The following is a 47,764-nucleotide window of genomic DNA, read 5'->3' as shown; positions in this document are numbered from 1 at the left end:
CCCCCCCCCCACCGGGTGGGCGCTCAGCCTGTGAACAGCGTGCCCTCCAGGTAGGCCCGGGCCTTGCGGGCGTACCCAAGGGGGTTGGCGATGGCCGGGTCCTGCTCGGCCTCCACCAGGATCCAGTCCCGGTAGCCGTGGTCGATCAGGAAGCGGTAGGGCTCGGTGAAGTCGATGGTGCCATCCCCCGGAACGGTGAACATGCCCGCCAGGAAGGAGTCGAGGAAGGAGCGCTCGGCGGCCCGGGACTCCTCCAGCTTCTCGGGGCGCACGTCCTTGAAGTGCACGTGCTTGACCCGGTCGATGGTGGCTCGCAGCAGGCCCATGACATCGCCGTCGCCCACATAGGCGTGCCCGGTGTCGAACAGGAGGGAGACCCTGGCGGGGTCGGTCATCTCCATGAGGCGGATGGTCTCCTCCTTGGTCTGGATCACCGTGCCCAGGTGGTGGTGGTAGACCAGCTCCAGGCCGTGCTCGTGGGCGATCCCGCCCAGACGGTTGAGGCCCTCGGCCAGGACGGGCCACTCCTCCTCGCTGAGCACCGGCTTGTTGGTGAAGATGCAGACGTCGCGCTTGCCCTGGACCGAGCCGGTCTGCTCGGAGACCACGACGCGGGTGGCCCCCAGGTACTCCAGGTAGGAGCAGGTCGCCTCGAAATCGGGGATGACCGCCTCCACCCCGTCGCGCACGATGAAGGAGGAGAACCACTGCGCCACGATGGCGATGCCGCGGGCCTCGGCGGCGGCCTTGACCTCCTCCCTGGGCGGGAAGAACCCGGCGCACTCGGTGCCGGCATAGCCGGTGTCGGCCAGGTCGAGGAGCATGTCCTCCAGGGTGTTGAAGGCGCCGACCTCGGGGATGTCGTCATTGCGCCAGGTGATGGGGTGCATGCCCCAGCTGATGCCGTGGGGGTCCTTGATCGCGGTGCTGGGGTCGAGTCGGAAGGCCATGGTCCTCTCCTTCATTGGCTGTCGGTGGTGGGGGGGTGGAAGGCGGGGCGGTGGGTGGGCGGGGGGGGGGGGGGGGGGGGGGGGGGGGGGGGGGGGGGCGCCCCCCCCCCCCCCCCCCCCCCCCCGGGGGGGGGGGCGCCGGCCGCCGCCCCCGGGGCATCAGGAGTAGCGCGCCTCCATCTCGGCCTCGATCTCCTCCAGGGACTTATCCGAGGTCTCGGGCATGATGCGCAGCAGGATGACGGCGATGACGAGGTTGAGCACCCCGTAGATCGTGTAGGTGTAGCCGCCGCCCAGGGTCTCCATCATCCGCGGGAAGGTCCAGGTGATGATGGCGTTGGCCGTCCACATGCAGAAGATCGCCGTGCCATTCATGACCCCGCGGACATTGGCGGGGAAGAGCTCGCCCATCATCGTCCACACCACCGTGCCATTGGAGGATTGGACGATGAGCATGAACACGGACATGAGCGCCAGGATGAGGTAGGCGGCCCAGGCCGGCGGGGCGGTGTGCTCGGCCATGTGCGGGGCGATGAGGAACTGGAAGGTGGCGGCGATCCCCAGCAGGCAGATGCCCACGCCCGTGACATCGGCGATGAGGATCTGGCGCCGGCGGAACCTCATGATGAGCCAGATCCCGATGGCCGAGCCGATGACGCTCATGACCCCATTGGCCACCTGCGCGGTGATCGCCGAGGAGGTGGACATGCCCGCGTACTCCAGCACCTTGGGCGCGTAGTACATGACCGTGTTGACGCCGGTGGTCTGGTTGACCACCGCCAGGAAGATGCCCACGCCCAGCAGCTTGCGCAGCCAGGGCGTGGCCAGGACATAGCCCAGGCCGCGCTTGGCGGACTCCTCGGCCAGCTCGTGCTGGCGGGACTCGGCCATCTCCATGAGCTCGTCGACCAGGGGGCCGTCCTTGTCCTCATCGCGCACCCGCTTGAGGGCGCCGATGGCCTCGTGGAGGCGCTCCTTGGCCACGTACCAGCGCGAGGACTCGGGCATGAGGCGGATGCCGATCCACAGGGCGATGGCGGGGATGGTGCACAGCACGAGCATGTAGCGCCAGGTCTCGCCATTGCCCCAGGAGATCACCAGCTGGTTGAGGAAGGCGTGGTACTCATCGGCGCTCATGGTGCCCCCCTGGGAGGCCTGGAGGGAGCGGATGGTGTCGTAGGCGTACTCCCCGGGGGCCAGGGTTCCCGAGGGGTCGGCCTCGATGGCGATGCGCGGTCCGCCCTGGGCGTGGCTGATCGCCGCATTCATGGCGAAGGCCAGGAGCTGGCCGGTGACGATCATCAGCTGGTCGATGGCCACGATGGAGCCGCGGATCCGCTTGGGCGCGGTCTCGGCCAGGTAGACCGGGACCGTGGCCGAGGCCCCGCCCACGGCGAAGCCCAGGACGACCCGGAAGGGGTACATGATCCACACGTTGGGGGCCAGGGTGGTGCCCAGGGCTCCGACGACGAAGAGGATCGCCAGCAGGGTGATGTTGTGGCGGCGGCCGTAGCGGTCCGACAGTCGGCCGCCGATGAGCGCCCCCAGGGCCGCCCCCACCAGGAGGGTGCCGCCGATGGCGCCCTCCTCGAAGGCGGTCAGCTGCAGGCCCTTGGCGGCGAAGGGCATGTACATGAAGGGCAGGGCCCCGGAGATGACCCCGGTGTCGTAACCGAAGAGCAGGGAGCCCAGGGTCGCCACGGCGGCCACGGCGAAGATGCCGCGGTGCTTGCCCGAGGGCGGGGTCTGGTCCACCGCCTCGCGCATCTGCTCCTTGGTGATGCCTCGCAGGGAGAGGCCGGTTGCTGTCTGGCTCATGTGCGGGTGTGCTCCTGTGATTCAGGCGCCGGTGGCGCGGTCGAAGGTGGTGGGGCCGCTGACCGGCGGCACATCGTGCCACTGGCCGTCCTCGGCGGAGGCGATGATGGCCTGGTCGACCTCGGCGGCGCACCAGGCGTCGGCGGCCGAGGGGGCGATCTGCTCGCCGGTGAGGACCGACTCCAGGAATTGGGCCGCCTCGATGCACTTCATGTCGTCGAAGCCCATGGAGGTGCCGATGGCGGGCTGGAAGCGGTGCCACTGACCCCACTGGGGCCCGGCCATGGCGCGGGTGTAGCCGTGGGTGGCCCCGCCGTCCAGGTCGGTGCAGACCTCCAGCTCGTTGAGCCGCTCGAAGTTCCAGCGGGCCGAGCCGCCGGTGCCGTAGACCTCGACGACGTACTCGGCCCGCGGGCCCACGCTGACCCGGGAGGACTCCATCGTGCCCACGGCCCCGCCGTCGAAGCGCACGAGCATGGCCACGTAGTCCTCATTCTCCACGGGGCCCACCTCATCGCCGATCTCGAAGCCGGAGTGGCCGATGCCCATCCTGGTGGGGATGGGCCGCTCGGTGATGAAGGTGCCGGTCTGCGCGCTGACCGAGGCGATGCGGCCCACGACGTACTGGGCCAGGTCGGCCCCATGGCTCATGAGGTCGGGGACGACGCCGGCGCCGGCCTTCTCGCGCGATGCCCGCCAGGTCAGCGGGCTCAGCGGGGAGGAGTTGTAGTCGGCGATGAACCACACCCGCACATTGGTGATGCGCCCCAGGGCGCCGTCGCGCACGAGCGAGCGCAGGTACTCGATGGCCGGGGTGTGGCGGTAGTTGAATCCCACGGCGGTGACCAGGCCGGCGTCCTGGGCCGCCAGGGCGATCCGGCGGGACTGCTCGGCGCTGATGCCCATGGGCTTCTCGATCCAGAAGGGCTTTCCCGCCTCGATGGCGGCCAGCGCCATCTCGTGGTGGAGGAAGTTGGGGGCGCAGATGGAGACGGCCTCGACCCGCGGGTCGGCCAGCAGCTCCCGGTAGTCGGCGTAGGCGCGCTCGAAGCCCAGGTCCTCCACCGCCTCGGTGCGGATCTGCTCGACCGGGTCGGCGGCGGCCACCAGGTGCGGGGCCACCCCCAGCTCGGGGAATCGCTCGGGCACCGATCGGTAGCTGCGTGCATGGAGGCGGCCCATCCATCCCAGCGAGATGACACCGATGCCCAGGGGTCTTTTCTTGGTCATGATCGTCCTTTCCGACGGCCTTGTCGGGTGCTGCGGCAGCAGCGCGGCAACAGTGGGAACGCGCGTCAGCAACGGCGTGAAGCGACCGTATCAGAACCTAGTTTGTCAGGACAAGTGCTTGAGCGGGCGATTCGTGGAGGAGCGCACCACCAGGTTGGGGCGCACCGTCCGCGTGGGCGGGGCCTGCCCCGTGCCCCCATCGATGAGCAGCTCGACGGCGGCGCGCGCCAGCTGCTCGGGGCGCTGGTCCACGCTGGTCAGTCCGAACTCCGGGCGGGAGGCCAGGCGCGTGTTGTCATAGCTGGCCACGGCCAGGTCGGGTCCCAGCCGCCTGCCCAGGTGGTGGGCGGCGGCGACGATATTGATGGCCAGCACGTCGTTGTAGGCCACCACGGCCACCGGCCGGCGGTGGCCCTCCAGGGCGGTCTCCAGGGCCATGAGCGCGCCACCGGTGCACTGGATCTCCTGGGCGGTCATCCCCCGGCGCCGGGCCTCCTGCAGGCAGGCCCCGGCCCGCTCCGCCGCCAGGTGCTCGTGCATGGGTGCGGCGGGGGAGAGGAAGGCCAGGTGCCGGTGCCCCTGCTCGTGCAGGTGGGACACGACCAGCTCGGCGGCCAGGGCCTCATCCATCCGCGCGGTGCGCACCGGGGACCCGCTCAGGCCCCGGTCCAGCAGGCACACCGGCAGGCTCCGGCCCAGGCGCTCGATCTCCTCGGGCTCCAGGCGCGTTCCCGGCAGCACGAGGCCGGTGGGCCGCATGCGCCGCGCCTCCTCGAGGGTGGCCCGCTCCATTCCCGTCTCCAGGTCCGAGGCCAGCACCACCAGGCTGTGATCGGCCTTGAGGCAGTGGTGGCGCAGGTGGCGCACGAGTGTGTCGAAGAAGGGGTTGTCCAGGTAGGGCAGGATGACCACCACGCGCCGGGAGTGCTGCGAGGCCAGCTCGCTGGCCGCCGCATGGGGCTGGTAGTCCATCTCCTGGGCGATGCGCAGCACCCTGTCGCGGGTCTCCTCGGAGATGCGCCCGTTGCGGTTGAGCACATGGGAGACCACGGAGCGCGAGACTCCCGCCGCCCGGGCGACATCGAGCTGGGTGACGGGCCTGCCGGATCCGTCCTGCGGCCGGCGGTCGTCCCCGTGCGGAGCGCCGGCGCTCCGGCGGCTGGGCCTTCCTCGGTCACTGGTCATGGCTGGGCCTCCTCGGGCCTGCTGCCTGGGCCCTGTGTCAGGGTGCGCCATAGCCCGAGCGGGACGGCGGCAGATGGGCTATTGGGGCGTGGCGCCCTCAGGGCCGGTCGGGCGGCACGTTGATCCCAACCTGTTCCGCGCTCGGCAGCGTTGCCGATATTGTCTTGAATGCATGCGGCTCTCATTCTGCTGACTATCAGCAATTGATCATATTCGTTGATCGCCGGCCATACTCCCCGGCCGTGGTCCCGGGAATCGGATGGTTCCCCATGCCTGTGATTCTCCCATCCCTCACGCTAAGCAGAGGAGGGGAGCCCTTGTCAAGGGCGGAGGGAACCATTGAGGGGATTGATGAGGGCTTCTTAGGCTTCTCGTGTCCGCAGAAGGATGGAAGCGGTGGCGGTGGTGGCCATATCCACTGCCGCTTCCCGCGGAATTCCGGCTCTGGATGGCGGCACTGCGGCCGCGCCCATTCCGAGATGAGCGCCCAGTGGCCGCCGCCGCTGCGCCGCCGGGCCCTGGGGCGGGCCGGTCCTGCCCCAGGGGCCTGTGGCGCCGCATGACCCACTCACCGTGTCAGAAAGGAATGATCCCATGTCCACCGCACTCGTGCCGACCTCACTCGCCCGGCGCCTGACCGGGGCGGCTGCCGCCCTCCTCCTGGCTCTCGGCGCCCTGACCCTTCCCTCCTCGCCCGCCAGCGCCGCCGAGCGCGACGGCGTGTGCGATGTGGGGGAGGTCTGCTTCCACTACAACAGCGATCAGAAGGGCGCGGTCTCCGACTTCACCGGCTCTATGCGCAATTACGGCTCCAGTCAACCGGGTTGCTACGAGTTCAAGAGCCCTGACAAGGATGCTGCGGGCAGAGGGGAGTGCATGAAGAACAACACCGCCTCGGTGACCAACCGCACGGCGCACCCGGTGACCGTCTACTACAACTCCAACTACGGGGGGCGGAGCCAGGTCATCCCCGCGGGCGCCTCGGCCAATCTCGATCCCGCCCTGAAGAACAACAACGCCTCCCACCACGTGGACGCCCCGAGCTGCCATGACGGCGTCTGCGCAGTGTGAGCCGGTCTGCGCAGTGTGAGCCGCAGGCCCCTGCGCGGCTCCTCCCGGGGCGCGGGGTGGGTGCCGGGCCCCGGCACCCACCCCGTCCCTGGGCCCGCAGCGGGTCAGCCCAGGCGCACAGGCCGGCCGCTCCGGGCGGACTCGGTGGCCGCCTCCGCCAGGCGCAGGGCCTCGATGGCGTCGGCGATGGAGGTGGGGGGAGTGGTGCCCTCCTCAACGGCCTCGATGAATGCCGACAGCTCCAGGCGGTAGGCGTCGGCGTAGCGCTCCAGGAAGAAGTCGAGGTAGGGCTCCTGGGCGTCGGTGATCTCGGCGTTGGACAGGCGCACCGTGGTGGGGCGGATGTTCTCGGCCAGCAGGGCGCCGTCGCGCCCGGAGGCCTCCAGGCGCTGGTCGTAGCCCGAGGCGCAGTGCCGGTTGTTGATGATCGTGGCCACCGCGCCGCTGGCCGCGCGCAGGGTCACCACGGCGGCGTCGAAGTCGCCGGCCTCCTCGATGGCCGGGTCGAGGTTCTGGCCCACGGCGTGGACCTCGATGATGTCGCCCAGGAAGAAGCGGGCGGTGTCGAAGTCGTGGATGGTCATGTCCCGGAAGATGCCGCCCGAGACCTTGACGTACTCCAGCGGCGGGGCCGCGGGGTCGCGGCTGATGATGGTCAGCTGCTCCAGGTCTCCGATCCTGCCCGCCTCCACGGCGGCGTGCACGGCCGCGAAGCTGGGATCGAAGCGGCGGTTGAATCCGAACATCACCGGGACCCCCACGGCGTCGAGATCGGCGCGGGCCTCCTCGACGTCCCTCATGTCCAGGGCGATGGGCTTCTCGCACAGGACGGCCTTGCCCGCCTTGGCGGCGGCCAGGAGGTGGGGGATGTGCAGGGGCGTGGGCGAGCCCACGATGACGGCGTCGATGGCGGGGTCGGAGAAGACCTCCTCGACATCCTGGCAGGAGCGGGCCCCGTGGAGGTCCGCGAGGTCCTTGGCGGCGCCCTGGGCGGGGTCGCAGACCAGGGCGAGCTCGGCCCGGGGGTGGGCGGCGATGGTCCTGGCGTGCACCTGCCCGATACGGCCGGCGCCGATGACGGCGATTCTGAGCATCTTTGCTCCTTCGTGTGGTTCGGTGGTCGGGGTCGGGGCGCACCGGGACCCGCTCGATGGCGCGGGCCCCGGTGGCGCGGGATCGGTGGGAGTCGCTCGGCGCGGCTCAGGGCTGGGGCATGATGACGTCGCGCACCAGGGCGTCCAGATCGGCGTCGGCCTGGAGGAAGCCGCGCAGGGTGCGGCGGGTGGCGCCGTAGGAGTCGAACTCCTCGGGGGTCATGCCGTCGGGCTCGTAGGCGCGCACGAACTCCGGGATGGACAGGAGGGTCTCCATGATCTCCAGGGCCACGGGCACGTCGATGCGGTTGGTGACCTTGTAGCCGGAGTCGTTGATGAGCCTCTGCCAGGCGAAGGGCGGGGAGACCACCAGGTCCCCGCCGACCAGCTCGGACCAGTGCATGACGTTGCGGAAGGCCGCCGACAGCACGCGCGCCCGCAGGCCCCGGGACTGGAACTCCTGGTACGCCCGCTTGAGGGCGGCCACGCCGGCCCACTCCAGATGACCGGGGTCCAGGAAGAGGTTGTCCCTCTTGGCCACGATCTTGATCCAATCATCCAGGCGGCCGCCCATGAGCGTGACTACCGGGCCCATGGTCGAGGTGTCCAGGCCCTCGGCCTCGCGGCGCTGGAGGCCGCGCTCGATGGCCTCGCCGGTGGTCACGGCCTGGGGCACGGAGAAGGAGACGGTGACGTTGACCGACACGCCCCGGTAGGTGGCCTCCTCGATGGCCTCGACCCCCACGGAGGTGGCCGGGATCTTGACGATGATGTTCTTGGCCAGGCCGGAGAACTCCTCGGCCTGGTCGGCCAGGGCGGAGGCGCTGCGGGCCAGGCGCGGGTCGGTCTGCATCGACAGGCGGCCGTTGCGCCCCTGGTGCTCCTCGAAGATCGGCTCCAGGAGCGCGGCGGCCTCGATGCTCAGCTCGCGCACCACCTGCCAGCCGATCTCGGACTCGGTGGCCTCGGGCATCTCCTCGGCCAGCTCGGCGATGCGGGGCAGCCACACATCCTTGCGCTGGTTGATGCAGGTGTAGGCGATGGTGGGGTTGCAGGTGGCGCCGACGCCGCCGAAGGAGATCGACTGGCGCAGCTCCTCGGGGTCGGCTGAGTCGTTCCAGAGGGCGGTGGGGGTGCTGCGGGCGGCGTCGAGAAGGGGCCCGGGGGTGTATTCGATGCTCATCTGTCCTGCTTCTTCTCTGCGGTGCTGGTGGGTTCCTGCCGCGGGTGGGCTTCCTTGCATCCGCAGCGTGGTGGCTCCATTGAAGACGCTGCAGGGGGGTTCTGTCAACGATTTGTTCGGACAAACTGAGCCTGGTGCTGATGGGCCCGCTGCCGGCCCCTGCGGGCCGCGCCCTTGGGCGGCGGGCGGGGGCGGCGATCCGGGCGCGGCCTAGCTGGAGAACAGGGTGGTCTCGAAGGAGTAGCGCGAGGCCCGGTAGATGTGCTGGCCGTACTCGATGACCTGCCCCGCCTGGTCGTAGGTGGTGCGGGTGGCGGTCAGCAGGGCGGCGCGGCGCCGCTCGTGGAGCAGCTCGGCCTCCTTGGGCGTGGCATTGCGCGCGCCGATGATCTGCTTGGCCGTGGTGGGGATGACGTCGTGGGCGCGCAGCGTGTCGTACAGGCCGCTCGTGGTCAGCTCGGCCTCGGTGGGCGCCACCGCGGCGGGCATGAGGTTGTGCAGCACGGCCACGGGCTCGCCGTCGGCCAGGCGGATGCGCTCGAAGGTGACCACGGGCGTGCCCGGCTCGGTCTCCAGGTGCCCGGCCTCCTCGGCGTCGGCGGGGTGCCGGTGGTAGTCCAGCAGGGTGGTGGAGGTCGAGTGGCCGGCGGCCACCAGGTCGGACAGCAGGCTGGTCAGCTCCATGGGCCGGTGCACATGCGGCGGGGAGACGATCGTGCCCGCCCCGCGCCTGCGCTTGAGCAGGCCGCGGTCCACCAGGTGCTGAAGGGCCTGGCGCGCGGTGGGGCGGGAGACCTTCAGGCGCCTGGCCATCGAGAGCTCATCCTCCAGGCGCGTTCCAGGGCTCAGGGTGCCATCCAGGATGAGTGCGGCCAGCGGCTCGGAGATCTGGGTGTGCAGGGGCACCCGGCTGGAGCGGTCAATGGTGATGTCGAGGGCGAAGGGCGAGTGGTCGGCGGTGGGCATGTGGCACCTGGGGCAGTCGTGATGGCGGTATGTGCTGATGATCTGTATGTGCTGATGATCGGTGTTGAGAGTGGTGCTCCGCGCGTGGAGGGCGTGCGGGCTCCCGGGGCGGCGCTGGTCGCCGTGGCCGCGCGGCCGTGGTCGCAGTGACGGGCCGGTGCTGCCACCTGTGGGATGCGGGGTGATGGGTGGGGTCCCTCTTATAGGATACGAAGCGCATGGGCGCCTTGTCATCTCGGTGCCCGCGCCTCCGGGCCATCGCCCCGACCCGGCGCGGGCGGGCCCGCGCCCGTGTGGAGCCGCAAAGATCCCCTTTATTTGTACTTACAAATGCTTGACGGGGCCGGTCGGGGTGGGGCAGGCTTCGCAGTAGCGCCGGCAGGACGGCCTGCGGGCCCATGATCCACCCCGAGGACGTGGAAGAGACATGACACCTCCCAGGAGCCCTGGGCTCGACGTACTGACCATCGGCCGCTGCGGCGTCGACATCTACCCCCTCCAGCAGGGAGTCGGCCTGGAGGACGTTGAGACCTTCGGGAAGTTCCTCGGGGGGAGCCCCACCAACGTGGCCGTGGCCGCCGCCCGCTACGGCCACCGCTCAGCGGTCATCACCGGTGTGGGCAACGACCCCTTCGGCCGCTTCGTGCGCACCGAGATGCGCCGCCTGGGCGTGGGCGACGACTTCGTCGTCACCCGGGCCGCCTACAACACGCCGGTCACCTTCTGCGAGATCTTCCCCCCGGACCGCTTCCCCCTCTACTTCTACCGCGAGCCCTCCGCCCCCGACCTGGAGCTGACGCCCCAGGACCTGCCGATGGAGGCCATCGCGGCCTCCTCCATCTTCTGGGTCTCGGCCACCGGGCTGAGCAAGGAGCCCTCGCGCGCCGCCCACCACGCGGCCCTGGACGCCCGGGGGCGCAGGCCCTTCACGATCATCGACCTGGACTACCGCGAGATGTTCTGGGACAGCCGCGAGGACGCCCACCGGGAGGTCGCCGCGGTCCTGCCCAAGGTCACCGTGGCCATCGGCAACCGCGAGGAGTGCGAGGTCGCCGTCGGCCAGCGCGATCCCGACCGGGCCGCCGACGCGCTCCTGGAGGCCGGGGTCGAGCTGGCCATCGTCAAGCAGGGGCGGCAGGGCACCCTGGCCAAGACCCGCACCGAGCGCGTGGAGATGCCCGCCACCCATGTGGAGACCCGCAACGGGCTCGGGGCCGGGGACGCCTTCGGGGGCGCCGTCTGCCACGGCCTGCTCAGCCGATGGCCCCTGGACAAGACGATCTTCGCCGCCTCCACCGCCGGCGCCATCGTCTCCTCCCGACTGGAGTGCTCCACCGCCATGCCCACCCGGGCCGAGCTGCTCGACCTCATGCGCCAGCACCGCCGGGCGGTGGCCCCCGATGTGGAGCTGTGAGGCGGGGATCATGGGCGCAGCACCGCTGACCGAGCGCATCGTCGCGATCCGTGCCACCGACCCGGACCGGATCGCCAGGACCCTGGCCGATCGCCCGCGCGCCGGCGCCGCCCAGTGCGGGCCGCTCATGGTCATCGCCTGCGACCACCCCGCCCGCGGGGCCCTGGGGGCGGGGGCGGATCCTCTGGCCATGGCCGATCGGGAGGACCTGCTCGGCCGCTGCATGACGGCGCTGTCCCGCCCGGGCGTGGGCGGCTTCCTGGGCACCGCCGACATCATCGAGGACCTCGCCCTGCTGGGCGCCCTGGACGGCAAGCTCGTCTGGGGCTCGATGAACCGGGTGGGGCTGCAGGGGTCCTCCTTCGAGATGGACGACCGCTTCGGCGGCTACGACGCCGCCGGCATCCAGGCCTCGGGGCTCGACGGCGGCAAGATGCTCACCCGCATCAACGACGCCGACCCCCGCACCGCCGACACCCTGGAGGCCAGCGCCCGCGCCATCGACTCCCTGTCCCAGCGGGGCCTGAACGCCATGATCGAGCCCTTCATCACCCGGTGGGAGGGGGCGCGCGCCGTCAACGACCTGAGCCCCGAGGCCGTCATCCGCTCCATCTCCATCGTCCAGGGCCTGGGGAGGACCTCGGCCCGCACCTGGCTGAAGCTCCCCTGCGTCGAGCAGATGGAGCGGGTCATGGCCGCCACCACCCTGCCCTCGCTCATCCTGGGAGGGGAGGTCCCCCGGGACCCGGCGGCCGCCATGGAGGCCTGGGGCAGGGCGCTGAGACTGCCCCAGGTCAGGGGCCTGGTGGTGGGCCGATCCATGCTCTACCCCCGGGATGGGGACGTCGCCGCCGCCGTCGACAGTGCCGTTGAGCTCCTGAACCGCTGAAGAACCGCCGAAAGAGGACATGATGCCCCAGTCAGACCAGTCGCAGTACCTCATCCGCCGAGGCGAGCTCGCCCACGGCCCCTACGAGCTCGACCTGACCCCCGAGCGCGCCGGATGGGACTGGTGCTCCCTGCGCGTGGTCGCCCTGGAGCCGGGCGGCTCCGTGGAGATCCCCGGCGGGCAGGACGAGTACCTCATCCTGCCCCTGAGCGGCGGGTGCACCGTGGAGGCGCAGGGCCGGAGCCTGGAGATCGCCGGACGCGAGTCCGTCTTCACCGACATCACCGACTACGCCTACATCCCCCGCCGCACCGACGTGCGCCTGAGCAGCACCGGGGGCGCTCGGATCGCCCTGCCCGGCTCCCGGGCCACCGGCGACCGCCCCCTGCGCTACTGCCCCCGCTCCGAGGTGGGCACCGGCCTGCGCGGCGCGGGCCCCGCCAGCCGCCAGGTCAACAACTACGCCCTGGGCAATGAGGTGGAGACCTCCCACCTCCTGGCCTGCGAGGTGCTGACCCCCGGGGGCAACTGGTCCTCCTACCCGCCGCACAAGCACGATGAGCACACCGAGGTCGAGCGGGTCCTGGAGGAGATCTACTACTACGAGGTGCGCCCCGGGGCCGACGGCGCCCAGGGCTTCGCCCTCCAGCGCATCTACCCCTCTCCCGGGCACGACATCGACGTGTGCGCCGAGGTCCGCGACCGCGACGTGGTCATCATGCCCTACGGCTACCACGGCCCCTCCGTGGCCGCCCCCGGCTACGACCTGTACTACCTCAACGTCATGGCCGGCCCCGCCGAGGACGCCGTGTGGCTCATGACCGACGACCCCCACCACACCTGGGTCCGCCGGACCTGGGAGGGCCAGGAGGTCGACCCCCGCCTGCCCATGACGCCCATGAACTGACCCGACACAGACCCGACGAGAACCGAGGAAGGAACCCGTGAGCAACGAGGCCTACGCCGGCACGGTCCGCCTGACCGTGGCCCAGGCGACCATCCGATTCCTGAGCAACCAGTACTCCGAGCGCGACGGCGTCGAGCGGCGCCTCATCGCCGGGGCCTTCGGCATCTTCGGCCACGGCAATGTGGCCGGGATCGGCCAGGCCCTCCTGCAGAACGAGATCGCCCGGGCCGAGGGCGAGGGGGAGATGCCCTACATCATGCCCCGCAACGAGCAGGGCCAGGTCCATGCCGCTGCGGCCTTCGCCAAGACCACGGACAGGCTCCAGACCTGGATGTGCACGGCCTCCATCGGCCCGGGCTCCCTCAACATGGTCACCGGCGCGGCGCTGGCCACCACCAACCGCCTGCCGGTCCTGCTCCTGCCCTCCGACCAGTTCGCCACCCGGATCCCCGACCCGGTGCTCCAGCAGCTGGAGGACCCCACGAGCCTGGATGTCAGCGTCAACGATGCCTTCCGCCCGGTCTCGCGCTTCTTCGACCGCATCAACCGCCCCGAGCAGCTCATCCCCTCCCTGCTGGCCGCCATGCGCGTGCTCACCGACCCGGCCGAGACCGGGGCGGTGACCATCGCCATGCCCCAGGACGTCCAGGCCGAGGCCTTCGACTGGCCCGTGGAGCTGTTCCGCAAGCGCGTGTGGCATGTGCGCCGCCCCGTCCCCGAGCCCGCCGCCCTGGAGCGGGCCGCCGCCCTCATCCGGGCCGCCAAGCGGCCCCTCATCATCGCCGGGGGCGGGACCATCTACTCCGGGGCCGGTCAGGAGCTGCGGGACCTGGCCGCCGCCACCGGGATCCCAGTGGCCGACACCCAGGCGGGCAAGGGCGCGATCAGCTTCGACGACCCCTGCGCGGTGGGAGGGGTGGGATCCACCGGCTGCGCCGCCGCCAACCATTTGGCCGACAGGGCCGACCTCGTCATCGGCGTGGGCACCCGCTACTCGGATTTCACCACCGCCTCCAAGACCCAGTTCAAGAACCCCGAGGTGCGCTTCGTCAACATCAACGTCGCCCCCTTCGACGCCGCCAAGGAGAGCGCCGAGATGGTGGTGGCCGACGCCCGCGAGGCCCTGGCGGCTCTGGCCGGCGCCCTGGAGGGCCACCGGGTCGATGAGGCCTACTCCACCGAGATCGCCGCGCAGAGGGAGGCCTGGCTGGAGGCCACCGAGCGGTGCTACCACCTGGGCCACGGCCCGCTGCCCGCCCAGACCGAGGTCTTCGGCGCCCTCAACGAGCTCATGGGCCCCGAGGACGTCGTCATCAACGCCGCCGGATCCATGCCCGGGGACCTGCAGGCCCTGTGGCAGGCCCGCAGCCCCCTGCAGTACCACGTGGAGTACGCCTTCAGCTGCATGGGCTACGAGATCCCGGCGGCCATGGGCGTCAAGCTGGCCCGGCCCGAGGCCGAGGTGGTCTCGATCGTGGGCGATGGCACCTACCAGATGCTGCCCATGGAGCTGGCCACCGTGGTCCAGGAGGGCATCAAGGTCATCTACGTCCTGCTGCAGAACCACGGCTTCGCCTCGATCGGGTCCCTGTCGGAGTCGCGCGGCTCCCAGCGCTTCGGCACCAAGTACCGCCAGCGCGGCGAGGGCAGCCACCTGGCCGATGAGGAGCGGATCGCCGGGGTGGACATCGCCGCCAACGCCCGCTCCTGGGGGCTGGAGGTCCTGGAGGCCCGCACCATCGAGGAGTTCAGGGAGGCCTACCGCGCCGCGGCGGCCTCCGAGCGCGCCACGATGATCCACATCGAGACCGACCTCTACGGGCCCAACCCGCCCGGGTCGAGTTGGTGGGACGTGCCGGTCTCGGGGGTCTCGGAGCTGGAGTCCACCCGGCGCGCCTATGAGGACTACGTGCGCGACCGGGCCCCTCAGCGCCACTACCTGTGAGGATGCCCTGCTCAGGTCCTGCCGATCCGCAACCGGGGCCCAGCGACAGCCGGGGCTGAGCCGGGCCGGACGGCGGGCGAGTCAGGATTGGACGGTGAGCACTCCTGCGCCGCCGGCCGGCAGCAGATAGGCTGGCCCCGGTTGCACGGGCTGCGTGCAGCCGGTACGAGGAGGCAGTATGTCTGTGGCCCTGGTGATCGATGAGATTGAGGCTGCGAGCGTCATGGTGAGCGCTGCGGCTGACACTCTGGAAGGTGTGCGACTGGATTCCGGTAGTGCCGGTGTGTTCGGCGATAGCGCGCTGGCTGGCGCTGCCGGTGCATTCAGTGCTGGTGGCCACCAGGCGCTGCAAGCAGGGGCGAGCGGGGCATTGAATACCGCTGCGGCGCTATCAGGAGCGGTGCACGCACTCATCGGCGCTGACGAGCAGGCCGCATCCGGCGCCCGTGCCTTGGCCGGGCAGGAGGGTCTGCGATGAGCGGGGTTGGTGCTGCAGCTGGTGTGGCAGCAGGGCTGATCGGCGATATCCCAGGTCATCCCGGGGGCATCATGCTGGTGGCTGATTCGTGGCGTGCAGCTGCGAAGCAGGCCGGTGAGGCGGCCGAGCTCTCGGGTCGGGCGCGCACCGCGGTACCCTCATGGGACGGAATGGCCGCTCAGGCCTTCGTCGCCCGTGCCGGTGAGTTGGAAGTCGGCCTGGACGGGGCGGCCGCAGCGCTTGAGGCGGGGGCCGGGGTTCTGGAGGAGTACTCGGAGGTCCTGGCCCGGGGTAAGGATGCGGTGCTGGCGCTGCGTGAGCAGGCCTCTGCGGTTGTGCTCTCCTGCGTGGGAGATCCTGTGGGTGCTGTTGCCGGTGCGGCCGCACTGGCGGCCATATCCCGAGCCTATCTCAACGTGCTCATGGAGATCCGTCTCGCGGCGGCGAACGCCGCGGGGGCCCTGGCTGGAATCATGGCGGGTCCCGACGCGGATTCCAGCGCGGGATCCGGCGATGGGCAGCCCCCATGGTGGATGTTCTGGAGGAGAGCCGATGAGAAGACCAAGAAGAAAGTGGAGCTCAGCCCGTCGGATATTGAGCGGATCAAACGGCAGGCGGATGGGTCGGCGACGTGGGATCCTGCTCGGCAGGGCGGGATCGGCGACTGCTATTTCCTGGCCGCTCTGCAGGCCTTCGCCCTGACCGAGGACGGGCAGCGGCTCATGCGGGACAATGTGACCTGGGATGAGACTAAAGGCGCCTTCGTTGTGACTTTCTACGACAATGGTAGGCCTGTTCAGGTGGAGGTGCGCGACTACTACGGTGATGGAGTGGTGGGGGCACCAAGTCTCATTCACGTCTATGAGAGGGCTTATGGCATATATGTCAAGGATTACAACCTGAGTGGTGGGCATGCTCGCGATGCGATGGAGGATATCTCTGGGCAGAGGGCCAAGCGCATCGAGACTAAAGGGTGGTCGTTGTGGGGGGATGACCACAAGTACGCCCAGGATGAATGGGATGAGATTGAGCGTGCACTGGAGGAGGGTAAGCCGGTGGCTGCTGCGACAAGTGGTGGGGACTTCTCGGGAGGCGATGCGGTCAGGGCGGTGGCTGACACCAATGATAATGGTCGTATCGATGCGGGCGACCAGGCGGGGGACTATCGGATTGTGGGTGGCGAGTACGATGGTAATGATGGCAAGGACAATCATGCTTATACGGTCGTCGCCATTGATGAGGAGTATGTCACGCTGCGCAATCCGTGGGGCATTAACGATACGGCGCCGGGTTACTCCGCTCCGAGTGGCGATCGACCGGACGGGCTAATCAGGATCAGCAGGCAGGACTACGAGAAGTACTTCGCGGTCACAGATATTGGAGGGTGATGGTGCTGGCGGGTTGCGTTGAGGGTGGTGTGCGACGATGAGGCGCCTTCTTATTCTTGTGGTTGTTGTGCTGCTCGTGGTGGCCTGTGGTTGCGGGTATCTATGGTGGACGCGGCCGTGGAGGACGAGTGTGCCGGTTCCTCCTGAGCTGGAGGATGCCGATAGTGCGAATCTGCATGGGTCGGTTCTTGCTCCGGGCACTGAAACGGGAAGGCTGGTCGCGGGGCCGTTGTACTCCCGGAATCATGAATGGGTGGGGACGGTGCAATGGGAGGACCGCTATACTGGGGAGAGGCGGGCGTATGAGTTGCGGTTGGGGGAGAGTGCTCACATTGAGGGGTTCGGTACCGTGACACTTATTGGTGTCAATCCGCCTCCGCTTATTCCTGTGAGCGAGGCGGGCGGTCGAGGTTATGATGTGCGGATCGTATATGATCCTGGTGTGATCCCGTACGACCCTCGGGTGGATCCGAGTGAGGGGGGATCGCCCTCTCTGGAGCCGTCGTAGTTCTTCTTGGCGCACCACGCCCTGATGGAACAAGTATTGCTCGCAGAATCAGGTGGCGTGGGTGTGCTGGGTTCTGTGGAATATATTGCGAACGGTTTGGAGGGAAGTCTTGGCCCGGGTGGCGGATTGCGCTGAACCCAGGATGATCAGCCGTCCGGGCTGATCGAGGAGCAAGGGGTGTCGCTATCTCGGCGAGCCCCCGGATCGGGATGTGAGGGTCTGATGGGTGAAGACTACGCGGTGTCCATCGGGGCGGATGAGGCAGGTGCAAGAATCGGTGCGCATATCGCTGAGGCCGAGGAGAGAGTGCAGGAGGCGGCACGTCTCGCCAGGCAGCTGAGCTCGCTGCGGCGGACCTCGCACTCTCGCGATGGCGCCGTGAGCGTGACCGTCGACGTGGCGGGGCGGGTCACTGCTCTGAGGATCCAGGCCTTCGCCATGCTGGGGAGTCCCGATGCCCTGGCCTCCAGTATCCTGTCGTGCATCGCCGAGGCTCAGGTGCAGGCGGGGCGCGGTTTCGTCGAGGCGGCGGCCGCGGTATGGGGACCCGAGTCGGAACTCACCGGGCGCGTGCGGCAAGCGGTCGGGGGTGATCGGCCTCCACGACCCGGCTGAAGCCCTCTCCTCCTCTGTTCCCGCAGTGATAGCCGCAGTGGTGCCGACCGTCCAGCGAGCGGGGTCCAGCCTCGCTCATCGAATTGTGCTGACAATCGGTCCTGTGTGGGACTAGGGTGGGAGTTGTCAGAGACCGGCGCTCCCCGAGTGGATCGTGGGGCGCCAAGGGCGGTGCGGTCCCGTTGGCGCCTGGACGGCCCTCCGGGTGACAGGCACCCGTAACATTTCGGAGGATTCGATGACGATGAAGACGATCTCCCATTGGATCGACGGCCAGTACTACGAGGGCAGCCCGGTCGGGCGCTTCGCCGTCGAGAACCCCGGCACCGGCGAGGTGGAGGCCGAGCTCCTCCAGGCCTCCGACGCCGACCTCGACCACGCTGTCGAGGTGGCCGCCCGGGCCCAGAAGGAGTGGGCGGCGTACTCCCTGGCCAAGCGCACCGCCATCATGTTCCGCATGCGCGAGCTCGTCCTGGCCCACCAGGACGAGATGGCCCGCATGATCGTGGCCGAGCACGGCAAGAACTACTCCGACGCCATCGGGGAGATCCAGCGCGGCCGTGAGACCCTCGACTTCTCCACCGCCATCAACCTGGCCCTCAAGGGGGAGCACTCCTACGACATCTCCAGCGGCGTCGACATCCACACCCTGCGCCAGCCGGTGGGCGTGGTCGCGGGCATCTGCCCCTTCAACTTCCCGGCCATGGTGCCCATGTGGATGCACCCGGTGGCCATCGCCACCGGCAACGCCTTCATCCTCAAGCCCGCCTCGGCCACCCCCTCGGCGGCCCTGCTGACCGCCGAGCTCTACAAGGAGGCGGGCCTGCCCGACGGCGTGTTCAACGTCGTCTCGGGCAACCGCGACATGGTCTCGGGGATCCTCAAGCACCCCGGTATCGATGCGATCTCCTTCGTGGGCTCCACCCCGGTGGCCCACATCATCCAGGACACCGGCGTGGCCCACGGCAAGCGTGTTCAGGCCCTGGGCGGGGCCAACAACCACGCCATCGTCATGCCCGACTCCGATCTGGACTTCGCCGCCCAGCACATCTGCGCCGCCGCCTTCGGGGCCGCCGGTGAGCGCTGCATGGCCCTGCCGGTGGTCGTGGCCGTCGGCGGCTGCGGGCCCGACCTGGCCCGCCGGGTCAAGTCCCACGCCGAGAGGATCAAGGTCGGCTACGGCATGGACGAGGGGGTGGAGATGGGACCGGTCATCGATGCGAAGTCCAAGGAGTTCATCATCGGCCTCATCAACGAGGGCGAGTCCAAGGGCGGCGAGGTCGTCCTCGATGGCCGCGGCCTGGTGATCCCCGGCCATGAGAACGGCCACTTCCTGGGCCCCACCATCGTGGACAACGTGCCCCTGGACTCCGAGCTCTACAGCCAGGAGGTCTTCGGGCCGGTCCTGTCCATCGTGCACGCCGGCACCTACGACGAGGCCATCCGGATCGTCAACTCCTCCCCCTTCGGCAACGGCGCGGCGATCTTCACCAACGACGGCGGGGTGGCCCGCCGCTTCGAGCTCGACGTCGAGGCCGGGATGGTGGGTATCAACGTGCCCATCCCCACCCCGGTGGCCTACTACTCCTTCGGCGGGTGGAAGGAGTCCCTCCTGGGCGACACCCACATCCACGGCCCCGAGGGCGTGCGCTTCTACACCCGGGCCAAGGCCGTCACCAGCCGCTGGCCCTCGGAGAAGACCTACGCCGCGACCATGTCCTTCCAGCGGGAGGAGTAGGCCCTCCCGCCCCGACTTTCGACGATTTGCATGAGATCGTACTTCTCCAGCGCTGGAGAAGTACGATCTCATGCAAATCGTCGAAAGTCGGGGGTGCGCTGGTCGTGGAGGCGCCTGAACATCAGACCTATTTGTCAGAACAAAGTCTGGATATCCTGTCCGCGTCGGAGTAGGCTCGGCCTACAACCGAGGTGCTGCGGAACGGCCCGCGGCACGGCGACTCAGGAGCGACGATGACGTCCAAGGCTGTCAACACCAACGACCCCAAGTACTCCAATCTCACCATCGGCGTCTGCCCCGACCAGTGGGGGGTCTGGTTCCCCGAGGACCCCAAGCAGATGGACCCCCGCCAGGCCTGGGAGGAGATGGCGGAGGCCGGTTTCGAGGTGATCGAGACCGGGCCCTTCGGCTACTTCCCGACCGACCCCAAGGAGCTCCAGAGGTGGTGCGACGAGTTCGGCATGCGCGTGGTCGCGGGCACCGGCTGGGGCATCCTGCACAAGCAGGAGGCCTGGCAGACCACACTGAAGACCTTCCGCGCCATCGCCGAGACCCACGCCGCCGTCGGCGCCGAGTACATCGTCCACCTGCCCCCGCTCTACCGGGACGACAAGACCTGGGAGTGGACCGATGACCGCGTGCTGTCCGATGATGCCTGGCGGCTCTACGTCGAGCACGCCAACGCCCTGGGCCAGATGCTCCTGGACGAGTACGGCCTCAAGATGGTCCTGCACCCGCACGGCGACTCCCACATCGAGACGCCCGAGGAGATCTCCCGCATCCTCGATGCCACCGATCCGGCCTACGTCAACCTGTGCCTCGACTCCGGCCACGCCGTCTACGGGGGCGGCGACCCGGTCGAGCTGTGCAGGAAGTACCCCGAGCGCATCACCTACGTCCACATCAAGGCCTTCGACGAGGGCATCACCCGCGAGGCCCACGAGAAGGACTGGCCCTTCGGCGAGGCCGTGACCAAGGGCGCCTCGGTCTGCCCGCCCGCCGGCCTGCCCGAGATGCACGAGTTCGTCGACGCCCTGGCCGCCCTGGACAAGCCGATCTACGCGATCTGCGAGCAGGACTGCTACCCCTGCGACCCGTCCTTCCCCAAGCAGAACGCCATCAACATGCGCAAGTACCTGGCCGAGTGCGGCCTGGGGCTGGCCTGACCCCCGTTGGATCCCTCCGGATCCTCGGCGCTGCCGTCCAGCGGCGCGCCCGCCCCTGACCCATCGATAGCACACTGACTTTCTCAGCGAGGAGAAGAGCATGACAATCCGTATTGGCCTCATCGGCGCCGGCGGCATGGGCCGCGCCCACGTCGAGCGCATCGAGAACGAGCTGGCGGGCGGTCGCATCGCCGCTGTCGCCGACCTCAACCTCGATGGCGCCAAGGAGGTCGCCGAGCCCCTGGGGGCCAAGGCCTATGGCAGTGGCGCCGAGCTCATCGCCGACCCCGACGTCGACGCCGTCCTCATCGCCACCTTCGGCAAGGTCCACGCCCCCGACGTCATCGCCGCGATCGAGGCGGGCAAGCACGTCCTGTGCGAGAAGCCCCTGGCCACCACCCCCGAGGACTGCATCGCCATCATGGAGGCCGAGCAGAGGGCGGGCAAGAAGCTGGTCACCGTGGGCTTCATGCGCCGCTTCGACGCCGGCTACCAGCAGATGCGCGCCGCGCTGGAGGGCGGCGAGCTCGGCTGCGCCACGCTCGTCCACTGCCGGCACCGCAATCCCTCGGTGCCGGAGGGCTACACCACCCGCAACATGATCGACGACACTGCGATCCACGAGATCGACATCTGCCGCTACCTGCTGGATGAGGAGATCGTCTCGGTGCGGGTCGATGCCCCGCGCTCGACCTCCCGCCGCTTCGAGCACCTGCGCGACCCCCTGGTGCTCGTGGCCAGGACCGCCTCGGGCGTGCTCATCGACGACGAGATCAACGTCAATATCCAGTTCGGCTACTCCATCGAGTGCGAGCTGGTCATGGAGGCCGGCACCATCCGCCTGGGCGATCAGAACACGACCATCACCCGCGATGCCGCCGGCGACCGCCACCCCATCTGCCGCAGCCATATCGACCGCTTCCACAGCGCCTTCAACCAGGAGGTCCAGCAGTGGATCCGTGCCGTCGAGCGCGACGAGCACACCGGCTCCACCTCCTGGGACGGCTATGCCGCCACCTGCGTGGTCGACGCGGCCCTGGAGTCACTGGAGAAGGGAGGCCGCGAGGTCGAGGTCGCCATGACCTCCATGCCCGCTCTCTACGCCTGAGCCAGCCCCGGAGGGGCGGACCGCCTCGCGGCGGCCCGCCCCAGGGGGGCGCCGCAGGCGCGATCCGATCCCGCGGCCACCGCCCCCAACCCGACTTTGCCATGACAAGATAGGCATCATCGACACCGTCGTCGGTGATGAGGAGGACCAGCTGATGGTTGATATCGCACTCGACCCCAATATGTACTACCGGACCATGCCCACGGTCCGCACCCTCCATAAGGCCGCCGAGCTCGGCTTCGACTATGTGGAGCTCTCGCCCAATGCCGACTTCCACCTGTGGCACCACCGCCCTGCCGCCGACGACGCCTTCGTCGCCGAGCTCAACCAGGCGCAGAAGGACACCGGGGTGCGCGTGCGCACCCTCAACCCCGTGTTCAACTGGTCCTCGCCGGTGGAGGAGGAGCGCACGGCCCAGGTGTCCAACTGGCGGCGGCTGCTGGAGCTGGCCGATCAGCTGGACGTGCGCGAGATCACCTCGGAGTTCTCCGGTGATCGCAACCGGGCCCGCCGCAGCCAGGAGCAGTGGTTCCGCTCCATGGAGGAGCTGATCCCCGACTTCGAGCGCTACGGCATCAGGCTCAACATGGAGGCCCACCCCTACGACTTCGTCGAGCTGCACGATGAGGCCCTGCGCCTGGTGCGCGCCATCAACAAGGACTGGATCGGCTACGAGTTCTGCTGCCCGCACGCCTTCCACCTCTCCGACGGCGCCGGCGACGTCGAGCGCATGATCCGCACCGCCCACGAGGCCGGAAAGCTGCGCGAGGTCCACATGGCCGATGGCTACAACCACCGCGCCAACGACGGCAACCGCTACATCATCAACCCGCCCGGCGCCGACGTCACCGTCCACCAGCACAATGAGATCGGGCAGGGGGAGGTGGCCTGGGAGGCCGTCTTCTCCACCCTGCGGGACATCTCCTTCGACGGGGTGGTCTCAGTGTGCGTCTTCGGCTGGCATGAGCATGCCGACGAGATCAACAGGCGCATGCTCGCCCGCATCACCGAGGAGCTCGCCGCCTGAGCGGCGCGCGGCCCCGCCCGTGCCTCCACGGGCGCCCGCCCTCGATCCGCCGAACCGGCACCGGGGCCGCTGCAGACCGCGGCCGCGGCTCCGGCGCCACTGGCCCTCAGTGAGGCTCAAGGCTCTTGAGCCCGCCACCAACCACCGACCCCTGCTGCTCCAGCAGCAGCTCTCACCACACCGCCAGGAAAAGGCACCCCTCTCAAGGAGTCCCCCATGCCGCACAACTCTCAGGCGCACGACGCGCCACGGGATATCCGAGCGCTGGTCGAGGCCACCCCGGCCTCGGGCAAAAGGCGCTCACTGGGCCTCATCGCCTTCGTCGCCTGCCTCGGATCCCTGCTCTTCGGCTACGACACCGGAGTCATCTCCGGCGCCCTGCCCTACATGTACCTGCCCACCGATGCCCACGGGCTGGCGCTGACCACGGCCGAGGAGGGCTGGATCGGAGCGCTGCTCGCCCTGGGCGCGGCGGTCGGCGCCTCGGTGGGAGGCAGACTGTCCGACATGTATGGGCGGCGCCACAACATCAGCCTGCTCGCCATCGTCTTCTTCGTCGGGGCGATCGGCTGCACCCTGGCCCCCAATGTGTGGGTCCTCTACGTGTTCCGGGTGATCCTGGGCTTCGCCGTCGGCGGCGCCTCGGTGACCGTGCCCGTCTTCCTGGGGGAGACCGCCCCCAAGCGCATCCGCGGCACCCTGGTGGCCGTGGACCAGATGATGATCGTCTTCGGCCAGTTCGTGGCCTTCTCCATGAACGCGGTCCTGGCCCGCATGAACGGCGGCCCCCACATCGACTCCGGCGGCAAGACCCTGGAGTGGACCCATGCCGTGGCCAACCAGGTCTCCAGCGGTGCTCTGGCGGTCGATGGCGGTAATGGCATGACCTGGCGCTACATGCTGGTCATCGCCTCCCTGCCCGCCATCGCCCTGTGGATCGGCATCCGGCTCATGCCGGAGTCCTCCCGCTGGTACGTGGCCAATGAGCGCCTGCCCGAGGCCATCGGCGCGCTCAAGCGCATCCGCAACGAGGATCGTGACGGCCCGCTCATCGACGAGCTCGAGGAGATCGTGGAGAACCAGCGCAAGGAGGCCAACCAGGAGAAGTGGAACCTGCAGCAGATCCTCGGTGCCAGATGGACCCGCCACCTGCTGCTCATCGGCATCGTGCTCGGCATCGCCGATCAGCTCACCGGCATCAACACCGCCATGTACTACACGCCCAAGATCCTGTCCGCGGCCGGCCTTCCCATGAGCGATGCGATCTCCCTCAACGTCATCTCCGGAGGGGTGTCCTTCATCGGCTCGGCCGTCGGCCTGTGGCTGGTGACCAGGTTCGCCCGCCGTCATGTGGGCATCTACCAGGAGACCTCGATCGTCATCTCCCTGGGCCTGCTGGCCGCGGTCTTCTACTTCCTCATCGAGCCCTTCCAGAACGCCGACGGCGATATCGTCGGGGCCGCCTCCTACGCGCCGATCCTGGTGCTCGTCATCGTCAGCCTCTTCGTCTTCGCCAAGCAGTCCGGCACCGTCACCTGGGTGCTGGTGGCCGAGATCTTCCCCAACAAGATCCGCGGCACCGCCATGGGCCTGGCGGTGGGGGCGCTGTGGATCGCCAACGCCTTCGTCGCCTGGCTCTTCCCCATCATGATGGAGTCGCTGGGCGGATCGCTGACCTACCTCATCTTCTGCCTCATCAATGTCGGGTCGCTGCTGTTCTACCTCAAGGTGGTGCCTGAGACGAAGTACCACTCCTTGGAGGAGCTGGAGGCGCGCTTCGAGAAGGAGTACAGCTGAGCGCTCACGGGCCGGGCGGGTGCGGATCGCGCACCCGCCCGGCACTGCCATGGAGCGGCGGCGCGGTGGGGCGCTCGCGCGCGCAGGTCCCGCGCGCCCTGCTGCCGCCAGGGGCGGGATCGGCATGAGCCGCCCCCGGCCGCGCAGCCCTGTGCGGCTGCGCCTGTACGCCTGGTTGAGCGGCCTGCTCCTGGGGGCGGCGGATGGCGCCCTGGCGGTCACGCTGGCCGCGGGAGCGGGTGGAGGCGCTCCGGCGTCCCGGCCCACGGCCGCCCTGGCCATGGTCATGATCATGTGCGGGGCGGCGGCGCTGGCCTCCGCGGGCGGGGGCCGGCCCGCCCGCCGCTTCGGCGGGCGGATGACGGGGGCCGTGGCGGACCTGCTCATCATCTCCGGGGCGGTGGTCATCGCCCTGGTCGCGGGTGGCGCCGCCGGTGTTGAGCGCGCCGGGGGCGCGGTGCTCACGGGGGCGCTCGGCGATGGGCCCGGCGCGGTGCTCGCCGGTGCCGTCCTGGTGGGCCTGGGCTCGGGTCTGCTGCTCCTGGTGGCGCCGCAGGTCTGCCATGAGCTCTCCCTGCCCGGTCATCGCCGCCTCATGCCCCAGGCGCTCGCCCTGGTCCCGGTGGGGGCGGCCCTGGGGGTGCTGGGGGCCATGTGGCAGGCCCGGCCCGTGGTGGGGGCCTGGCTGTGCCTGGCCGTGGTGGCCCTGGTCCACCAGGGCGCAGTTCTGGCGCTGCCGCGCAGCCCCGTGTGGCTGGTGGGCCGGGGGCGGGACGTCGAGGCCTTCGCGGCCCTTCGCGGCCTCCACGGCACCCTGGAGGCCGCAGTCGCCATCGACTGGGCGCGCCATGAGGCGGGCATGGCCGCCGATCAGCAGCCCCTGACGCCCGCCGACCTGCGCATCGGACGGATCAGGCGGACCGCCTGCGCCGCAGTGGTGCTGGTCCTGGCCCAGGAGGCGCCACTGGGCGCCTCGGCGATGATCCTGGCCCCGACGATCGCCCTGGGGCTGGGCGGAGCGGGCGGTCCGGTGCTCGCCGGCGCCGTGGGGTGGATCGTGGTGGGGCTGCTGGCCCTGGCCCTGGGCGGGATCGTCACGCGACGGCGCTTCATCGCCGTCGCGCTGGGGGTGAGCCTGGCAGCCATCGCCTCCACGCTCCTGCTGGCCTCCGCGGCGGCGCACGGGAGGGCCGCGCTCTGGCTCACGGTCATCCCCCTGGTGGTCATCGTGGGCGCCCAGCACGCGCTGGTGATCCCGGCCTGCCAGGGGGCGGTGGATCCCCGCGTGCCCCCGTGGCTGGTGGGGGCCCAGCGCCGCATGGTGGCCGTGGGCGGCTCGGTGGTGCGCATCCCGGCGCTCGCGGTCCCCTTGGCGGTCCTGGAGCGCGGCGGCCCGGAGGCGATGGCCTGGGTCTTCTTCGCCCTGGCCGTGGCCTCGGCGGTCGTGGTCATGGCGCGCCTGCCCCGCGAGCTCGGCGCGCCATGACGCAGTGGCACAGTGGCGCCCCGGAGCCGGGAAGGGACCTTCAGCCCCTCTTTTTGTCAGGACAAATGGCATAGGCTGGGGTGAAGAGCACGATCCGTGCCCGCAGGCGGGCCCGCGATGGCGCACCCATGGCCTGCGCGCCTGCTGCACCGCGGCACCCACCCCACCGACCGAGAGGCAATCGACCATGACGAGCAACGAGGCAGTCCAGATCCCCGAGACCATGATGGCCGCAGTCCTGCGGGACCCCGCCAGGGGCCTCCAGATCGAGGCCCTGCGCACCCCGCGCCCCAAGGCGGGTGAGGTCCTCATCAAGGTGGCCGCCTGCGGCCTGTGCCACTCCGACCTGCATGTCATGGGTGGCGCCATCGCCTTCCCCCTGCCCGCCGTCCTGGGGCACGAGGTCTCGGGCACCATCGTGGAGGTGGGGCCGGGCAATGAGCGCACCGGCCTGGAGGTGGGCCAGCAGGTGGCGGGCGCCTTCCTCATGCCCTGCGGTCAGTGCGGGGCCTGCGCCAGCGGCCGCGACGAGCTGTGCGGCCCCTTCTTCGAGCTCAACCGCCTCAAGGGAGTCCTCTATGACGGCACCACGCGACTGGCCACGCCCGAGGGCGAGCCGGTGGCCATGTACTCCATGGGCGGGCTGGCCCAGTACGCCGTCGTGCCCTCCACCGCGGTCGCCCCCGTGCCCGAGAGCATCGACATGGTGAGTGCCGCCATCCTGGGCTGCGCCGCCCTGACCGCCTACGGCGCCGTGCGCCGCGGTGCCGACCTGCGCTTCGGGGAGAGCGTGGCAGTGGTGGCCACGGGGGGAGTGGGGACGAATATCGTCCAGGTCGCCCGGGCCTTCGGCGCCAGTCAGGTCATCGCCATCGACGTCGACGATGACAAGCTCGCACCCATGCTCGACTACGGTGCCACCGCCGTGGTCAACTCCGTCACCCACGATGCCCGCGAGGAGGTCTTCCGGCTCACCGGCGGCCGGGGGGTGGATGTCTCCTTCGAGGCCCTGGGCATCCCCGCGACCTGGACCACCGCCCTGGATGTCCTGGCCGACGGCGGGCGCATGGTGCCCATCGGCCTGGGGGCCGGGGTGCAGACCGCCGGGGTGGAGATCAATCGCACCGTGCGCCGCTCCCAGTCGATCCTGGGCTCCTACGGGGCGCGCACCCGCCAGGACCTGCCCGCCGTGGTGGAGCTGGCGGCCAGCGGGGTCATCAACTACCGCGACGTCGTCTCGCGCCGCCTGCCGCTGCAGGAGGTGGACGCCGGCTACGCGGCCCTGCGCGGGCGCGAGATCCAGGGCCGGGCCGTGGTCGACATGGCCCTCTGAACGCCACCGCTTCCCGTCACTTTCGACAATTTGCATGAGATCGGCGTTTTCCAGGCCTGGAGAAGTACGATCTCATGCAAATTGTCGAAAGGAGGGGGTCAGCGGCGGTGGAGGAGGTTGATGCCGGTGTGGACGCCGATCCCGGTGGTGGCCAGGCCCAGGACCACTGAGGCCAGGATCATCGCGGGGATCCCGGTGATGGCGCCGACGGCGGCCATGGTGACAACCGCGGTCATCAGGGCGATCATGACCACGCTGAAGGTCAGGAGATCGGCCTCGGCCTGAGGGGCGACGGCCCGGCGGGCGGCCGGGGCGGGGGCCTGGGACTGCTCAGTGGTCTGCGCGGCGGTCTGCTCGGTGGTCTGGGCGATAGCGGTGGCCATGGCTGGATTCCTCTCGGTTCGAGTGCCGAGCAGGGAAGCCCAGGGGCCGGGGTGGCCGTTGTGCGTCCCTGCACGACGGCGTGCAGCCATGATGCGGCTGGGCGGAGGAGTCTCCGCCGGGAAGCGACTCTAGAGACACCGTGGGTTCTTTGTCCAGACAAAAGAGGGTGATCTGCCTTGCGCCCCGCCAGGCCCGGAGCCCCGGGCGGGGCGGTGTGGGGCAGATCAGGGACGGGCGCCGGGGCTCGGGCGCCCACCACCGCTATCCTGGGGCGGTGACCACCAGCCAGATCCCCGCCCCCGCCGACCCCGTCGCCGTGCCGCCCTCCGCCGCATCCGAGGCGGGCCCCGGCGTCGGGCCCGTCCTCGTGGTGGACTTCGGGGCCCAGTACGCCCAGCTCATCGCGCGCCGCGTGCGCGAGGCCTCCGTCTACTCCGAGATCGTGCCCCACTCGATGCCGGTGGAGGACATGCTCGCCAAGAGGCCGGCAGCCATCATCCTCTCGGGCGGCCCCTCCTCGGTCTACGCCGAGGGGGCGCCGGCCGTGGACCCCGCACTGTTCGACGCCGGAGTGCCGGTCCTGGGCATCTGCTACGGATTCCAGGCCATGGCCCAGGCCCTGGGCGGGACGGTGGGGCGCACCGGCACCCGCGAGTACGGCCACACCCCTGCCACGGTGGAGTCCGCCAGCTGCCTGTTCGCGGGAACGCCCGCAGACCAGGTGGTGTGGATGAGCCACGGCGACGCCGTCCAGGCCGCCCCCGAGGGCTTCGTGGTCACCGCCGCGACCGACCAGACCCCGGTGGCCGCCTTCGAGGACCGCGGCCGCCGCCTCTACGGGCTCCAGTGGCACCCCGAGGTCCTCCACTCCGAGCACGGCCAGTCCGCCCTGGTCAACTTCCTGCACCATGAGGCCGGCATCCCCGCCGCCTGGACGCCGGGCAACATCATCGAGGAGCAGGTGGCGCGCATCCGCCAGCAGGTGGGCGATGCCCACGTCATCTGCGGCCTGAGCGGAGGAGTGGACTCCTCGGTGGCCGCGGCCCTGGTGCACAGGGCCGTGGGCGACCAGCTCACCTGCATCTTCGTGGACCACGGCCTGCTGCGCGAGGGCGAGCGCGAGCAGGTGGTCCGCGACTACGCCGAGGGCATGGGAATCCGCGTCATCGCGGTGGACGAGTCCGAGCGCTTCCTGAGCGCCCTGGCCGGGGTCACCGAGCCCGAGGCCAAGCGCAAGATCATCGGCCGGGAGTTCATCCGCTCCTTCGAGGCCGCCCAGCGCCGGGTGATCGAGGAGGTGGGCGCCGCCGGCGGGCAGATCAGGTTCCTGGTCCAGGGCACCCTCTACCCCGACGTCGTGGAGTCCGGCGGTGGGGAGGGGACCGCCAACATCAAGAGCCATCACAATGTGGGCGGCCTGCCCGAGGACCTCGACTTCGAGCTCATCGAGCCGCTGCGCGAGCTGTTCAAGGACGAGGTGCGCACCATTGGGCGCGAGCTGGGGGTGCCGGCCAGGATCGTCGCCCGCCAGCCCTTCCCCGGGCCGGGCCTGGGCATCCGCGTCATCGGCGAGGTCACGGCGGAGAACCTGCGCATCCTGCGGGCCGCCGACGCGATCGCCCGCGAGGAGCTGAGCGCGGCGGGGCTCGACGGCGAGATCTGGCAGTGCCCGGTGGTGCTCCTGGCCGACGTGCGCTCCGTGGGCGTCCAGGGCGACGGCCGCACCTACGGCCACCCCATCGTGCTGCGGCCGGTGAGCAGCGAGGACGCCATGACCGCCGACTGGACCCGCCTGCCCTACGAGGTCCTGGCCCGCATCTCCAACCGGATCACCAACACCGTCCCCGAGGTCAACCGGGTGGTCCTGGACTGCACGTCCAAGCCCCCGGGCACCATCGAGTGGGAGTGAATCGCGGGGGAGCCAGGTCCCGCTGGGATGGTCCCCGGTGCCAAGGCCGCGCTGGGCTGCCGGCCTCATTGGCTCTGACCTGCGCAGGTGCGAAACAGCCTGTGCCAGGTGCGGCGCAAGGACCTCCAGGACTGCCGCCTGCCCTCTCCTCAGCGCCCCGCGGCCGGCTCCCGGGGGGCAGGACGGCCCGGGCCCGGTCCAAGTGACGCAACGGAACCGGTCCAACTGACGCAACGGAACCGGTCCAACTGACGCAACGGAACCGGTCCAACTGACGCAACGGAACCGGTCCAACTGACGCAATGAGATAGGATTCCCCTGGTCTCACATGCAAGGGAGGGGCGGGGTGCCTGGAAACTACATACCGCGGATCGCGGACTCCGGGCTCTCTCGCGCCCTGAGGGCAAGTGGTGCCGTTCAGGTCAAGGGCCCTAAGTGGTGCGGCAAGACGTCAACGTCGCTGCAGGCCGCCGCCAGCGTCATCTACCTCCAGGATCCGGACCGTAGTGCCTCCTACCTGTCGCTCGCGGAGATGAAGCCCTCCGTACTCCTTGAGGGAGAGACTCCCCGGCTCATCGACGAGTGGCAGATGGCCCCGCAGCTGTGGGATGCGGTGCGCTTCGCCGTCGACCGCCGGGGAGAACCCGGCCAGTTCATCCTCACTGGCTCCTCCATACCGGGCGTGGAAGGGGCACACTCCGGCGTGGGGCGGATCGAACGGCTTGTCATGCGGACCATGACGCTTGCGGAGGCGGGAGACTCTTCGTCTCAAGTCTCGCTGCAGGGGCTCTTCGACGGCGAGCATGGGGTGGCGGGGTTGTCCGCGCTCGATGTTGAGGGCCTCGCCCGTGTGCTGTGCCGCGGCGGATGGCCCACTGCGGTGCTGAACGAGGGGGGCGACGAGGCTGGGCGCCAGGCAAGGGCCTATGTTGATGGACTGATCGATTCCGATGTGTCCCGTATGGATGGAGTCCGCAGGAACGCTACCCGGATGAGGGAGTTGATGCGCTCCTATGCCCGCAACGTCTCCACCCAGGCGTCTCAGGCTACGATCGCGGCTGATCTGGCGAGCAATGATGCCTCGATGGCGCCGAACACGGTGAGTGACTACCTGGATGCCCTGGCGCGCTCCTATGTCATCGAGGATCTCCCCGCGTGGAATCCGGCGCTCCGCTCGAAGACCGCAGTGCGCACCAGCCCCACACGTCACTTCGTCGATCCTTCTATCGGCCTGGCTGTCATGCGTGCGACGCCCGCCGGTCTCCTGCGCGATGTCGAGACCCTCGGTCTGCAGTTCGAGTCCTTATGCGTCAGGGACCTGCGGGTCTACGCTGAGGCTGCGGATGGGACGGTCTTCCACTACCGGGATAAGACTGGGCTGGAGGCCGATGCGGTTGTTGTGCTCGCTGATGGACGCTGGGCGCCCATCGAGGTCAAGATGGGCGAGGCCCGGGTTGACGAGGCTGCCCGTCACCTGCGCTCATTGGCTCAGCGGGTCGACGTCGATCGGATGGGAGAGCCCTCCTTCTTGGCAGTCCTCACCGCGGGTGCCGCCGCCTACAGGCGTGATGATGGTGTCCTGGTCATTCCCCTGGCCTGCCTGGGGCCCTGATGGCGAGCGATATCATCATGTCGCAGGACCGCTCCACGGATAGGCTGCGCGATAAGGGACAAGAAGACAACGTGTCAAAGGATGGCGAGGCAATCATGAGCGTGATGGGCGTGGTGAAGAAGATCGGCGCGGGTGCTGGAGCCCTGGTTCTGGTGGGTGGCGGGTTCGCTGCAGGTGTGACCTACGCGAACTGGGGCGACCCGGTCATCACCGCACACGGGATTGAGCAGCAGATCTCCACCTGCTCCGAGTTGACCACGGTCAAGGTCACCCACGCCGGTGTGGTGCACTATGAGGACGGCAGCATTCCCCTGATCAACAAGAAGACCTTCAACATGATCTACTCCGCCAATGTCCGGGTCGGCGTCGATCTGACGGAGGTCGACGTTACCGTGAAGGATAAACGGATCACGGTGGAGATCCCCAAGGCCACGGTGCAGCAGATCGCGATCGACCCCAGCTCCATCGTCATGTACGACAAGAGTTTCACATTGATCAGCAGCAATGAGGAGGACGTTGCTGCCGCCATCACGGAGGCGGAGGCGGATATCTCCAAGAATCTGGACGATGACACCCTTGTGGTCACAGCCGACCAGCAGGCCGAGGACGTCATCGAGGGCCTTCTCCACCCCCTGACCACCTCTTCGCAAGGCTACACGATCGAGTTCGTCCATGACGACGCCCCTGTCGTCCAATAGCCGTGACGCATCACGACTCCGGCGGCCTCAGCGCTGCCGCCTCCCGCCGCGCCGTCGTCGGCGGTCTGGGGGCCCTGGGCGCCGCAGCGCTCCTGACCGCCTGCGGCGCCTCCCGCACCCCGGTCCCGCTCGCCACCACCGGGGCACCCGGGACGGCGGGGCCACCCGCGTCCCCCGGCACTCCGAGGCCCACCTCCTCCGACCTGCCCACCAGGGAGCCCACCGCCCTGGACACCAGCGCCCTGCCCACTGTGGAGTACCGGGGGCATGACCTGGCCGTGGACAGCCAGGGCGAGTCCCTGGCCGGCCGCCTCTACCTGCCCGCGACCTCGGCGGGGCGGCCCTGCCCGCTGGTCATCATCTCCCACGGGCTCGGCGGCGCCATGGGAGACCATGACCGCCTCGCCCAGGTGCTGGCGGGTCTGGGCCTGGCCTCCTACTGCACCTCCTTCCGCGGCGGCGGCCCGGGCTCGGGCGAGATGACCCGCATGTCCGTCATGACCGAGGCCGCCGACCTTGAGGCGGTCCTCGCCCAGGCCCGCAGCGGCGCCGGGCCCTGGCAGGGCATCGACCCCCAGCGCATCGTCCTTCACGGGGTGAGCCAAGGGGGACTGGTCAGCGCCATCGTCGCCCAGCGCCGCCCCGGGGAGGTCATGGCCCTGGAGCTGTGGTACCCCGCCTTCTCCCTGCCCGACACCCTCCGATCCCTCTTCGGGTCCCTGGACGAGGTCCCCGAGACCTACACCTTCGGCAGGGTCAGCCTGGGGCGCGTCTACGCCGAGGACATCTGGGACTACGACCCCTACGCCGACATGCCGGGCTACCCCTCACCGGTGCTCATCGTCCACGGCGCCAAGGACGGCTCGGTGCCCCTGGGCCACTCGCAGCGGGCCGTGCGGACCTTCCCCGACGCCGAGCTCGTCGTCCTGCCGGAGGCGGGTCACGGCTTCTCCGGAACCGACTGGGACCTGGCCACGGGCAGCACCATCGCCCACCTCCAGCGCCTCGGCCTCATCGCGGCCTGACGGCGGTGCCGCCCGCCAGATTCCCAAGACCGTCCCGCGAGCGCTGCGCCCCGTTCCCGTGCCCGGCCCTCCGAGGTGTGCCAGGCTGAGGAGCGGCGCGACGAGAAGGACCACCAGGAGGCCGCCATGGAGTACACGAGGCTCGGCACCACCGATATCACCATCCCCCGCCTGTGCCTCGGCGGGATGAGCTTCGGGAGAGTCCTCCCCGACTCCCACCAGTGGGTCATCGGCCCGGAGGAGACCCGGGCTGTCATCGCCCGGGCCCTGGAGCTCGGCGTCACCTTCATCGATACCGCCAATGCCTACGCCCGCGGCACGAGCGAGGAGTTCATCGGTGCGGCCCTGAGGGGACTCGGCGTCAAGCGCGAGGAGGTGATCCTGGCCTCCAAGGTCTACTTCAATGAGGGCGGACTGTCCCGGCAGGCCATCGCGAGGGAGATCGAGGGGAGCCTGGAGCGCCTGGGAACCGACTACCTGGACCTCTACATCATCCACCGCTTCGACTACGACACCCCGGTGGAGGAGACCATGGAGGCCCTCGACTCCCTCGTGCGGGCAGGCAAGGTCCGGGCGCTGGGGGCATCGGCCATGTACGGCTACCAGCTGCACACCATGCAGGTGATCGCCGATGCCAACGGCTGGACGCGCCTGGCCAGCATGCAGAACCACTACAACCTGCTCTACCGGGAGGACGAGCGCGAGCTCATCCCCGTGTGCGAGCAGTTCGGCATGTCCCTGACCCCCTACAGCCCACTGGCCTCCGGGCACCTGACCCGCCCCACCTGGGACGGCGAGTCCGTGCGCTCGACCACCGACGGCGTCATGCGGCACAAGTACGATGCCGGGCGCGAGGCGGACATGCCGATCGTCCAGCGCGTCGCCGAGCTGGCCCGCCGGCGCGGGGTGCCCATGGCCGATATCGCCCTGGCCTGGCACTGGGCCAAGGGCGTGTCGGCGCCGATCGTGGGCTGCTCGCGCCCCAGCCGGGTCGATGGTGCCGTGCGCGCCCTGAGCCTGGAGCTGAGCCCGCAGGAGCAGGCCTTCCTGGAGGAGCCCTACACCCCTCACGAGCTCGTCGGGCTCATCCCACGACCGCGGTGACCGCGGTCCCGACGGGTGGGCCGCGCTCCGGCTCGCTGGGCGCCCGCTGGGGCCGCTGACCGCCGCACAGCTCGGTGAGGGCGTCCGCCGGGGGCGGGAGATGCGTGCCGGCGCCGCGTTGTGGCATGGTACCGGTGCCATGACAGCCTCCCCCTGCACCTCCCGGCCCCTGGCCCTCACTGTGGACGGCCAGCGCCTCGGCGGCCTGGCCTACATCCCCGACGGCGCCCCCGCCGGCCCTGCGCCGCTGGTCATCTGCTGCCACGGCATGGAGGGCTCCCACACCCGGGTCGCCCCCATGGCCCGGCGCTTCGCCGCTGGCGGGGCCGTGGCGGTGTGCCTCGACTTCCGCGGCGGGGGAGGCAGCGCCAGCGACGGCGATCCCCTGGCCATGTCCGTGCTCACCGAGCTGGCCGACCTGGATGCCGTGCTCGCCGCGGCCAGTGCATGGCCGGAGGTGGATGCCTCCCGTGTGGCCCTCTTCGGCCTCAGCCTGGGCGGGGCAGTGGCCGCGCTCGCGGCCGCCCGGCGCCCCCAGCAGATCAGCGCACTGGCACTGTGGTACCCGGCTCTGGGGCTGGCCCGTGACCTGCGGGCCCACTTCCGCAGCCTGGAGGCCGTCCCGGCCGAGTTCGACTACCGGGGCAGCCGCCTGGGGCGCGCGTATGCGCGTGATGCCTGGGGCCTGGACGTCGACGCCGAGCTGGCCTCCTACCGGCGCCCGGTGCTCCTGGTCCACGGCGACCAGGACCGTGCCGTGCCGCTGTCGGTCTCCCTGCGGGCTGCTGGCGCGCTGCCCGACGCCGAGGTCGTCACCATCCCCGGCGCCGCCCACGGCTTCGGCGACGCCAACTGGGAGCGCGCGATGACGGCGACCACCGGCTTCCTGGCCTGGAACGGCGTCCTGGAGGGGTGAGCCCCATCCGGTGGTCCGGCTCGGGGCCCGGTGAGGCGCATTGGCGGGGCACGGGGCAGGGCGGAGCCTCCGTGCTCGCCCAGGTGGGCCGGGCGGCGTTCTGGATAGTGAGACCGGTGTGCGGCTCAGGGGGACCTCCTGCGTAACCTGTGCGTGCCGGAACAATTCGTCCGGCGGTCCCACCCACGAGAGAAGCCTGATGACACCGCTTCCCACCGCGCTCAGTGCCTTGCCCGCCCTGCCCCAGGCAGCCCGGGTCGAGATGATCGTGGCCTGCTGCGGGTGTCCCTGTTGCTCCAGTGGAGCGGAGCGAATGCCCACCCGCCGCTGAGCGGATGACGGCGGGCAGGGGCGGCGCTCCGGCAGTGGCAGGCCCGATGGCCTGCTGACCATCTCGGGCACTCGCCGATCCATGCCCGGTGCGCCGGTGCCCGAGGGATGCCCCCGCTCTCCTGACTCCCCGCTCGCGGCACACGGCTCGTCCTCGCCGGCACGGGGACGGTCGCGGCCGGCTCCTGCTCCAGGAGCCACGTACGCGGCCAGGACGGCCCCCGCCGGCAGCACCGGTCGCGGCGCGCCAGCAATCAACCGGTGGCCGCTGCGCCTGCTCCTGTGCCCGCCGTCACGCCAGCCCGCAGGTCGAGGCGGTGCCTCGTCGGGCTCAGCCCCCGCTGGCGCCGCCGGGGCGGTGAAGGCGGGCACCGCTCCCCGCATCTGCTGCCCGCCCCACTGCCGGGCGCCCCGGCCCCCGCGGATCCACCCGCCGTTCCCCGCCCGCCGTCGGCGAGTGCTGGTGAGCACCTGTGAGCACCGCTCGGGACGGCCCGCGCCCCTCATCGCCCGCACGCCCTGATCCGTCGAGCCCTCAGACGGGCAGGCCCTGCCCGCACCACCCCTGACCCGACTTACCGCTCCACCGAGCAGGAACGAGTGATCATGACCCTGAACCACAGCTCCTCGACCACCTCATTCGACGACTCCTTCACCCCCTTCACCCACCGGGCCGGCGAGTGGGCCTCCGAGGTCGATGCCGCCACCCGCAGCCCCCGCGGCCTCCTGGAGGGCCTGGGAGAGGCCGGTCTGCTGGACCTGGGAGTCGAGGAGCGCATCGCGGGCAGTGCCCGGGCCGACGACGTGCGCGCCCCCGCAGCCCTCATCGCCGCCCTGGCCACGGAGTGCATGACCACCGCCTTCGCCCTGTGGGCCCACCGCATGGTCCAGGAGTACCTGGCCCGCGGCGGGCGCAGCCCGGCCACCGAGGAGGTCCTGGCCGACCTGCGGGCCGGGCACCGCTTCGGGGCCACGGCCATGGCCGCGGGACTGAAATGGCTGGCGGGCGTGGGCGACCTGGCGGTCAGGGCCGAGCCCGAGGGCGAGGGCTGGCGCCTGAGCGGCTTCATCCCCTGGGTCTCCCTGCTCCTGGAGGACTCCATCATGGTGGTCCCGGCCCGCACGCCCCACGGCACCGTGGTCGCCTGGCTGCCGGTCGAGCAGGTCGAGGTCTCCCCGGTCACCGGCCTGCTGGCCCTGGACGCCACCGCCTCGGGCAGCGTCGCCCTCAAGGGCGTCGTCGTCGGCCCCGACCAGGTCATCAGCAGGGACCTGGCCGCCTTCGCCCAGGGGCTCAAGCCCACGATGCTCGCCCTGCAGTCCTCCTTCTGCGTGGGACTGGCCCAGCGGTCCCTGGGCGAGTCCGAAGCCGCCCTGGGCCGTGCCACCAGCGCCTCCAGCGCCGCCGGCTCCGTCTTCGCCGCCGACCTCACCCGGCTGCGCGAGGACGTCGTGACTCATCAGCACCGATGGCGGGCCCTGGTGGCCGACGTGGGCGCGGCCAGCGCCCGGGAGGTCCTGGAGACCCGCCTCCAGGCCGCCGACCTGGCGGTGCGCGCCACCCGCCTGGAGGCCACCCTGGCCGGCGGGCGCGGGTACCGCCTGGCCTCGGGGGCCTCGCGGCGCCTGCGCGAGGCCGCCTTCCTGCCCGTGCAGTCGCCGTCGGAAGGACACCTGCGGTGGGAACTGTCGTCGCTCAGCTGAATCACGTGGGGGTCGCCTACAGCGGCGTCGATGCGCTCAAGGATGTCAGCCTGGAGATCGCCCGAGGGCGCCAGACGGCGGTCCTGGGGCCCAGCGGCGCGGGCAAGTCAACGCTCCTGGGACTGCTTACCCGGGAGCTGAGCCCCAGCTCGGGGAGCATCGAGTGGTCGGCCGCGCGCCTGCGCGAGGGCGTGGTGCGCCAGCAGCCGCTGCTCTTCGAGTGGCTGACGATCCGTGAGAATGTGGGCTTCGGGCAGCGGCTGCGGGCCAACGAGCCGGACGAGGCGCTGGTCGACGAGCTGCTCGACCTGCTGGGCATCACGGCCGTGGCCGGGGCCTACCCCGACCAGGTCTCGGGCGGCCAGGCGCAGCGCGCCTCCTTCGCCCGGGCCCTGGCCATCCGCCCCGACCTGCTCATCCTCGATGAGCCCTTCAGCGCCCTGGACCCGGCCACGCGCTCGGACCTGCAGCTGTGGCTGCGCCGCGAGCTGACATCCCGGGGCCTGAGCAGTGTGCTGGTCACCCACGATCTGGATGAGGCCCTCGTCCTGGCCGACGAGCTCGTGCTCATCTCGGCAGGCTCCATCACCGGCCGCTGGTCCAATCCCGAGCCGGCCGCGGACCAGTCCGCCGCCCTGGCCCACCCCCTGCGCACGCCGATCCGGCAGGCCTATGACTCCACGGCATCCACGGCCCCCACGGCCGGGGCGGAGCGGGAAGAGGCGGCGCAGGGGTGGACCACGGCATCCGCTGCATCCGAGAACCGGGCCGGGCCCGCCGATGAGCAGAGGAAGGCAGGACGATGAGACGACGCGACGCACTCGCCCTGGCGGGGCGACTGGGCTCGGCCTCGATGGTGGCGGCCCTGGGCGGCCACGGCGCCTGGCGCGCCCTCGCCCCCCAGGACCAGGGCTCCGACAGCCTGTTGGGACGGCCCCTGCGGGTCGGCTACCTGCCGATCACCGATGCCTCCGCCCTCCTCATCGCCCACGAGCGCGGCCTGTGGGCGGATGCGGGCGTGGCCTCGGCGCCCCCGGTCCTCTTCCGCTCCTGGGACGCCCTGGGCCAGGCCATCCTCGTGGGCGAGGTGGACGTGGTCCACATGCTCATGCCCATGGCCCTGCAGTTCAGGCTCGCCGCATCCGCACCCATCCGGGTCATCGCCTGGGGGCACACCAATGGCTCCTGCATGGTCACCGCCGGCCCTGAGCCGAGCACCGGTGCTCAGCCGCAGGCCCAGGCGGCCGAGCTGGCGGGCGGCCGCCTGGCGGTGCCGTACTGGTGGTCCATCCACTCCGTGATCATCCAGCGGCTCCTGGCCTCCTGGGGACTGCAGCCGGTCATCGGCACCACCGCCGGGCCCCAGGAGGTCGAGCTGGTGGTCATGCCCCCGGCTGAGATGGTCTCGGGCCTGGCCAGTGGTGCCATCGCCGGCTTCACCGTGGCCGACCCCTTCGGGGCGGTGGCCGAGCTCCAGGGGGTGGGCCATGTGAGCAGGCTGCTGGGCGATGTGTGGCGCGACCATGCCTGCTGCGGCCTGGTGGTGCGCCAGGACCTCATCGACTCCTCCCCCCAGGCGGTCCAGGGGATCGTCGATGGGCTCATCGCCGCCCAGGCCTGGCTGGAGGGCAACCGGGGCCGGGCCGCCTCCCTGCTCACCAGCGGCGGCTACCTGCCCCAGGCCCGGTCCGCCGTCGAGCGCGCCCTGGAGCGCCCCGCCCCCGCCCGTGCCAGCCATCCCGACTGGCACGGCCAGAGGCTGGGCTTCAGCGCCTTCCCGCACGAGTCCTACACCACCGCCCTGGTGGACATGCTGGGCCGCACCGGCGTCGAGGGCGATCGCTCCTTCCTGGAGGGCCTGGATCCCGCCCGCGCCCACCGCGAGCTGGTCGACGACGCCTTCGTGCGGGCGGCCCTGGAGCGCACGGGCGCGCCGGTGCCGCAGCGGACCGAGGAGGTCGGGCCATGAGCATCACGACCACAGCCCGGCTCCTGGCCCCCGTGGCGGGTGTGGCCGCCACCGTCGGGCTGTGGTGGCTGGCCACCGACATCCTGTTCCGCTCCCGCCCCCTGGTCCAGCAGTTCTCGCCCACCAGGACCGTGACCGGCCTGGTGGAGCTGGCCGCCGACGGCGTGCTCCTCAACGCCGCCTCCTCCAGCGTCTTCCGCCTCCTGTGCGGGCTGGCCCTGGCGGTGGCGGTGGGATTCGCCGGGGGAGTGCTCATCGGCTCCCGGCCGACGGTGGACCGCACCCTGGCCCCGACCCTGCTGTTCCTGCGGATGGTCTCGCCACTGTCCTGGGCACCGGTGGTCATCATCGCCTTCGGCGTGGGGGATCCGCCCGTGGTGGCCCTGGTGGCCGCCGGGGCCGTGTGGCCGGTGCTCAGCTCGGTGGCCGACGGCGTGCGCCGGGTCAGCCCCGGCCACCTGGCCGTGGCCCGCTCCCTGGGAGCCACCCGCATCGAGGCGCTGCGATGGGTGACCTGGCCGACCACCCGTCCGGCGCTGCTGGCTGGGGTGCGCCAGGCACTGGGCATCGCCTGGGTGGTCCTCGTGCCCGCGGAGATGCTGGGGGTGACCTCCGGCCTGGGCCACCAGATCATGAACGCCAAGGACCAGCTGGCCTACCACCACATCACCGCCCTCATCGTCGTCATCGGAACCCTGGGATACCTCATCGACTCCGTCGCCCGCTGGGCGCTGGCGACTCGACGCGAAAGGCAGGAGCGCTCATGAGACTGGTCGTCGTATCGGCGGGGCACGCACCCGCATCCGGGACGAGCCGCCTGGGGCGCCTCATCGCCGATGAGGTGGGGCGCCGACGCCAGGGCACCGCCGTGGAGCACATCGAGCTGCGCACGATCGCCACGGACGTGGTCACCGCCCTCATCACCGGCGAGGCCTGCCCACCGGTGCACCGGGCTATCGAATTGGTGCGCAGCGCCGACGCCCTGGTCCTGTTGACCCCCACCATCAACGCCTCCTTCTCCGGGCTGCTCAAGTGCTTCCTGGACGTGCTGCCGCGCGACTCGCTCAGGGGCCTGCCCATCCTGATGGGCGCCACCGGCGGCACGCAGCGCCACACCCTGGTCCTGGACCAGAGCCTGCGCCCCATGCTCGCCTCCCTTCGCGCCGTCGTCCTGCCCAGCGCCCTGTTCGTCACCGCGGAGGAGTGGCAGGGGCAGGCCCCGGGGCCCGAGCTGGGTGAGCGGGTGAGGGCCTCCTCGCAAGAGCTCATCAGGTTCCTGGCGCTGAGCGCGTGAGCCTCCGGTGCCGGGCGGGGCCGCTCAGGGCGCCCCTGCCGGCCGGCAGCGGCCCACGGGGCCTTCCGCGCGGCTGCGCGGGCGCATAGGGTGCGCAGACAGGCCATCGGCCGCTCGACGAGCCCATCATCCAGGAGGAGCCATGCCCGACTTCCAGGCGACCACCGACAAGAAAGTGGCGGTCTTCATCGCCCCCGGCCTGGAGGAGGTCGAGGCGCTGGCCGTGGTGGACCTGCTCTTCCGCGCCGGGATCGCCACCGACATGATCTCGGTCACCCAGGACCGCGCCGTCGTGTCCTCCCACGACATCATCGTCACCGGCAACCGCACCCTGGATGAGGCGGACCTGGCCGACTACGACATGCTCGTCCTGCCCGGCGGCCTGCCCGGCACCCCCAACCTCAAGGCCTGCCAGCGCCTCATGGACGAGGTCCGCTCCCGCGTCGAGGCCGGACGCCCGGTGGCAGCGATCTGCGCCGCCCCCTCCATCCTGGCCGAGATGGGCCTCCTGGAGGGCCGTGAGGCGACGTCGAACCCGGCCTTCCTCGGCGTCCTGGCCGACAACGGCGCCCGCACCAGCGAGGCGAGCGTCGTCATCGACGGCAGCATCATCACCTCCCGGGGCATGGGGACCGCCATCGACTTCGGCCTGGAGATCGTGCGCCACTACCTGGGGGACGAGGCGGTGGAGGGGCTCAAGGCCGCCATCGTCCACCAGGGCTGACAGGCGGGCGCAGGCCTCAGGAGCGCGAGCCGCGCCGGGGGATGAGCGCCATGACCAGCAGCACCGCGCCGGCCGCCGCCAGGATGACGATCCCGGTGCTCACCAGATCGACGCGCACCCCCAGGCCGACAACCACCAGCAGCACCCCCACCAGCAGCAGGATCGCGCCCCACACGAGCGTGGCCGGGCTCATCCCCCGGGGCTCGGCGGCACCTGCGCCCGCCACGGTCCTGGCCGACCACACCGCATCCTGAGCCTGCGGATCCGGCCCACCCAGCGGCGCGCCGGGACCCTGCGGTGCCCGGCGCTCCCCGGCGCTGCGGGCGGCGCTGCCCGGGGCCGTGCCACCCGGGGGCTGCGCCTCGGCGGCCACCGCCGGCTCTCGGGGATCGGCGGGCAGGACGGAGGTCTGGGCCTCCCGGCTGCTCCGCACCTCTCCCGGGCTCGGCTCGGCGGTCGCGTCGGTCCTCGAGGCGGTGATCACCTCGGTCGTCGGCCCGCCGGCCGCCTCAGTGGCCATCCCCGTGGCCATCTGCGTGGTCGGCTCGGCCTCGGGCTGCGTGGTCGGCTCGGCCTCGGGCTGCGTGGTCGGCTCGGCCTCGGGGGAACGGGGGTTGCTGCGGGCCTCATGCGTATCGCTCATGGTCCTCACTCCTTGTCTGCAGGGTCTGCTCGGGGTCTGCCCGCGGGGCTCGTGCCTGCGGGTCTGTGTCGGTGGTTGACGTCGAGGGCCGGGGCGCCTGCGGGCGCCCGAGGGCCTCACGGGGTCGGCGAGGCCGAGGGCTCGGCGGAGGCCGACTGGCCGGTGCCCGCGCCCGGCTCGGCGCCGGGATCCGCAGTGGGTGCGGCGGTGGCGCTGGGCCGCTCGCTCGGCTCAGCACTGCTGGCATCACCGGGGGAGGATGGGGCGCCCGCCTCCTGCACCCTGCGGGACACGCAGGCCTCATAGCGCTCGCGGTCGGCCGCGGAGAGCTCATCGAGGTCCTCCCAGGCCTCGTCCCCGTCGCGGTCCTCCAGGCTCGTGCCCGTCAGGCAGGAGGCGGCGATGTCGGCGCCGATGGCGGGGTGCTCCATCCCGGGCACGGGCGAGACGCCCAGCCCGCTGTGCCGGGTGCCGTCGGCATCGGTCCAGGTGCTGACCACCCAGGCCTTCTGGGCGGGGTCGCCCGTCCACGTGGTCTCCTCCGGCACCTCGGTGACCTCGAGCACGCCCGCGGCCATCTCGACGTCGATCGTCAGGGCGGGGCCGGCCGCCTGCGCCGCGGGCGAGGTCAGCGCCACCTCCCTGCCCGGCCCGGCCGACTCCGCGGCGTACCGGGTGATCCGCTCTCCGGAGAGCGTGTAGTCCTCGGTGCTGGAGGGCTGGAGCCTGAGAGCGGGGATGGCGCTGTCGCTCGTGGCGCGCCACTGGCTCACGAGGTCGGCGCTCACGGCTCCCGCCCCGGTCTCGGAGGTGATCCGCAGGGAGCGGCCGGGGTGGGTGAGGACCTGCAGCCTGCCCGTCACCAGCTCGACCGACAGGCTGTGCGCACCGCTGGCCTCAGCGGGCATATCCCGCAGATCCAGGATGATGGCATCCGCGCCACTCCTGAGCTCCTGGATCTGCTCGGTGCCGGAGACCAGGTCCTCCCAGGTGTAGACCGTCTCGCTCCCCTCGACGATCACCTCGTCCTGCTGCCAGTGGGCCCGATGCTGGAGGACCAGTCCCGTGGTGAGGGCGGGCACCGCCAGCAGGAGCACCGGCACGCCCACGCCCGCGATCCAGCCGCCCCGGCGCCGCCGCAGGGCACTGGCAATGGTCCCCCCGCCCAGGATGATGAGCACCGCCCCGATCAGGCAGATCAGGCTCTCCACGACGCCGAGGGCCCCGGAGCTGAGCGCCAGCAGCGCGCCGGCGCAGGCCAGGAGGACCAGCCCCAGGACAGCCAGGCTGGTGCCCCGGCCAGGGCCCGGGCGGTGCGGGGGCCGGGGGCTGTGCCCAGGCCGGTGTCCCGGCCTCACAGGCCCCGGTGCGCCGGGATAGGCGGCGCTGGGGTGAGCCGTGGGTCGGGGCACGGGGGAGGGCGCGGCGCCGAGAGGCGGAGCCGTTGCGCCGTGAGGCTGGTGGCCGGCCGCGGCCTGGGACATCCCCGCACCGGGTCCAGGGTGCGCCGCGGACCCGTGGTGCGCGGCAGGCTCAGGGCTCGGCGCTGGCCAACCGCCGGAGGCCTGAGCGCTCAAGGGCGCCGGGCGCTGGGCGGGACCGCGACGGCCGCGATCCTTGGAGTAGTTGGTCCAGCCCACGATCACCAGGATCAGAGCGCCGATCCAGAACAGGCCCCACAGGAGGCCGCCGAAGACCGGCAGGCCCCAGGCCTCGACGTACCAGGTGGGCACCAGGCCGCCGTCGAGCAGGGGCAGACCGATCGCCATCGACCCCATCGCCCCCGCCAGGCCCGCATCGAAGCTCCCGGCCAGTGCCTGCTCGGCGTGGATGCGCCCGTCGGACTCCTCGGGCAGCAGGGCCCAGGCCAGGCCGTAGACGATGAGGCCGAGCCCTGAGATGACGGTGATGACCACCCACACGCAGCGCACCAGGGCCGGGTCGAGGTCCAGGCGGCGGGCCACGCCCCCGGCCACTCCGCCCACCCAGCGCTCCTGGGTGCGCACCAGGCCGGAGCGGCGGATGGAGGCGAAGAAGCCGCTCAGCGCCTCTGGGGTGCGGCCCCGGCCCGGACCCCCCGCGCCGCCGGGCGCCGTGGCGAAGGGGTTGATCCGCGGGTCGCCGGGCGCCTCAGCGCCCGGGGGCGCCTGGCTGCCCGGACCGGGCCGGTCCTGCGGGCGGTGCTGGCCGGCATGGTGGCCGTCGGGCGCCGGGCGGTCCTCAGCCGGATGATCGGCCGGGTGATCGGCCGGCTGGTGGGGCGGCGTGGAGGCCGCAGCGCCCCGATCCGCACCGTCGCGGTGCTCGGCGCCGCCGTCGCCGGGGGAGGGGTGCTGGGGGTCATCGGCGCTCATGGCTGGCTCCTGAAGGTCGTCGTTGTCGTCAACATGGGTGGGGGAATGCTCGGGTTGCGGTGGCGGGGTCAGTCAGTGGCGCTGGCCGAGGGCGCGGCTGATGGCGCGGGGCTGGGCGCGGGACTGGCGGTGGCCGCCTGCCCCTGGTCCGTGGCGGCCTGCCGTGCGCAGTCGCTGTAGGCCCGCCTCTGCTCGGCGGTGAGCTCATCGAGGTCCTCCCACGCCTCCCAGTCGCGGTCGTAGTGGTCCCGGTCCTCATCGGAGTCCCACGGCGCGTCATCATCGGCGGTGCTGGAGGCGGCGCCTCGGGCCTGCTCCACGCACTGCTGCGCCCTGCGGGCGCCGATCGCCGGGTGGGTCATGCCCGGGACGACGAGGTCATGGTCATCGAGATGGATCCGCCCGGTCTCATCGCGCCAGTACTCCACGACCCACACCTCCTGGGAGGCGTCCCCCTCCCAGGTCACCTCCTGGGGGCCGTTGACGATGATCCGGCCGGCACCCAGGCGCGCCCGCACCGTCAGACCCGTGCCGCTGGACTGCGCGGCCGGTGAGCGCAGGACCGCCGAGTCCAGCGCGCCCTCGGACCTGGTGGTCATCCGGGCGGGGGAGCCGTCCGGCGTGTACTCGTCCTCATCCCACACGTCCGGGACATCCGTGTCCCACATATCCCAGCCGCCCCGGTCCCCGGCGCCATGGCTCACCGCCTCGTCAATGGACCAGGCCTGGGGCACGCGGGCCGAGAACCTGGCCCTGGAGGACTCGGCCTCCACCGTGATGGGGGCGTCCTCGCCGGCCAGGATCCGCACCTCGCCAGCGCCGAGCTCCACATCGATCGCGCTCAGTGCCAGGTCCCCGGCCTCGGCGCCCCGGGCCTCCTGCGGCATCTCGCGCAGGTCCAGGACCACCTCGCCCGCGGCGACCACCGGCAGCTCCCGGCTCGTCCCGCTGCCGGCCTCGACCAGGTCCTGCCAGGTGTAGGTGGTCCGTCCCACCGCCTGCTCCATCCCCCGGGGCGGGATGGCCCGCACCGCGGTGGGGACCACGGCCCCCAGGGCCAGGACGGGCAGGGCCACCAGGAGGGCGGGCCAGCCCAGCAGGCTCATCCATCCGCCGCGGCGGCGCCGCAGCCCGCTGACGATGATCCCGGCACCCAGGATCGCCACCGGCAGGCCGATCAGGAGCAGGCCCCCGTTGACCAGGCCGACGGCGCCGCGCGCCAGCAGGAGGCACAGGAGGGCCGTGGCCAGCAGGGACAGGGCCAGGACCACCAGGCTCAGGCGCCGTCCGGGCCCCATGCGCCCGCCTGGGCCGGGGCGCTGGTGGGGTCCCGCGACCTGGTCCAGGCGATGCGGGGGATCGCCTGGGGCGGGGCCGCCGGTCGGGGAGGAGGGGATGTGGTGGTGCGGGGCGCTGTCATCCATGCCCTCATCCTGCGCCGCGCCCGTTGGCCGCGCGATCAGGGAACCCCCTGATAGGCCCCGGATATCGGGGCGGGCCTCCCCTGATCCAGGCCCCTGGGGCCCGCATCCGGACGGGATGGGGGCATGATGAGGCCATGATGACGACGCAGCCCGGCCGCGTCCTGGGGCAGGCCGGTCCACAGGGCCCCGCCAGCCGCGCCGCGCCGTCCGGCCCCGCCGCCCCGGCCTCCCGGCGCCTGCCGCTCCGGCGCCCCGGGCGGCGCCTGGCCCCTGCCCCGCTCCACGTCCCAGCGCCCGAGCCCGCCTCCTCCCGCCGCCCCGCCCTCCTCGCCGGGGTGTGCGCGGGAGTGGGGGCCCACCTGGGCCTGCCGGTGAGGCAGATGCGCCTGGCCGCCGTCCTGCTGGCCCTGGCCGGGGGCGCGGGCCTGCTGCTCTACCTCCTGCTGTGGGTGGCGGTGCCCGCGGGCGACCCCTGGGCCGAGGCCTGGGGCACCACCGCCCCGGCCCGCCGGCGCCTGGCCCCACGCCCCACCGCGGGCTCCGCCGTCCCGCACCGCCTGGGCACGGCCCTGGGCGGAGGCGCCCTCCTGGCCATGGCGGGCCTGGCCGCCCTGTGGCGCACCGGTGGCCTGCGGGACGGCGGCGTCCTGCTGCCCCTGGTCATCATCGTGGCCGGGGCGGCCCTGGCCTGGTCCCAGGCCGATGCGCTCACCGGCCCGGCGCGCCGCCCCGGCGCCGGGCTGCGCCTGGCGGGGGGAGTGGTGCTGGCCGCCGTGGGCATCGTGCTGTGGGCGGCCTCCGAGACCCCGCCACGAGCGCTGCTGGCCGGCGGCCTCACGGGCGGTGCCCTGGTGGTGGGCATCGGCCTGGTGCTGGCGCCCCTGTGGCTGCGCACCAACCGCGCCCTGGCCGAGACCCGCGCCGCCGAGGCCCGCCAGGCCGAGCGCGCCGATATCGCCGCCCACCTGCATGACTCGGTCCTCCAGACCCTCACCCTCATCCGCCGGCGCTCGGGCGAGCCGGAGGTGGTCGCCCGCCTGGCCCGCTCCCAGGAGCGCGAGCTGCGGGCCTGGCTCTACACCGACCGCCCCGAGCCGGGCGCCTCGGTGGCCGAGGCCTTCCAGGATCTCGCCGGTGAGATCGAGGACCGTTACGGGGTGGCGGTGGATGCCGTCTGCGTCGGCGACCGCGTCCCCGACCGCTCCACCGAGGCGGTGGTGGCCGCGGCGCGCGAGGCGCTGTCCAACGCCGTGCGCCACGGCGCCCCGCCGGTCTCCCTCTACGTGGAGGCCGGGGCCCGGGGCACCGAGGTGTTCATCCGTGACCGCGGTGAGGGCTTCGAGCTGGAGGATCTGGCCGAGATCGCCCCCGACCGCCACGGCGTGCGGGAGTCCATCATCGCCCGCATGGAGCGCCATGGGGGCCAGGCCCGCCTGCGCCGCCTGGAGCGGGGCACCGAGGTCCACCTGGTCCTGCCCGCCCCGGACTGAGACCGCCGGCGCGCCGCGGAGGCGCCGCAGGCACCGCGGAAGCGCTGACGAGCATCGAGGAAGAGTTGAGAAAGACAGGAGTTCCCATGACCACCCCACCCCCTTCCACCGATCCCGCCGACCCCCGCGTCGAGTGCCAGGAGGGCCCTGCCCTGCGCGTCCTGGTCGTCGACGACCACGCCCTGGTGCGCACCGGGGTGCGCGCCGAGCTGACCGCCCACGCCCCGGACCTCGACGTCGTCGCCGAGGCCGACGACGTCGAGGGCGCCATCGCCGCCGTCCACGCCCTGCGCCCCGACGTCGTCCTGCTGGACGTGCACCTGCCCGGCGGCGACGGCGGGGGAGGCGCCGAGGTCGTGGCCGCCTGCCACGAGGTGCCCGGCACCCGCTTCCTGGCCCTGTCGGTCTCGGACGCCTCCGAGGACGTCGTCGGCGTCATCCGCGCCGGTGCCCGCGGGTACGTCACCAAGGCGATCTCCACCGAGGACCTGGCCCAGGCGGTGCGCCGCGTGGCCGCCGGGGACGCGGCCTTCTCCCCGCGCCTGGCCGGCTTCGTCCTGGACGCCTTCGGGGCCGGGGCGGGCGAGGTGGCGGTGGCCGATTCCGAGCTCGACCGGCTCTCGGCCCGTGAGCGCGAGGTCATGCGCCTCATCGCCCGGGGCTACACCTACAAGGAGTGCGCCTCGGAGCTGTTCATCTCCATCAAGACGGTGGAGACGCATGTCTCGGCGGTGCTGCGCAAGCTCCAGCTGTCCAATCGCAATGAGCTGACCCGATGGGCGGTGGCCCGCCGCATCGTGTGACTCGTGCCAGGCGGACCCGCGGGCGGGGCCCCCGGGGCGGGGGCGCGGGGCGGGCCCGGGGGGGGGGGGGGGGGGAGGGCGGGGG

General features: G+C 71.3%; 40 protein-coding genes. 29 read left to right on the top strand and 11 right to left on the bottom strand.

Features of this window, described 5'->3' with window-relative positions:
- Positions 1–23: 23 nt before the first annotated feature.
- From iolE to J5X07_RS07405, 4 genes are all read right to left on the bottom strand, one after another.
- Positions 24–950: a myo-inosose-2 dehydratase gene (gene iolE / locus J5X07_RS07420; protein ID WP_208479216.1), complete on the bottom strand. Its 927-nt coding sequence runs from the start codon at positions 948–950 to the stop codon at positions 24–26.
- A gap of 159 nt (positions 951–1,109) precedes the next feature.
- Positions 1,110–2,768, bottom strand: coding sequence for an MFS transporter (locus tag J5X07_RS07415; RefSeq protein ID WP_124932590.1), 1,659 nt, complete (start codon positions 2,766–2,768; stop codon positions 1,110–1,112).
- 21 nt (positions 2,769–2,789) lie between these two features.
- On the bottom strand, positions 2,790–3,998 hold the full coding sequence (locus J5X07_RS07410; protein ID WP_208479214.1) for a Gfo/Idh/MocA family protein: 1,209 nt from the start codon (positions 3,996–3,998) through the stop codon (positions 2,790–2,792).
- 105 nt (positions 3,999–4,103) lie between these two features.
- Positions 4,104–5,183 carry a LacI family DNA-binding transcriptional regulator gene (locus J5X07_RS07405; protein WP_208479212.1) on the bottom strand — a complete coding sequence of 360 codons (1,080 nt, stop codon included), beginning with the start codon at positions 5,181–5,183 and terminating at the stop codon, positions 4,104–4,106.
- A 594-nt stretch (positions 5,184–5,777) separates the two neighbouring features.
- Between J5X07_RS07405 and J5X07_RS07400 the strand changes: the two genes are divergently transcribed.
- Positions 5,778–6,254, top strand: a complete 477-nt coding sequence (locus J5X07_RS07400) for a peptidase inhibitor family I36 protein (protein ID WP_124932587.1) — start codon at positions 5,778–5,780, stop codon at positions 6,252–6,254.
- A 104-nt stretch (positions 6,255–6,358) separates the two neighbouring features.
- Here J5X07_RS07400 and iolG read toward each other — a convergent pair whose 3' ends face one another.
- The 3 genes from iolG to J5X07_RS07385 all read right to left on the bottom strand — a co-directional run bounded on the left by iolG (position 6,359) and on the right by J5X07_RS07385 (position 9,497).
- Entirely contained in the window at positions 6,359–7,348 is a 990-nt protein-coding gene (iolG, locus tag J5X07_RS07395; RefSeq protein ID WP_208479210.1) for an inositol 2-dehydrogenase, read from the bottom strand.
- 106 nt (positions 7,349–7,454) lie between these two features.
- The gene (locus J5X07_RS07390; protein ID WP_208479209.1) at positions 7,455–8,531 is read right to left on the bottom strand and encodes a transaldolase family protein; all 1,077 of its coding nucleotides are present in this window, start codon (positions 8,529–8,531) and stop codon (positions 7,455–7,457) included.
- Between the two features lie 210 nt (positions 8,532–8,741).
- Entirely contained in the window at positions 8,742–9,497 is a 756-nt protein-coding gene (locus tag J5X07_RS07385; RefSeq protein ID WP_124932584.1) for a GntR family transcriptional regulator, read from the bottom strand.
- 427 nt (positions 9,498–9,924) lie between these two features.
- Here J5X07_RS07385 and iolC point away from each other — a divergent pair, with 427 nt between their 5' ends.
- The 14 genes from iolC to J5X07_RS07315 all read left to right on the top strand — a co-directional run bounded on the left by iolC (position 9,925) and on the right by J5X07_RS07315 (position 27,296).
- Positions 9,925–10,911 carry a 5-dehydro-2-deoxygluconokinase gene (gene iolC, locus J5X07_RS07380; RefSeq protein ID WP_124932583.1) on the top strand — a complete coding sequence of 329 codons (987 nt, stop codon included), beginning with the start codon at positions 9,925–9,927 and terminating at the stop codon, positions 10,909–10,911.
- 10 nt (positions 10,912–10,921) lie between these two features.
- Positions 10,922–11,800 (top strand): Cgl0159 family (beta/alpha)8-fold protein, encoded by an 879-nt coding sequence (locus tag J5X07_RS07375; protein ID WP_208479207.1) that lies wholly within the window; start codon positions 10,922–10,924, stop codon positions 11,798–11,800.
- A gap of 22 nt (positions 11,801–11,822) precedes the next feature.
- The gene (gene iolB, locus J5X07_RS07370) at positions 11,823–12,707 is read left to right on the top strand and encodes a 5-deoxy-glucuronate isomerase (protein ID WP_243896575.1); all 885 of its coding nucleotides are present in this window, start codon (positions 11,823–11,825) and stop codon (positions 12,705–12,707) included.
- Positions 12,708–12,744: 37 nt separating this feature from the next.
- A complete protein-coding gene (gene iolD / locus J5X07_RS07365; RefSeq protein ID WP_208479203.1) occupies positions 12,745–14,652 on the top strand; it encodes a 3D-(3,5/4)-trihydroxycyclohexane-1,2-dione acylhydrolase (decyclizing) in 1,908 nt (635 codons plus the stop codon).
- 178 nt (positions 14,653–14,830) lie between these two features.
- On the top strand, positions 14,831–15,130 hold the full coding sequence (locus J5X07_RS07360) for a hypothetical protein (RefSeq protein ID WP_208479201.1): 300 nt from the start codon (positions 14,831–14,833) through the stop codon (positions 15,128–15,130).
- On the top strand, positions 15,127–16,518 hold the full coding sequence (locus J5X07_RS07355; RefSeq protein WP_243896574.1) for a C2 family cysteine protease: 1,392 nt from the start codon (positions 15,127–15,129) through the stop codon (positions 16,516–16,518). Before J5X07_RS07360 ends, J5X07_RS07355 begins: the two co-directional genes overlap by 4 nt.
- Positions 16,519–17,248: 730 nt before the next feature.
- Entirely contained in the window at positions 17,249–17,641 is a 393-nt protein-coding gene (locus J5X07_RS13480) for a YbaB/EbfC family nucleoid-associated protein (RefSeq protein ID WP_424924101.1), read from the top strand.
- A 244-nt stretch (positions 17,642–17,885) separates the two neighbouring features.
- A complete protein-coding gene (locus tag J5X07_RS07345; RefSeq protein WP_208479231.1) occupies positions 17,886–19,379 on the top strand; it encodes a CoA-acylating methylmalonate-semialdehyde dehydrogenase in 1,494 nt (497 codons plus the stop codon).
- Between the two features lie 233 nt (positions 19,380–19,612).
- Complete coding sequence (locus tag J5X07_RS07340) at positions 19,613–20,545, top strand: sugar phosphate isomerase/epimerase family protein (RefSeq protein ID WP_208479198.1); 933 nt, start codon at positions 19,613–19,615, stop codon at positions 20,543–20,545.
- 100 nt (positions 20,546–20,645) lie between these two features.
- On the top strand, positions 20,646–21,653 hold the full coding sequence (locus J5X07_RS07335) for a Gfo/Idh/MocA family protein (protein WP_208479196.1): 1,008 nt from the start codon (positions 20,646–20,648) through the stop codon (positions 21,651–21,653).
- A gap of 154 nt (positions 21,654–21,807) precedes the next feature.
- A complete protein-coding gene (locus J5X07_RS07330; protein ID WP_208479194.1) occupies positions 21,808–22,680 on the top strand; it encodes a sugar phosphate isomerase/epimerase family protein in 873 nt (290 codons plus the stop codon).
- A 216-nt stretch (positions 22,681–22,896) separates the two neighbouring features.
- Complete coding sequence (locus J5X07_RS07325) at positions 22,897–24,477, top strand: MFS transporter (RefSeq protein ID WP_208479192.1); 1,581 nt, start codon at positions 22,897–22,899, stop codon at positions 24,475–24,477.
- A 124-nt stretch (positions 24,478–24,601) separates the two neighbouring features.
- Positions 24,602–25,963, top strand: coding sequence for an MFS transporter (locus tag J5X07_RS07320; protein WP_208479190.1), 1,362 nt, complete (start codon positions 24,602–24,604; stop codon positions 25,961–25,963).
- A gap of 187 nt (positions 25,964–26,150) precedes the next feature.
- Entirely contained in the window at positions 26,151–27,296 is a 1,146-nt protein-coding gene (locus tag J5X07_RS07315; protein ID WP_208479189.1) for a zinc-binding dehydrogenase, read from the top strand.
- Between the two features lie 98 nt (positions 27,297–27,394).
- Here J5X07_RS07315 and J5X07_RS07310 read toward each other — a convergent pair whose 3' ends face one another.
- Positions 27,395–27,679 carry a hypothetical protein gene (locus J5X07_RS07310; protein WP_208479187.1) on the bottom strand — a complete coding sequence of 95 codons (285 nt, stop codon included), beginning with the start codon at positions 27,677–27,679 and terminating at the stop codon, positions 27,395–27,397.
- 317 nt (positions 27,680–27,996) lie between these two features.
- Between J5X07_RS07310 and guaA the strand changes: the two genes are divergently transcribed.
- The 12 genes from guaA (at position 27,997) to J5X07_RS07250 (ending at position 40,965) form a co-directional block, all read left to right on the top strand.
- Positions 27,997–29,589, top strand: a complete 1,593-nt coding sequence (gene guaA / locus J5X07_RS07305; RefSeq protein ID WP_208479229.1) for a glutamine-hydrolyzing GMP synthase — start codon at positions 27,997–27,999, stop codon at positions 29,587–29,589.
- Positions 29,590–29,935: 346 nt separating this feature from the next.
- The gene (locus J5X07_RS07300; RefSeq protein WP_244924896.1) at positions 29,936–31,201 is read left to right on the top strand and encodes an ATP-binding protein; all 1,266 of its coding nucleotides are present in this window, start codon (positions 29,936–29,938) and stop codon (positions 31,199–31,201) included.
- Complete coding sequence (locus J5X07_RS07295; protein WP_208479185.1) at positions 31,201–31,899, top strand: DUF4230 domain-containing protein; 699 nt, start codon at positions 31,201–31,203, stop codon at positions 31,897–31,899. The genes J5X07_RS07300 and J5X07_RS07295 overlap by 1 nt, the downstream gene beginning before the upstream one ends.
- Before the next feature lie 2 nt (positions 31,900–31,901).
- Positions 31,902–32,924: an alpha/beta hydrolase family protein gene (locus J5X07_RS12975; RefSeq protein ID WP_208479183.1), complete on the top strand. Its 1,023-nt coding sequence runs from the start codon at positions 31,902–31,904 to the stop codon at positions 32,922–32,924.
- Between the two features lie 75 nt (positions 32,925–32,999).
- Positions 33,000–34,028 (top strand): aldo/keto reductase, encoded by a 1,029-nt coding sequence (locus J5X07_RS07285; protein WP_341769430.1) that lies wholly within the window; start codon positions 33,000–33,002, stop codon positions 34,026–34,028.
- A 139-nt stretch (positions 34,029–34,167) separates the two neighbouring features.
- Entirely contained in the window at positions 34,168–34,944 is a 777-nt protein-coding gene (locus J5X07_RS07280) for an alpha/beta hydrolase family protein (protein WP_208479180.1), read from the top strand.
- Between the two features lie 936 nt (positions 34,945–35,880).
- Complete coding sequence (locus J5X07_RS07275; protein ID WP_208479179.1) at positions 35,881–36,978, top strand: acyl-CoA dehydrogenase family protein; 1,098 nt, start codon at positions 35,881–35,883, stop codon at positions 36,976–36,978.
- A complete protein-coding gene (locus tag J5X07_RS07270; RefSeq protein WP_208479177.1) occupies positions 36,954–37,784 on the top strand; it encodes an ABC transporter ATP-binding protein in 831 nt (276 codons plus the stop codon). The genes J5X07_RS07275 and J5X07_RS07270 overlap by 25 nt, the downstream gene beginning before the upstream one ends.
- Positions 37,781–38,947: an ABC transporter substrate-binding protein gene (locus J5X07_RS07265; RefSeq protein ID WP_208479176.1), complete on the top strand. Its 1,167-nt coding sequence runs from the start codon at positions 37,781–37,783 to the stop codon at positions 38,945–38,947. Before J5X07_RS07270 ends, J5X07_RS07265 begins: the two co-directional genes overlap by 4 nt.
- Positions 38,944–39,714 (top strand): ABC transporter permease, encoded by a 771-nt coding sequence (locus tag J5X07_RS07260; RefSeq protein ID WP_208479174.1) that lies wholly within the window; start codon positions 38,944–38,946, stop codon positions 39,712–39,714. Before J5X07_RS07265 ends, J5X07_RS07260 begins: the two co-directional genes overlap by 4 nt.
- Positions 39,711–40,241, top strand: coding sequence for an NAD(P)H-dependent oxidoreductase (locus tag J5X07_RS07255; protein WP_124932567.1), 531 nt, complete (start codon positions 39,711–39,713; stop codon positions 40,239–40,241). The genes J5X07_RS07260 and J5X07_RS07255 overlap by 4 nt, the downstream gene beginning before the upstream one ends.
- Before the next feature lie 142 nt (positions 40,242–40,383).
- Positions 40,384–40,965, top strand: coding sequence for a DJ-1 family glyoxalase III (locus tag J5X07_RS07250; protein ID WP_208479172.1), 582 nt, complete (start codon positions 40,384–40,386; stop codon positions 40,963–40,965).
- A gap of 16 nt (positions 40,966–40,981) precedes the next feature.
- Here J5X07_RS07250 and J5X07_RS07245 read toward each other — a convergent pair whose 3' ends face one another.
- From J5X07_RS07245 to J5X07_RS07235, 3 genes are all read right to left on the bottom strand, one after another.
- Positions 40,982–41,608, bottom strand: a complete 627-nt coding sequence (locus tag J5X07_RS07245) for a hypothetical protein (protein WP_208479170.1) — start codon at positions 41,606–41,608, stop codon at positions 40,982–40,984.
- Between the two features lie 116 nt (positions 41,609–41,724).
- Complete coding sequence (locus tag J5X07_RS07240) at positions 41,725–43,962, bottom strand: PspC domain-containing protein (RefSeq protein WP_208479168.1); 2,238 nt, start codon at positions 43,960–43,962, stop codon at positions 41,725–41,727.
- Between the two features lie 68 nt (positions 43,963–44,030).
- Positions 44,031–45,386 carry a hypothetical protein gene (locus J5X07_RS07235; RefSeq protein ID WP_208479167.1) on the bottom strand — a complete coding sequence of 452 codons (1,356 nt, stop codon included), beginning with the start codon at positions 45,384–45,386 and terminating at the stop codon, positions 44,031–44,033.
- Between the two features lie 137 nt (positions 45,387–45,523).
- On the opposite strand from J5X07_RS07235, the gene J5X07_RS07230 reads away from it, so the two are divergent.
- Together J5X07_RS07230 and J5X07_RS07225 are read left to right on the top strand one after the other, a co-directional pair.
- Complete coding sequence (locus J5X07_RS07230; RefSeq protein WP_208479165.1) at positions 45,524–46,876, top strand: sensor histidine kinase; 1,353 nt, start codon at positions 45,524–45,526, stop codon at positions 46,874–46,876.
- 86 nt (positions 46,877–46,962) lie between these two features.
- On the top strand, positions 46,963–47,679 hold the full coding sequence (locus tag J5X07_RS07225) for a response regulator (RefSeq protein WP_243896573.1): 717 nt from the start codon (positions 46,963–46,965) through the stop codon (positions 47,677–47,679).
- The last annotated feature ends 85 nt before the right edge of the window (positions 47,680–47,764 follow it).

Source organism: Actinomyces bowdenii, assembly GCF_017592395.1.
In the GTDB taxonomy this organism is placed as follows: Bacteria; Actinomycetota; Actinomycetes; order Actinomycetales; family Actinomycetaceae; genus Actinomyces; species Actinomyces bowdenii.
This window is presented reverse-complemented; position numbering and strand designations above follow the sequence as displayed.

Excerpts from the sequence above, each read along its gene's own strand:
- J5X07_RS07310 (WP_208479187.1), bottom strand. The coding sequence starts at position 27,679 with ATGGCCACCGCTATCGCCCAGACCACCGAGCAGACCGCCGCGCAGACC.
- iolE (WP_208479216.1), bottom strand. The coding sequence starts at position 950 with ATGGCCTTCCGACTCGACCCCAGCACCGCGATCAAGGACCCCCACGGC.
- J5X07_RS07235 (WP_208479167.1), bottom strand. The coding sequence starts at position 45,386 with ATGGATGACAGCGCCCCGCACCACCACATCCCCTCCTCCCCGACCGGC.
- J5X07_RS07355 (WP_243896574.1), top strand. The coding sequence starts at position 15,127 with ATGAGCGGGGTTGGTGCTGCAGCTGGTGTGGCAGCAGGGCTGATCGGC.
- J5X07_RS07315 (WP_208479189.1), top strand. The coding sequence starts at position 26,151 with ATGACGAGCAACGAGGCAGTCCAGATCCCCGAGACCATGATGGCCGCA.
- J5X07_RS07240 (WP_208479168.1), bottom strand. The coding sequence starts at position 43,962 with ATGAGCGCCGATGACCCCCAGCACCCCTCCCCCGGCGACGGCGGCGCC.
- J5X07_RS07245 (WP_208479170.1), bottom strand. The coding sequence starts at position 41,608 with ATGAGCGATACGCATGAGGCCCGCAGCAACCCCCGTTCCCCCGAGGCC.
- J5X07_RS07255 (WP_124932567.1), top strand. The coding sequence starts at position 39,711 with ATGAGACTGGTCGTCGTATCGGCGGGGCACGCACCCGCATCCGGGACG.
- J5X07_RS07280 (WP_208479180.1), top strand. The coding sequence starts at position 34,168 with ATGACAGCCTCCCCCTGCACCTCCCGGCCCCTGGCCCTCACTGTGGAC.
- J5X07_RS07320 (WP_208479190.1), top strand. The coding sequence starts at position 24,602 with ATGAGCCGCCCCCGGCCGCGCAGCCCTGTGCGGCTGCGCCTGTACGCC.
- J5X07_RS07410 (WP_208479214.1), bottom strand. The coding sequence starts at position 3,998 with ATGACCAAGAAAAGACCCCTGGGCATCGGTGTCATCTCGCTGGGATGG.
- J5X07_RS07405 (WP_208479212.1), bottom strand. The coding sequence starts at position 5,183 with ATGACCAGTGACCGAGGAAGGCCCAGCCGCCGGAGCGCCGGCGCTCCG.
- J5X07_RS07225 (WP_243896573.1), top strand. The coding sequence starts at position 46,963 with ATGACCACCCCACCCCCTTCCACCGATCCCGCCGACCCCCGCGTCGAG.
- J5X07_RS07230 (WP_208479165.1), top strand. The coding sequence starts at position 45,524 with ATGACGACGCAGCCCGGCCGCGTCCTGGGGCAGGCCGGTCCACAGGGC.
- J5X07_RS07330 (WP_208479194.1), top strand. The coding sequence starts at position 21,808 with ATGGTTGATATCGCACTCGACCCCAATATGTACTACCGGACCATGCCC.
- J5X07_RS07265 (WP_208479176.1), top strand. The coding sequence starts at position 37,781 with ATGAGACGACGCGACGCACTCGCCCTGGCGGGGCGACTGGGCTCGGCC.
- J5X07_RS07325 (WP_208479192.1), top strand. The coding sequence starts at position 22,897 with ATGCCGCACAACTCTCAGGCGCACGACGCGCCACGGGATATCCGAGCG.
- iolB (WP_243896575.1), top strand. The coding sequence starts at position 11,823 with ATGCCCCAGTCAGACCAGTCGCAGTACCTCATCCGCCGAGGCGAGCTC.
- J5X07_RS07360 (WP_208479201.1), top strand. The coding sequence starts at position 14,831 with ATGTCTGTGGCCCTGGTGATCGATGAGATTGAGGCTGCGAGCGTCATG.
- J5X07_RS07340 (WP_208479198.1), top strand. The coding sequence starts at position 19,613 with ATGACGTCCAAGGCTGTCAACACCAACGACCCCAAGTACTCCAATCTC.
- J5X07_RS07385 (WP_124932584.1), bottom strand. The coding sequence starts at position 9,497 with ATGCCCACCGCCGACCACTCGCCCTTCGCCCTCGACATCACCATTGAC.
- iolG (WP_208479210.1), bottom strand. The coding sequence starts at position 7,348 with ATGCTCAGAATCGCCGTCATCGGCGCCGGCCGTATCGGGCAGGTGCAC.
- J5X07_RS07345 (WP_208479231.1), top strand. The coding sequence starts at position 17,886 with ATGAAGACGATCTCCCATTGGATCGACGGCCAGTACTACGAGGGCAGC.
- J5X07_RS07260 (WP_208479174.1), top strand. The coding sequence starts at position 38,944 with ATGAGCATCACGACCACAGCCCGGCTCCTGGCCCCCGTGGCGGGTGTG.
- J5X07_RS07400 (WP_124932587.1), top strand. The coding sequence starts at position 5,778 with ATGTCCACCGCACTCGTGCCGACCTCACTCGCCCGGCGCCTGACCGGG.
- J5X07_RS07335 (WP_208479196.1), top strand. The coding sequence starts at position 20,646 with ATGACAATCCGTATTGGCCTCATCGGCGCCGGCGGCATGGGCCGCGCC.
- J5X07_RS07415 (WP_124932590.1), bottom strand. The coding sequence starts at position 2,768 with ATGAGCCAGACAGCAACCGGCCTCTCCCTGCGAGGCATCACCAAGGAG.
- J5X07_RS07375 (WP_208479207.1), top strand. The coding sequence starts at position 10,922 with ATGGGCGCAGCACCGCTGACCGAGCGCATCGTCGCGATCCGTGCCACC.
- J5X07_RS07390 (WP_208479209.1), bottom strand. The coding sequence starts at position 8,531 with ATGAGCATCGAATACACCCCCGGGCCCCTTCTCGACGCCGCCCGCAGC.
- J5X07_RS07250 (WP_208479172.1), top strand. The coding sequence starts at position 40,384 with ATGCCCGACTTCCAGGCGACCACCGACAAGAAAGTGGCGGTCTTCATC.
- J5X07_RS13480 (WP_424924101.1), top strand. The coding sequence starts at position 17,249 with ATGGGTGAAGACTACGCGGTGTCCATCGGGGCGGATGAGGCAGGTGCA.
- J5X07_RS07295 (WP_208479185.1), top strand. The coding sequence starts at position 31,201 with ATGGCGAGCGATATCATCATGTCGCAGGACCGCTCCACGGATAGGCTG.
- J5X07_RS07275 (WP_208479179.1), top strand. The coding sequence starts at position 35,881 with ATGACCCTGAACCACAGCTCCTCGACCACCTCATTCGACGACTCCTTC.
- iolC (WP_124932583.1), top strand. The coding sequence starts at position 9,925 with ATGACACCTCCCAGGAGCCCTGGGCTCGACGTACTGACCATCGGCCGC.